This window comes from Herbaspirillum sp. LeCh32-8 (assembly GCF_017814915.1).
Taxonomy (GTDB): Bacteria; Pseudomonadota; Gammaproteobacteria; order Burkholderiales; family Burkholderiaceae_D; genus Herbaspirillum.
The window spans coordinates 56,194-113,864 of the sequence record NZ_JAGIPZ010000004.1 but is presented as its reverse complement, the minus strand read 5'-3'; the positions used below and the strand labels follow the sequence as shown (position 1 = coordinate 113,864).

51 protein-coding genes (2 of these 51 only partly in view) are annotated in these 57,671 nt (G+C 64.2%); 21 read left to right on the top strand and 30 right to left on the bottom strand.

Annotated features, from left to right (window positions below; all coding sequences use genetic code 11):
* The 3 genes from dalD to J8I26_RS09845 all read left to right on the top strand — a co-directional run.
* Positions 1-1,290, top strand: the 3' portion of a protein-coding gene (gene dalD / locus J8I26_RS09855) for a D-arabinitol 4-dehydrogenase (RefSeq protein WP_209606637.1). Its footprint begins 150 nt before the window's first position; only the last 1,290 of its 1,440 coding nucleotides appear in the window; the start codon falls outside the window, past its left edge; the stop codon is at positions 1,288-1,290.
* A 61-nt stretch (positions 1,291-1,351) separates the two neighbouring features.
* Complete coding sequence (gene xylB / locus J8I26_RS09850; protein WP_209606635.1) at positions 1,352-2,824, top strand: xylulokinase; 1,473 nt, start codon at positions 1,352-1,354, stop codon at positions 2,822-2,824.
* Between the two features lie 301 nt (positions 2,825-3,125).
* A complete protein-coding gene (locus J8I26_RS09845) occupies positions 3,126-3,806 on the top strand; it encodes a DUF1120 domain-containing protein (protein ID WP_209606633.1) in 681 nt (226 codons plus the stop codon).
* Positions 3,807-3,925: 119 nt separating this feature from the next.
* Here the strand turns inward: J8I26_RS09845 and J8I26_RS09840 are convergent, their stop codons facing one another.
* The 5 genes from J8I26_RS09840 to J8I26_RS09820 form a co-directional block, all read right to left on the bottom strand.
* Positions 3,926-5,488, bottom strand: coding sequence for a PAS domain-containing methyl-accepting chemotaxis protein (locus J8I26_RS09840; RefSeq protein ID WP_209606631.1), 1,563 nt, complete (start codon positions 5,486-5,488; stop codon positions 3,926-3,928).
* A 167-nt stretch (positions 5,489-5,655) separates the two neighbouring features.
* Positions 5,656-6,459, bottom strand: coding sequence for a BPSS1780 family membrane protein (locus tag J8I26_RS09835; RefSeq protein WP_209606629.1), 804 nt, complete (start codon positions 6,457-6,459; stop codon positions 5,656-5,658).
* A 12-nt stretch (positions 6,460-6,471) separates the two neighbouring features.
* Positions 6,472-7,425 carry a homoserine kinase gene (locus J8I26_RS09830; protein WP_209606628.1) on the bottom strand — a complete coding sequence of 318 codons (954 nt, stop codon included), beginning with the start codon at positions 7,423-7,425 and terminating at the stop codon, positions 6,472-6,474.
* 189 nt (positions 7,426-7,614) lie between these two features.
* Positions 7,615-8,061 carry a hypothetical protein gene (locus J8I26_RS09825; RefSeq protein ID WP_209606626.1) on the bottom strand — a complete coding sequence of 149 codons (447 nt, stop codon included), beginning with the start codon at positions 8,059-8,061 and terminating at the stop codon, positions 7,615-7,617.
* A gap of 172 nt (positions 8,062-8,233) precedes the next feature.
* Positions 8,234-8,980, bottom strand: coding sequence for a TIGR00730 family Rossman fold protein (locus tag J8I26_RS09820; protein WP_209606624.1), 747 nt, complete (start codon positions 8,978-8,980; stop codon positions 8,234-8,236).
* On the opposite strand from J8I26_RS09820, the gene polA reads away from it, so the two are divergent.
* The 10 genes from polA to J8I26_RS09770 all read left to right on the top strand — a co-directional run bounded on the left by polA (position 8,981) and on the right by J8I26_RS09770 (position 19,914).
* Complete coding sequence (polA, locus tag J8I26_RS09815) at positions 8,981-11,749, top strand: DNA polymerase I (RefSeq protein ID WP_209606622.1); 2,769 nt, start codon at positions 8,981-8,983, stop codon at positions 11,747-11,749.
* 46 nt (positions 11,750-11,795) lie between these two features.
* Positions 11,796-11,948, top strand: a complete 153-nt coding sequence (locus J8I26_RS09810; protein WP_209606620.1) for a hypothetical protein — start codon at positions 11,796-11,798, stop codon at positions 11,946-11,948.
* Positions 11,949-12,132: 184 nt separating this feature from the next.
* A complete protein-coding gene (locus J8I26_RS09805; RefSeq protein ID WP_209606618.1) occupies positions 12,133-13,809 on the top strand; it encodes a methyl-accepting chemotaxis protein in 1,677 nt (558 codons plus the stop codon).
* 278 nt (positions 13,810-14,087) lie between these two features.
* Complete coding sequence (locus tag J8I26_RS09800; protein ID WP_209606616.1) at positions 14,088-14,972, top strand: dienelactone hydrolase family protein; 885 nt, start codon at positions 14,088-14,090, stop codon at positions 14,970-14,972.
* A gap of 127 nt (positions 14,973-15,099) precedes the next feature.
* The gene (locus J8I26_RS09795; protein WP_209606614.1) at positions 15,100-15,876 is read left to right on the top strand and encodes a YqgE/AlgH family protein; all 777 of its coding nucleotides are present in this window, start codon (positions 15,100-15,102) and stop codon (positions 15,874-15,876) included.
* Between the two features lie 7 nt (positions 15,877-15,883).
* Positions 15,884-16,270, top strand: a complete 387-nt coding sequence (ruvX, locus tag J8I26_RS09790; protein WP_209606613.1) for a Holliday junction resolvase RuvX — start codon at positions 15,884-15,886, stop codon at positions 16,268-16,270.
* The gene (gene pyrR, locus J8I26_RS09785; RefSeq protein ID WP_209606611.1) at positions 16,267-16,779 is read left to right on the top strand and encodes a bifunctional pyr operon transcriptional regulator/uracil phosphoribosyltransferase PyrR; all 513 of its coding nucleotides are present in this window, start codon (positions 16,267-16,269) and stop codon (positions 16,777-16,779) included. The genes ruvX and pyrR overlap by 4 nt, the downstream gene beginning before the upstream one ends.
* A complete protein-coding gene (locus tag J8I26_RS09780) occupies positions 16,772-17,731 on the top strand; it encodes an aspartate carbamoyltransferase catalytic subunit (protein WP_209606610.1) in 960 nt (319 codons plus the stop codon). Before pyrR ends, J8I26_RS09780 begins: the two co-directional genes overlap by 8 nt.
* A 56-nt stretch (positions 17,732-17,787) precedes the next feature.
* On the top strand, positions 17,788-19,074 hold the full coding sequence (locus J8I26_RS09775; protein ID WP_209606608.1) for a dihydroorotase: 1,287 nt from the start codon (positions 17,788-17,790) through the stop codon (positions 19,072-19,074).
* Positions 19,075-19,113: 39 nt separating this feature from the next.
* Positions 19,114-19,914, top strand: a complete 801-nt coding sequence (locus tag J8I26_RS09770; protein WP_209606606.1) for a lysophospholipid acyltransferase family protein — start codon at positions 19,114-19,116, stop codon at positions 19,912-19,914.
* Here the strand turns inward: J8I26_RS09770 and J8I26_RS09765 are convergent.
* A complete protein-coding gene (locus tag J8I26_RS09765; protein WP_209606604.1) occupies positions 19,844-20,668 on the bottom strand; it encodes a symmetrical bis(5'-nucleosyl)-tetraphosphatase in 825 nt (274 codons plus the stop codon). The genes J8I26_RS09770 and J8I26_RS09765 overlap by 71 nt on opposite strands.
* Before the next feature lie 91 nt (positions 20,669-20,759).
* On the opposite strand from J8I26_RS09765, the gene J8I26_RS09760 reads away from it, so the two are divergent.
* Positions 20,760-21,635 carry a glycosyltransferase family 2 protein gene (locus tag J8I26_RS09760; protein ID WP_209606602.1) on the top strand — a complete coding sequence of 292 codons (876 nt, stop codon included), beginning with the start codon at positions 20,760-20,762 and terminating at the stop codon, positions 21,633-21,635.
* 30 nt (positions 21,636-21,665) lie between these two features.
* Here J8I26_RS09760 and J8I26_RS09755 read toward each other — a convergent pair whose 3' ends face one another.
* The 22 genes from J8I26_RS09755 to J8I26_RS09650 form a co-directional block, all read right to left on the bottom strand.
* Positions 21,666-22,568, bottom strand: a complete 903-nt coding sequence (locus J8I26_RS09755) for an alpha-1,2-fucosyltransferase (protein WP_209606600.1) — start codon at positions 22,566-22,568, stop codon at positions 21,666-21,668.
* Positions 22,569-22,575: 7 nt separating this feature from the next.
* Complete coding sequence (locus tag J8I26_RS09750; protein WP_209606598.1) at positions 22,576-23,874, bottom strand: glycosyltransferase family 4 protein; 1,299 nt, start codon at positions 23,872-23,874, stop codon at positions 22,576-22,578.
* Positions 23,871-24,929, bottom strand: coding sequence for a glycosyltransferase (locus J8I26_RS09745; RefSeq protein ID WP_209606596.1), 1,059 nt, complete (start codon positions 24,927-24,929; stop codon positions 23,871-23,873). Before J8I26_RS09745 ends, J8I26_RS09750 begins: the two co-directional genes overlap by 4 nt.
* Positions 24,930-24,970: 41 nt before the next feature.
* A complete protein-coding gene (locus J8I26_RS09740; protein WP_209606594.1) occupies positions 24,971-25,840 on the bottom strand; it encodes a glycosyltransferase family 2 protein in 870 nt (289 codons plus the stop codon).
* A gap of 2 nt (positions 25,841-25,842) precedes the next feature.
* Positions 25,843-26,493 (bottom strand): hypothetical protein, encoded by a 651-nt coding sequence (locus J8I26_RS09735; protein ID WP_209606591.1) that lies wholly within the window; start codon positions 26,491-26,493, stop codon positions 25,843-25,845.
* Complete coding sequence (locus tag J8I26_RS09730) at positions 26,490-27,512, bottom strand: hypothetical protein (RefSeq protein WP_209606589.1); 1,023 nt, start codon at positions 27,510-27,512, stop codon at positions 26,490-26,492. The genes J8I26_RS09735 and J8I26_RS09730 overlap by 4 nt, the downstream gene beginning before the upstream one ends.
* A complete protein-coding gene (locus J8I26_RS09725) occupies positions 27,509-28,486 on the bottom strand; it encodes a glycosyltransferase family 2 protein (protein ID WP_209606588.1) in 978 nt (325 codons plus the stop codon). The genes J8I26_RS09730 and J8I26_RS09725 overlap by 4 nt, the downstream gene beginning before the upstream one ends.
* Complete coding sequence (locus tag J8I26_RS09720) at positions 28,476-29,612, bottom strand: glycosyltransferase family 10 (RefSeq protein ID WP_209606585.1); 1,137 nt, start codon at positions 29,610-29,612, stop codon at positions 28,476-28,478. The genes J8I26_RS09725 and J8I26_RS09720 overlap by 11 nt, the downstream gene beginning before the upstream one ends.
* Positions 29,609-30,307 carry an FkbM family methyltransferase gene (locus tag J8I26_RS09715; protein ID WP_209606584.1) on the bottom strand — a complete coding sequence of 233 codons (699 nt, stop codon included), beginning with the start codon at positions 30,305-30,307 and terminating at the stop codon, positions 29,609-29,611. The genes J8I26_RS09720 and J8I26_RS09715 overlap by 4 nt, the downstream gene beginning before the upstream one ends.
* 41 nt (positions 30,308-30,348) lie before the next feature.
* Positions 30,349-31,365 (bottom strand): hypothetical protein, encoded by a 1,017-nt coding sequence (locus tag J8I26_RS09710; protein ID WP_209606581.1) that lies wholly within the window; start codon positions 31,363-31,365, stop codon positions 30,349-30,351.
* Positions 31,366-31,379: 14 nt separating this feature from the next.
* Positions 31,380-32,612 carry a glycosyltransferase family 4 protein gene (locus J8I26_RS09705; RefSeq protein ID WP_209606579.1) on the bottom strand — a complete coding sequence of 411 codons (1,233 nt, stop codon included), beginning with the start codon at positions 32,610-32,612 and terminating at the stop codon, positions 31,380-31,382.
* A gap of 27 nt (positions 32,613-32,639) precedes the next feature.
* A complete protein-coding gene (locus tag J8I26_RS09700) occupies positions 32,640-33,929 on the bottom strand; it encodes an ABC transporter ATP-binding protein (protein ID WP_209606577.1) in 1,290 nt (429 codons plus the stop codon).
* 16 nt (positions 33,930-33,945) lie between these two features.
* Entirely contained in the window at positions 33,946-34,806 is an 861-nt protein-coding gene (locus J8I26_RS09695; RefSeq protein WP_209606575.1) for an ABC transporter permease, read from the bottom strand.
* Positions 34,799-35,743, bottom strand: a complete 945-nt coding sequence (locus J8I26_RS09690; protein WP_209606573.1) for an NAD(P)-dependent oxidoreductase — start codon at positions 35,741-35,743, stop codon at positions 34,799-34,801. Before J8I26_RS09690 ends, J8I26_RS09695 begins: the two co-directional genes overlap by 8 nt.
* Positions 35,744-35,745: 2 nt before the next feature.
* Positions 35,746-36,612 carry a transketolase C-terminal domain-containing protein gene (locus J8I26_RS09685; RefSeq protein ID WP_348635308.1) on the bottom strand — a complete coding sequence of 289 codons (867 nt, stop codon included), beginning with the start codon at positions 36,610-36,612 and terminating at the stop codon, positions 35,746-35,748.
* 50 nt (positions 36,613-36,662) lie between these two features.
* Positions 36,663-37,481: a transketolase gene (locus J8I26_RS09680; protein WP_209606570.1), complete on the bottom strand. Its 819-nt coding sequence runs from the start codon at positions 37,479-37,481 to the stop codon at positions 36,663-36,665.
* 7 nt (positions 37,482-37,488) lie between these two features.
* Positions 37,489-38,811, bottom strand: a complete 1,323-nt coding sequence (gene rfbH, locus J8I26_RS09675; protein WP_209606568.1) for a lipopolysaccharide biosynthesis protein RfbH — start codon at positions 38,809-38,811, stop codon at positions 37,489-37,491.
* Positions 38,812-38,814: 3 nt separating this feature from the next.
* A complete protein-coding gene (rfbG, locus tag J8I26_RS09670; protein WP_209606566.1) occupies positions 38,815-39,894 on the bottom strand; it encodes a CDP-glucose 4,6-dehydratase in 1,080 nt (359 codons plus the stop codon).
* The gene (gene rfbF / locus J8I26_RS09665; RefSeq protein ID WP_209606564.1) at positions 39,891-40,664 is read right to left on the bottom strand and encodes a glucose-1-phosphate cytidylyltransferase; all 774 of its coding nucleotides are present in this window, start codon (positions 40,662-40,664) and stop codon (positions 39,891-39,893) included. Before rfbF ends, rfbG begins: the two co-directional genes overlap by 4 nt.
* A gap of 1 nt (position 40,665) precedes the next feature.
* Positions 40,666-41,769 carry a GDP-mannose 4,6-dehydratase gene (gene gmd, locus J8I26_RS09660; protein WP_209606562.1) on the bottom strand — a complete coding sequence of 368 codons (1,104 nt, stop codon included), beginning with the start codon at positions 41,767-41,769 and terminating at the stop codon, positions 40,666-40,668.
* Positions 41,766-42,749, bottom strand: coding sequence for a GDP-L-fucose synthase (locus J8I26_RS09655; protein WP_209606560.1), 984 nt, complete (start codon positions 42,747-42,749; stop codon positions 41,766-41,768). The genes gmd and J8I26_RS09655 overlap by 4 nt, the downstream gene beginning before the upstream one ends.
* Before the next feature lie 101 nt (positions 42,750-42,850).
* Positions 42,851-43,198 (bottom strand): MarR family EPS-associated transcriptional regulator, encoded by a 348-nt coding sequence (locus J8I26_RS09650; protein WP_209606559.1) that lies wholly within the window; start codon positions 43,196-43,198, stop codon positions 42,851-42,853.
* Between the two features lie 216 nt (positions 43,199-43,414).
* Between J8I26_RS09650 and J8I26_RS09645 the strand changes: the two genes are divergently transcribed.
* The 7 genes from J8I26_RS09645 (at position 43,415) to J8I26_RS09615 (ending at position 53,640) form a co-directional block, all read left to right on the top strand.
* Positions 43,415-43,981: a sugar transferase gene (locus J8I26_RS09645; RefSeq protein WP_348635307.1), complete on the top strand. Its 567-nt coding sequence runs from the start codon at positions 43,415-43,417 to the stop codon at positions 43,979-43,981.
* Positions 43,982-43,990: 9 nt separating this feature from the next.
* The gene (locus J8I26_RS09640) at positions 43,991-45,985 is read left to right on the top strand and encodes a nucleoside-diphosphate sugar epimerase/dehydratase (RefSeq protein WP_209606554.1); all 1,995 of its coding nucleotides are present in this window, start codon (positions 43,991-43,993) and stop codon (positions 45,983-45,985) included.
* 15 nt (positions 45,986-46,000) lie between these two features.
* The gene (locus J8I26_RS09635) at positions 46,001-47,377 is read left to right on the top strand and encodes a phosphomannomutase/phosphoglucomutase (protein WP_209606552.1); all 1,377 of its coding nucleotides are present in this window, start codon (positions 46,001-46,003) and stop codon (positions 47,375-47,377) included.
* A gap of 46 nt (positions 47,378-47,423) precedes the next feature.
* On the top strand, positions 47,424-48,401 hold the full coding sequence (gene waaC, locus J8I26_RS09630; protein ID WP_209606550.1) for a lipopolysaccharide heptosyltransferase I: 978 nt from the start codon (positions 47,424-47,426) through the stop codon (positions 48,399-48,401).
* Positions 48,402-48,557: 156 nt separating this feature from the next.
* Positions 48,558-49,427: a Kdo hydroxylase family protein gene (locus J8I26_RS09625; protein ID WP_209606548.1), complete on the top strand. Its 870-nt coding sequence runs from the start codon at positions 48,558-48,560 to the stop codon at positions 49,425-49,427.
* Positions 49,427-50,713, top strand: a complete 1,287-nt coding sequence (waaA, locus tag J8I26_RS09620) for a lipid IV(A) 3-deoxy-D-manno-octulosonic acid transferase (protein WP_209606546.1) — start codon at positions 49,427-49,429, stop codon at positions 50,711-50,713. Before J8I26_RS09625 ends, waaA begins: the two co-directional genes overlap by 1 nt.
* Entirely contained in the window at positions 50,710-53,640 is a 2,931-nt protein-coding gene (locus J8I26_RS09615) for a DUF3857 domain-containing protein (protein WP_209606544.1), read from the top strand. Before waaA ends, J8I26_RS09615 begins: the two co-directional genes overlap by 4 nt.
* A 130-nt stretch (positions 53,641-53,770) precedes the next feature.
* On the opposite strand, the gene J8I26_RS09610 is transcribed toward J8I26_RS09615, so the two are convergent.
* Positions 53,771-55,210: an efflux transporter outer membrane subunit gene (locus J8I26_RS09610; RefSeq protein ID WP_209606542.1), complete on the bottom strand. Its 1,440-nt coding sequence runs from the start codon at positions 55,208-55,210 to the stop codon at positions 53,771-53,773.
* Positions 55,203-57,671 carry the 3' portion of an efflux RND transporter permease subunit gene (locus J8I26_RS09605; RefSeq protein ID WP_209606539.1) on the bottom strand. The gene runs 687 nt beyond the window's last position, so the window shows 2,469 of its 3,156 coding nt (coding positions 688-3,156); its start codon lies beyond the right edge, outside the window — the gene reads right to left on this strand; the stop codon is at positions 55,203-55,205. The genes J8I26_RS09610 and J8I26_RS09605 overlap by 8 nt, the downstream gene beginning before the upstream one ends.

Below are 57,671 nucleotides of genomic sequence, written 5' to 3'. Positions count from 1 at the left end.
CTGGCCAACATCCGCGCCGACATGGGCCCCTTGCTGGACGCACTGGCGCGCCAGCAGGGCCAATACACGCTGGAGACGGTGACGCCGCAGGGCGAGCGCAGTTACCAGCGCATCGCCGCCATCGGCCGCATCATCCCCTGGGACGCGCAGCTGACCCAACTGATCGCCGCCGGCGCCGAGCAGCGCACGCGCGTGATTTCCTTCACGGTGACCGAAGGCGGCTATTACCTCGACCACCAGTTCCGACTCGACACCGCCAATCCCGACCTGGCTGAAGACCTGCGCTGCAAGCTCGACGGCAGCGGCCAGCCGCGCACCATTTACGGCGCCATCGCGGCGATCCTGCAGGCGCGCAGCGGCGCTCATCCGCAGGCGGCGCTGACGCTCTTGAACTGCGACAACCTGCGCCATAACGGCGAGCGCTTCCGCGACGGCCTGCTGCAGTTCCTGGCCCTGCGCGGCGAGACGCAACTGGCGCAGTGGGTGCAGGAGTTCACCACCAGCCCCAACGACATGGTCGACCGCATCACCCCGCGCCCGACCCCGGCCGTGGCCGCGCGCGTGAAGGCGGCCACCGGCGTCGACGATCCCTGCGCGCTGATGGGCGAGTCCTTCATCCAGTGGGTGGTCGAGGACGACTTCAAGGCCGGCCGTCCGCGCCTGGAGCAGGCCGGCGTGGAGATGGTGGCGTCGGTGCTGCCCTACGAGGAAGCCAAGATCCGTATCCTCAATGCCAGCCACAGCTGCATCGCCTGGGCCGGCACCCTAGCCGGCTTGCAGTACATTCATGAAGGCACCCTGCGCGACGACATCCGCCAGATGGCCCACGACTACGTGACGCAGGACGTGATCCCGTGCCTGACGCCCAGCCCGATCGACCTGGCGGCGTATCGCGACACCACGCTGGCGCGCTTTGGCAACCCGGCGATCCAGGACACCAACCAGCGCGTGGCCGCCGACGGTTACTCCAAGATCCCCGGCTTCATCCGTCCGACGCTGCAGGAGAGCCTGGCCGCCGGTCGCGCGCCGCGCGCCACCGCCGTGCTGCCGGCGCTGTTCTTCGTGTTCCTGCAGCGCTGGAACGCGGGCGCGCTGCCCTACGAGTACCAGGACGGCATCTTCGACCCGGCCGCCGCGCGCGCCATGCTGGGCGCGGCCGATCCGGTCAAGGCCTTCTGCGATGACAAGGTCTTGTGGGGCGAGCTGGCCGGCGACGAGCGCCTGCTGGCGTTAGTGCGCGAAGGCGTGGAGCGCGTCAATCTCTGGCTGGCCCGGCAGGGAAACAAATAAGCCGGCGATAGTTCAAAGGCATCATAGAATTGCCAACCAACAACGATAAAAGAGGAGCGCCATGTATCTTGGGATTGACCTGGGTACGTCGGAAGTCAAGGCGGTGGTGATCGGCGCCGACGGCGCCTTGCTGGCCTTGGCCGGCAGCGCGCTGAACGTGTCGCGGCTGCATCCGCGCTGGTCGGAGCAGGCCCCCGCCGACTGGTGGCAGGCCGCCTGCGACACCGTGGCCAAGCTGCGCGCGCAGCTGGGGAAAGAACAATTCTCGGGCGTGCGCGCCATCGGCCTGTCGGGCCAGATGCACGGCGCCGTATTGCTGGATAAGGATGATCAGGTGCTGCGCCCGGCGATCCTGTGGAGCGATTCGCGCAGCGCGCCGGAATGCGCCGAACTGACGCAGCGCGCACCGCGCCTGCACGGCATCGCCGGCAACCTGGCCATGCCCGGCTTCACCGCGCCCAAGCTCATGTGGGTGGCGCGCCATGAACCCGAGCTGTTCGCCCGCATCGCCACCGTGCTGCTGCCCAAGGACTGGCTGCGCCTGCAGATGACGGGCGGCAAGGTGTCCGACCCGTCGGACGCGGCCGGCACCCTGTGGCTGGACGTCGAGGGCCGCAACTGGTCCGACGAATTGCTGGCCGCCAGCGGCATGCGGCGCGACCAGATGCCGGCGCTGGTCGACGGCAGCGCGCCGTCCGGCACCTTGCTGCCGGCGGTGGCGCGCGCCTGGGGTTTGCGCGACGACGTGATCGTGGCCGGCGGCGCCGGCGATGGCGCGGCCAGCGCGGTGGGCATCGGCGCGGTCAATCCGGGCGACGGCTTCCTGTCGTTGGGCACCTCGGGCGTGCTGTTCGTGGTCAACGACCGCTTCCGCCCCAATCCCGCGCGCGCCATCCACGCGTTCTGCCACACGCTGCCGCAGCGCTGGCACCAGATGAGCGTGATGCTGTCGGCGGCGAGTTGCCTGCGCTGGTTCTGCCGGCTGTGCTCGGTGGACGAGAAGAGCCTGCTGGCGGAGATCGAGCAGCTCGACCATGAGCAGCGGGCCAACGCGCCCTTGTTCCTGCCCTACCTCTCGGGCGAGCGCACCCCGCACAACGACCCGTATGCCAGCGGCGTCTTCCACGGCCTGTCGCCGGAGCACCAGCGCGCCGCGCTCGGCTACGCGGTGCTCGAAGGCGTGGCCTTCGGCATGGTGGACGGGCTCGATGCCTTGCGTGCGGCCGGCACCGACGTCAGCCAGTTGTCGCTGGTGGGCGGCGGCGCGCGCAGCCCTTATTGGGCGCAGCTGCTGGCCGACGCGCTGGAGGTTGCCATTGTCACCCACGTGGGCAGCGAGGCCGGCGGGGCGATGGGCGCGGCGCGCCTGGCCTGGCTGGCCGACGGCGGCAGCGAAGCCGAGGTCTGCCGCAAGCCGGCGCAACAGGCCCGCTACCAGCCTGACGCGAATCGCCGGGAGGTGCTGCGTACGCGTTTGCGGCGCTATCGCGATGTCTATACGCCCTTTGCGCCCCTGCATGAGACGGCGGGCTGAGCGGTATGGGGCAACGCAAGGATGATGATTCGTGCCGATTGCGGTGCGGGCGGCGATTCAGGGCCGCATTTTCCGGCCGGCGGAGATCGGCGAATGCAGCCTAATCTCCAGCCCAATCCAATGCAGGCGCGGGCGAGCGTGAATTTGTTTCGCGGGGGTGAAGCGGGCAGGGCGGCAATAAATAGATTATTTTTGAGAATATTCCCATATTAATGCGGCCATCTTCTCGGGCAAACTGATGTCACTGCATCAAGTACTGATGCATATGAACCCAACACAGCATCTAACCGAGGATCCAGTCATGCCGCATATCCTAGCCCGCACCGCCTTTGCCGCGCTCGTCACAGTGCTGGCATCGTCAGCGTCTTTCGCCGCCTCCACTACCGAAGTGAAAGTGACCGGCACCGTCAAACCGCCCGCCTGCCTGCCCAGCTTTTCGGGCGGCGGTGGAGTCAGCTATGGCGTCATTCCCGCCGCATCGCTGACTAAAGGCGCCTACACGGTGTTGGAGAAGAAGTCGGTTGCATTCACCATCCAATGTGACGCCCCCGTCAAGATCGCTTTCAAGACCACCGACAACCGGGCCTCCAGCCGCGTAAGCGGCATCACCAACGGCACCACCGCCAGCCCATCCGATGCCTACAACTACGGTTTGGGCACGGTGTCGGGCAAGAATGTGGGCGGTTATACGCTGAGCATCGATGAAACCACGCAGGTCGACGGCGTGGCCACCAAGAACATCTTCTCGGGCGACAACGGAAGCACCTGGGCTGGCGGGGTGGGTGACATCCAGCATGACGGGCATTATTTCTCCTTCGGTCCCACCATGGTGCCTGTCGGGGGCTCCATCAAGCCGACCGCCTTGAAGACCCTCAGTGCAACCATCAACGTCAAGCCGGTGTTGAACAAGCCTGAAAACCTGCCGCTGAGCGCAGACGTTCCCATTGACGGATCGGCCACAGTTGAAGTGATCTATCTGTAAGCCAGGCTGGCCGGTGCGATGGGCTGAAAAGAAACAGGCAGCCTGCAACGACGATGCCGTTCGGTCCAGGACCGGACGGCATTTTGTCTTGCGGCTTGAGGTTCAGGCTGGACGGGGAATTATTTGCCCTTGAACTTGAACACCGAGATCGCCTGCAGCAGGCGCATGGTTTGCTCTTCCAGACTCCCGGCCGCGGCTGCGGCTTCCTCCACCAACGCCGCATTTTGCTGGGTGCCGGCGTCCATCTGGGTGATCGCCTCGTGCACCTGGTTGATGCCCGCGCTCTGCTGCTGCGTGGCCTCGCTGATCTCGCCCATGATGCCGGAGACGCGCCGCACCGATTCAACGATCTCGCGCATGGTGGCGCCGGCTTCCTCGACCTGACGATTGCCGACGGCGACTTTCTCCACCGAGTCGTCGATCAGTTGCTTGATTTCCTTGGCCGCGCCGGCCGAACGTTGCGCCAGCGAGCGCACTTCGGACGCCACCACCGCGAAGCCGCGGCCCTGTTCGCCGGCGCGCGCCGCTTCCACCGCGGCATTCAAGGCGAGGATGTTGGTCTGGAAGGCGATGCTGTCGATCAGGCCGATGATGTCGACGATCTTCTTGGACGAATCGCTGATCTCGTTCATCGTCACGCCGGTGCCGGCCACCACGTCGCCGCCTTTCATCGCCACCGACGAGGCCGAGCCGGCCAGCTGGTTGGCCTGTACCGCGTGGTCGGCGTTCTGGCGCACGGTCGAGGCCAGCTGCTGCATGCTGGAGGCGGTCTCTTCCAGGTTGGCCGCCTGCGCCTCGGTGCGCCGCGACAAGTCCATGTTGCCGGAGGCGATCTCGCGCGTGGCGACGTTGATGGTCTCGACGTTGGAGCGCACGTCGCCGATGATGGCGGTCAGGTTGACGTTCATCTGGCGCAGCGCGCCCAGGAGGCGTCCCAGCTCATCGTGGCGCTGGGTGTCGATGCGCGAGGAAAGGTCGCCGCCGGTGATGGCGTAGGTGACGTTGAGCGCCTGGCGCAGCGGCGTGATCAGCGCGCCGCGCAAGGCCATCCACAGCAGGAGGGAGATCAGGCCCGAGGCCGCGGCCAGGCCGCTGATCCACCATTGCTGCAGCGTGGCGAAGCCGGCGAACATTACCGCCAGCTGGATCGCCAGCATGGCGCTCATGCACAGGTTGATGCGGGTGCCCAGCTGCATGCGCGAGAGCCGCCCCAGCCAGCCGGCGATGCCGGTGCGCACCACCTCGCCGCGATGCAGGGCGATGCCCTTGGCCTGGCCGCGGCGAATCGAACGGTACAGCGTCTCGGCCGCATCCACCGCGGCGCGGTCGGGGCGGGTGCGCACCGACATGTAGCCGACCACCTGGCCGTTTTCGCGGATCGGCGTGACGTTGGCGCGCACCCAGTAGTGATCGCCGTTCTTGCTGCGGTTCTTGACCAGGCCGGTCCAGGGCGTGCCGCCCTTGATGGTGGCCCACATGTCGGCGAAGGCTTCGCCCGGCATGTCCGGATGGCGGATCAGGTTCTGCGGCGCGCCCAGCAATTCTTCTTCCTCGAAACCGCTGATTTCGATGAAGTAGGGATTGACGTAGGTGATGTTGCCTTTGAGGTCGGTCTTGGAAACGATAGCCTGGCCGTCGACCAGCAGGCGTTCCACGCCTGTGACAGGCATGTTCATGCGCATTCTTACCCCCGTGTAGAGAAGCGTGGTTTGTCGTTGGAATTTGCCGGAGGCTGGCGGGCGCGAAGGCGCTGCGGGCGGGTTGCGTCCGCCTTTCCCGTGCGGACGCAAACTTACTCAGGCATCACCGCCGGGGCGACTGCCCGGCGCGGCGACGGCCTGATGCGGTATCAGAACTGTCGGTCTCCTGCCTGCGACGGGCTGTCGGACCCGATGGTGGGTTTTCCGAAGACCGCAGTGTAGGTCGGATAAAACGAGCAGTACATGACTACCGTCAATATTATCGAGATTGGCAGCAGGATAAAGATCACGGCGTTGATGCTGCCGGTGAGCAGGGTGATCAGCAGGCTGATGATGGTCGGCGCCACCACCGCGATCACGATCCAGACCAGCGCGTAGAGCAGGAAGGCGCGGCCGGCGCGACGCACGGTGAAGAAGCTGTAAAACAGGGCCTTGCCCAGCGTCATGCGTTGCCAGACGATCAACGGCGCGGCGTACCAGAAGGCCATGGCCGCCGGCACGTACAGGGCGGCGGCGATCAGCATGGCGATGCGCATGCTGCCGGCGGCGCCTTCGAGCTCCTTGGCCGACAGGCCGTTGCCCATCATGGCCTTCCAGAACACGCCGCCATCGGCCAGCGTCGATGCCGCGACCACCAGCGTGGCCGCCAGCAGATAGAGCACGCCCAGTTTGAGCAGGGTGTTGCGCGCCGGATCGCGAAAGCCCACCAGCAGCAGGTTGGGATAGACGCGCTGGCCCTTCTCGATCTGCGCGCAGGCCTGCATGAAGGACATGGAGAATAGCGGTATCAGGATCAGCGGCAGCATCTGGCCCAGCACCGGGATGATGCCGATGGCCAGCATCAGGAACATGTACGACAGGAACAGCGTGGACATCTCGGCGGGCTGCTTGCGAAACAGGGCGAAGCCTTGCTTTACCCAGAGCCAGCCATCTTTTGCGGGAATCTTTTCCATGGTTTCCAGGACTCAGAGCGCCGGCGGCGTTTCCGCGATGCGCAGGCGCAGGATGCGTTCGAAGTGCGTCGGGTCGTGCGGCGTGAGCATCTCGGCTTCGCGCGGCATGTAGAAATCGTACAGGCGCGACAGCCAGAAGCGCAGCGCGGCGGCGCGCAACATGGGCTGCCAGGCCTCGCGCTCGGCGTCCGAGAACGGGCGCACCGCGCGGTAGGCGGCCAGCATGGCGTCGGCGCGCTCCACGTCCAGCACCCCGGTATCGAGCTCCACGCACCAGTCGTTGACGGTCACGGCCAAGTCGAACAGCCAAGTGTCGCAGCCGGCGAAGTAGAAGTCGAAGATGCCGGACAGCTTCTCGCCCACGAACATGGCGTTGTTGCGGAACAGGTCGGCGTGCACCGGGCCGCGCGGCAGCGAGCGGTAGGCGGCGGTGGCGGCGAATTCCTTCTGGTACTGCACTTCGGCCTGTAGCAGCGTACCGAGTTCCGGCGGCAGGAAGGGCAGCACGGTGGGCGTGGTTTCCAGCCACCAGGCCAGGCCGCGCAGGTTGGGCTGCATGATCTTGAAGTCTTTGGCGGCCAGGTGCATGCGCGCCAGCATGTCGCCCAGCGCGGCGCAGTGCGGCGCCTGCGGATCCAGCTGCGATTCGCCTTCCAGCTTGCTGACGATGGCCGCCGGCTTGTCGTTCAACAGGTTGACGATCGCGTCGCGATCATTGGCCACCGGCGCCGGCACCGGGATGCCGCGCTGCGCCAGGTGGCGCATCAGCTCCAGGTAGAAGGGCAGTTGTTCGATGTGCAGTTTTTCGAACAGGGTCAGCACGTACTCGCCGCGCTCGGTGCCGATGAAGAAGTTGCTGTTCTCGATGCCGGAGGAGATGCCCCTGATCGAGGTGGCTTTGCCAAGCGGGAATTGTTTGATCCAGTCGGAGAGTTGTTCCAGACTGACCTGAGTGAAGACTGCCATGACGAAAGTGAAAGAAGTGGTGCTTGCTGATGCGGTGTGCGCCCGTGCATGCTTGCCGCCCGGGCGACGGGAAGGCCGGCCGGCGGCCGCGCTTCCCCATCCCTGAGTCCGGCGGCGCGTTTTACCGCGCCGGGCCGGACATCCCGTGAATCGATACGATCACGCGGCCGGATCGGGCCGCGCGTCGCGTTATTTCTTGATGTTGCCCTGGGCGGCGTCGCCGTCCTGCTCGGGCTTCTTCTTGACGCCCCAGTCGAACTCGCCGACCTTCCAGGTGGCCGAGGTCGGCGGCGCGCTTTGCGCATCGCCCGGGGTGGAACCGCCGAGGTTCTTGTTCGGACGCACGTGATAGGTGCTGGGGCCGGACTTGACCTCGATATCCTTGGTTTCGCCGTGGTCGCGCTGTTCCTGGATGCTGTTGCCGCTGTTGCGGTTCTCATCGCCCGGCTTGCGGATGGTCACGGCCGGCGGTTCGCCTTCTTCCAGCTTTTCCAGCTCGGGCGGCGGCGGCGCGGGCTGCGCGGCCAGGCCCGGAGCGGGCTGCTGTGCCATCGCCAGCGGCGCGGCCAGGCCGGCGCTCGCGCACAGCAGGGCGGCAACCAGGGACTGTTTGGACCAGACGTTGGATGGTTTCATGATTTGATAGGGGAAAGGTGGTGTTGTTTTAGGCCATTGTAGCAAACCATCGTTCCGCGCTCCCGGCGTTTCGGGGCGGAAAGGAGCGTTGGTGCAACATTTGGCCGCAACCGGCGTGAAAAAGCCCGCGCCAGGGCGCGGGCTCGGCAGGGCGCTGCAAAATCGGCCGTCCTCAGAGGAACATGCCGCTCTGCCGTTCGACTTCGACGGGCGTCGCAGCCGGCTGCTCCTTCTCGGCGTGGAATTTCTGGATCGCGGCGACCACCTCAGCCGGATCGTCGATCACCTGCAGCAGGTTCAGGTCCTTGGGCGAGATCATGCCGTCGTCGATCAGGCGGGTCTTGATCCACTCCATCAGGCCGGCCCAGAACTTGCTGCCCACCAGGATCACCGGCATCAGGCGCGATTTGCCGGTCTGCATCAGGGTCAACGCCTCGGTCAGCTCGTCGAGCGTGCCGAAGCCGCCCGGCAGCACGACATAGGCGTCGGCGTACTTCACGAAGGCGACCTTGCGCGCGAAGAAGTGGCGGAAAGACAGCGAGATGTCCTGCCAGCCGTTGCCGTGCTGTTCGTGCGGCAGTTCGATGTTCAGGCCGACCGAAGGCGAGGCGCCGTCGAAGGCGCCCTTGTTGGCCGCTTCCATGATGCCGGGGCCGCCGCCGGAGATGACGGCATAGCCGGCGTCGGACAGGCGGCGCGCGATGTCCACGCACAGCGCGTAGTGCGGATCGTCGGGTTTGGTGCGGGCGGAACCGAAGATGGAAACGGCCGGACGCAGCTCGGACAGGCGTTCGGTCGATTCAATGAATTCTGCCATAATCGTGAGTACGTGCCAGGACTCGCGCGCCTTCTTCGCCGTCGCGCGCTCAATGTCGTCCACTTCCCGCAGTCGCGGTACTTTTTTTCCTCTTTGTTCCATATGCAAAAAACCTTGTTGTTAGTTGATGGTTCCAGTTACCTGTATCGCGCGTTCCATGCACTGCCCGATATGCGTAACGCGGAAGGCGCGCCAACCGGTGCGCTGTACGGCATCATCAATATGCTGCGCCGACTGCGTAACGATTATCCCGCAAGTTACGTCGCCTGTGTGTTCGACGCCAAGGGCAAGACCTTCCGCGACGATCTCTACCCCGAATACAAGGCCACCCGCAAGTCGATGCCGGAAGACCTGGCGCTGCAGGTCGAGCCCATCCATGCTGCAGTGCGTGCGCTGGGCTGGCCGATCCTGATGGTCGAAGGCATCGAGGCCGACGACGTCATCGGCACGCTGTCGGTGCAGGCCACCGCCGCCGGGCTCGAGACCATCGTCTCCACCGGCGACAAGGATATGGCGCAGCTGGTCAACGAGCACGTGACGCTGGTCAACACCATGAGCAACGAGACGCTCGACATCAGGGGCGTGACCGAGAAATTCGGCGTGCCGCCGGATCGCATCGTCGACTACCTGAGCCTGATCGGCGACACCGTCGACAACGTGCCCGGCGTTGAAAAGTGCGGCCCCAAGACCGCCGTCAAATGGCTGACCGCTTACGGTTCGCTGGACGGCGTGATGGAAAACGCCGCCAAGATCACCGGCGTGGTCGGCGACAACCTGCGCAAGGCGTTGGACTGGCTGCCGCAGGGAAGAGTTCTGGTGACGGTGAAGACCGACTGCGACCTGTCCGCGCACATGCGTTCAATCCTTGAGTCGCTGGCGATGCAGGAGCAGGACAAGGCCGCGCTGAAGGATATCTTCACGCGCTACAACTTCCGCACCTGGCTGCGCGAGATCAGCGAAGAGAGCGCCGCGCCGACGCCGCTGGCGGCGGCCGGCAAGGCCGCGCCGGGCGAGACTGGCGCCGTAGAGACGCCGGCGCAGGGCGGCCTGTTCGCGCCGGCGGCGCCGGTCGAGTATGAGACCGTGTTCACCGACGAGCAGCTTGACAAGTGGATCGCCGCCATCGACGCCGCCGCGTTGACCGCGGTCGACACCGAGACCACCTCGCTGGATGCGATGCAGGCCGAGCTGGTCGGCATCTCGCTGTGCGTTGAACCGGGCAAGGCGGCCTACATCCCCGTCGGCCACAACTACCAGGACGCGCCGGCCCAGCTCGCGCGCGAACACGTGCTGTCCAAACTGAAGCCGTGGCTGGAAGATGCGACCAAGCCCAAGCTCGGCCAGCACCTGAAGTACGACAGCCACATCTTCGCCAACTACGGCGTCAGGCTGGCCGGCGTCAAGCACGACACGCTGCTGGAATCCTACGTGTTCGAGTCGCACCGCACGCACGACATGGACAGCCTGGCGGCGCGCCACCTCGACCGCAAGACCATCAGCTACGCCGAGGTGTGCGGCAAGGGCGCCTCGCAGATCGGCTTCAACGAAGTCGCCGTCGAGCGCGCCACCGAATACGCGGCCGAAGACGCCGAGGTCACGCTGGCCTTGCACAATGCGATGTGGCCGCAGATCGAGCACGACGACAAGCTGCGCTTCATCTACGAAAAGATCGAAGTGCCGACCTCGGTGGTGCTGCAGAAGATCGAGCGCAACGGCGTGCTGATCGACAGCGAGCGCCTGGCGACCCAATCCAACGACCTCGGCCGCCGCATGCTGGAGATCGAGCAGCAGGCCTATGAACTGGCCGGCCAGCCGTTCAACCTGAATTCGCCCAAGCAGCTGGGCGAGATCCTGTTCAGCAAGCTGGAGCTGCCGGTGGTGAAGAAGACCGCCTCCGGCGCGCCCTCCACCGACGAGGAGGTGCTGCAGAAACTGGCCGAGGATTATCCCTTGCCCAAGATCCTGCTGGACTATCGCGGCCTGTCCAAGCTGAAGTCGACCTACACCGACAAGCTGCCCAAGATGGTCAACCCGGCCACCGGCCGCGTGCACACCAACTACGCGCAGGCGGTGGCGGTGACCGGCCGCCTGGCCTCCAACGATCCCAACCTGCAGAACATCCCGGTGCGCACCGCCGAAGGCCGTCGCATCCGCGAGGCCTTCGTCGCGCCGGAAGGCAGCATGATCGTCTCGGCCGACTACTCGCAGATCGAGCTGCGCATCATGGCGCACATCTCCGAGGACGAGAACATGCTCAAGGCCTTCGCCGACGGCGAAGACATCCACCGCGCCACCGCCGCCGAGATCTTCGGCATCGCGCCCGAGCAGGTCGAGTCCGAGCAGCGCCGCTATGCCAAAGTGATCAACTTCGGCCTGATCTACGGCATGAGCGCCTTCGGCCTGGCCGGCAACCTCGGCATCGAGCGCTCGGCCGCGCAGATGTACATCGACAAATATTTCATGCGCTTCTCGGGCGTGAAGCGCTATATGGACGAGACGCGCATGCAGGCCAAGGCGCGCGGTTATGTCGAGACCGTGTTCGGCCGCCGCCTGTGGCTGCCGGAGATCAATTCTCCCAATGGTCCGCGCCGCCAGGGCGCCGAGCGCGCGGCGATCAACGCGCCGATGCAGGGCACCGCCGCCGACCTGATCAAACTGGCAATGATTTCCGTGCAAGCCTGGCTGGAGGCGGAAAAGCTCTCCACGCGCATGATCATGCAGGTGCACGATGAATTGGTGTTGGAAGTTCCACAACAAGAGCTGGAACTGGTGCGTGAAAAGCTGCCGGAACTGATGAAAAATGTTGCGGAGCTGAAAGTTCCCTTGCTTGCCGAGGTAGGAATCGGTAAGAATTGGGAAGAGGCGCATTAATTCCGAACGGCAAAAATTACGCACACAGTTACGTAGCCGGAAAGACATGTCGATCGGACAACGGCGGCCCGCGCAAGCCAAGGCAACGCAGTCACATCAATCACAAGAACCTGCAGGCAAAGCGCGTCGCCGTCTCCTCGAACAAACAGGCATCAACAACAAGAAGATCAGCAAGAGCGCCGTCGCAACCGCCCAATAACGAACAAGACGGGCGACGGCAAGAGGGTGGGCCGGACAGGGACGTCTGGCTTGAACAGGAGGCTGCGGCGGGACGCCGGCAGGGGAGACGCACGATACATGACGCTGCGCGGTTCGCGCGGTTTCGCTCCTCCGCTCATGACCATCGACCACGGCCTCCGGTGACGACACTAGGAGGAGACGTGATGAAGTCAGGGATGAAAGTAGGCGCACGCCTGGGACTCGGGTTTGCGTGGGTGGTGGTGCTGCTGGTGCTGGTGACCGCATTCGGCATTTACAACATGCACCAGGTGCAGGCGCGGTTCAACAACGTGGTCGAGATCAAGAACCCCGAGAGCGCGCTGGTGAAAGACATGATGGACACGGTGGCCGAGCGCTCCATCTCGCTGCGCAACCTGATGCTGCCGGCCGCGCCCGAGGACGTGGACATCGAGGCGCAATACATCGACGCCCAGACCCTCAAGTACAAGATGTCGGCGCAGAAGCTGCAGCAGCTGTTTGCCGAATCCCCCGGCACCACCGATGAAGAAAAGGCCGCGCTACCCAAGATCAAGGCCCAGGCCGACAACGCCGAGAAGCTGATCACGCAGGCGGTGGAATTCGGCCAACGCCGTGAGGCCTATGAACTGGCGCAATTCCTGAAGGATCAATACCTGCCGGTGCAGAAGACCTGGCAGGTCGAGCTGAAGTCGCTGGCCGTGCTGGAAGACAAGCTCAACAAGGAAGCCGCCGCCACCAGCGCCGCCGCCTATGCGCAGGCGCGCCTGCTGATGCTGATCACCAGCGCAGTGGGCGTGATCACCGCCATCCTGGCCGCGATCTGGCTGACCCGCCATCTGTTGAAAAAGCTGGGCGGCGAACCCGACTACGCCGTGAAGATCGCCGGCCAGATCGCCGAGGGCGACCTGGCGGTGGTGATCAACACCCGCCCGGGCGACCGTGACAGCCTGATGGTGGCGATGGCCGCCATGCGCGACAAGCTGGCCGCCATCGTGGCGGAAGTGCGCAACGGCTCCGAGACCATTACCACCGCCTCGTCCGAAATCGCGCGCGGCAACCTCGATTTGTCTTCGCGCACCGAGCAGCAGGCCGGCGCGCTGGAAGAAACCGCGTCGTCGATGGAGCAGTTGAATTCCACCGTCAAGCAGAACGCCGAGAACGCCCACCAGGCCAACGACCTGGCGCTGGCCGCCTCCGACGTGGCGGTGCAGGGCGGCGCCATCGTCTCGCAGGTGGTGGAGACCATGCAGTCGATCAATGCCTCCTCGCAAAAGGTGGCCGACATCGTCAGCGTCATCGACGGCATCGCTTTCCAGACCAACATCCTGGCCCTGAACGCCGCCGTGGAAGCGGCGCGTGCCGGCGAACAGGGCCGCGGCTTCGCCGTGGTGGCTTCCGAAGTGCGGTCGCTGGCGCAGCGTTCGGCCTCGGCCGCCAAGGAGATCAAGATCCTGATCGGCGACTCGGTCTCGACCGTGGAAAACGGCAGCAAGCTGGTCAGCCAGGCCGGCAGCACCATGAACGACATCGTCACCAGCATCAAGCGCGTGACCGACGTCATGACCGAGATCACCCACGCCAACCGCGAGCAGAGCGGCGGCATCGAGCAGGTCAACGAAGCGATCATCCAGATCGACGACATGACCCAGCAAAACGCGGCGCTGGTGGAGCAAGCCGCCGCCGCCGCCCGCTCGCTGCAGGAGCAGGCGTCGGGATTGCAGCAGCTGGTCAGCGTGTTTCGGCTGGATGCGTCGCAGATGGTGGCAGCGCCCGTCTATGCGGCTACGGATGAGCGCACCATCGATGTCACGCCGTCCGCGCCCGGGCTGCCCTCCGGTGGCGTGCTGGCGATGCAGGGCTGATCCCTTGCCGGCACGCGTCATACGCGAGTGACGGTTTGCGGTTAGACTCCGGCTTGGAATGCAAGCCGGTCATTCGGAAAACGCGAGGAAACACCCTCGTCTTCCACCTCGAAGCGGCCTGCATGCAGGCCGCTTTTTTATTGCGACGCTTGCATGCTCCGGTCGCCAGCCAGCATTTCCAGCGTTTTCGCCTCTTTCAGTGACGAGCAGCACGCCGCCGCCCCGCGCGCCGGCGCCAATGACAACCGATGCAACCAGCCTGAACCACGGAGAACCCGATGAACGATTTCCGCAAAGACCTCGACAGCCTGCTTGGCCAATCCGCCCTGTCCGCCACGCCGGATCGCCGCACCTTCCTGAAGACCGCGCTGGGCACCGGCTTTGCCGCCGCCGTGCTGCCGGTGTGCGCGCAGACCATGATCAAGACCGACACCAACGGCCTGACCGCCGGCGAAGTGGCGATCACCGTCAACGGCCAGCGCGTGCCGGCCTACCGCGCGCAACCGGAAGGCAAGACCAATCTGCCGGTAGTCATCGTGGTGTCGGAGATCTTCGGCGTGCACGAGCACATTGCCGACATCGCGCGCCGCTTCGCCAAGCTGGGCTATCTGGCGATCGCGCCGGACTTCTTCGTGCGCCAGGGCAACCCGATGGCTTACACCTCGATCGCCGAGCTGCAGAAGGAAATCATCTCCAAGGTGCCTGACGAACAGGTCATGGGCGACATCGACGCCTACGTGAAGTGGGCCGGCGAAAACGGCGGCGACATCAGCCGCCTGGGCATCAACGGCTTCTGCTGGGGCGGGCGCATCGTCTGGTTGTACAGTGCCCACAACCCCAAGGTCAAGGCCGGCGCCGCCTGGTACGGCCGCATCGTCGGCGAAAAGAGCGCGCTGTTCCCGCAGCAGCCCATCGATATCGCGCCGTCGCTGAAGGTGCCGGTGATCGGCCTGTACGGCGGCAAGGATCAGGGCATTCCGGTGACCACCGTGGAACAGATGAAGGAAGCGCTGCAAAAGGCCGGCAACAAGTCGGAATTCCACGTCTACCCGAACTCCGGCCACGCCTTCAACGCCGACTATCGTCCCAGCTACGTCGAGGCGGACGCCAAGGACGCCTGGACGCAAGTGGTGGCCTGGTTCAAGAGCCACGGCGTGATCTGATATTTCCCTGGTGAAATTGTCTTTTTGAAATGATGCCGGCGGCCATGATGCCGCCGGGCAGGTCCTGCTTGCCCTGTTTTACCCGCACCGGGCGCGGGGCAGCGGCCAAAACTGCTAAAATGATGGGATGATCAAGAGACGTAATTCTCCCTTCAGCCTGTCAGCCGAGGATTTCGACGAATCCGTGGAATCCTTTGGCACTTTCGATCCCTTCCGCACCACCCCATCCCGCCGCAAGGCCGCTGCCGCCAATCCTGAGAAGGAGGGCGAGTCCGGCGACGGCGCGTCGGACGATGAAGCGCGTGCGCCGCTCGAGCTGGACCTGACCAATCACTTCCTGATCGCCATGCCGTCCATGCTGGACCCGATCTTTGGTGGCACCGTGGTCTACCTGTGCGAACACAACCATAACGGCGCGCTCGGCGTGGTCATCAACAAGCCCACCGACATGACCATGGACGTGCTGTTCGACCGCATCAACCTGAAGCTCGAAATCAAGCCCGACACGCCCGACGCCATGCCGGAGGTGTACCGCCGCCCAGTGATGTTCGGCGGTCCGGTGCAGGTGGAGCGCGGCTTCGTGCTGCATTCGGCGCTGGCGCCCGAGGCCGACAAGTATTCCTCCACCCTGCAGGTGACCGACGACATTTCGCTGACCACCTCCAAGGATGTGCTGGAAGCCGTGGCGCACGGCGACGGTCCGCAGCGAGTACTGGTGTCGCTGGGCTGCTCCGGCTGGAGCGCCGGCCAGCTGGAGGACGAGCTGGGCCGCAACGGCTGGCTGACGGTGAAGGCCGATCCGGCCATCATCTTCGAGATGCCGGTGGAAGAACGATTCACCGCCGCGCTGGCCTTGCTGGGCATCGACCCGGTGATGCTGTCGGGCGACGCCGGACGGGCCTGAGGACGCATTGGAAACCATCCTGGCCTTCGACTTCGGCTTGAAGCGCATCGGCGTGGCCGTGGGCAATACCGGCCTGAAACAGGCGCAGCCGCTGACGGTGATCGGCGAGCCGACCAACGACGGCAAGTTCGCCGCCATCGGCAAGCTGATCGGCGAGTGGCAGCCGGCACGCTGCGTGGTCGGCCTGCCTTTGCATCCGGACGGCGCCGAGCACGAGATGAGCGTGCGCTGCCGGCGCTTCGCCAACCAATTGCATGGCCGCTACGGCGTCGAGGTGACGCTGGTCGACGAGCGTTACTCGTCGGCCGTGATCGCGCAGCAGCGCGGCGAGCAGATCGACGACCAGGCGGCCGCCATCATTTTGCAGCAATACTTTGACGACGCACATTCATGAGCACAACACCTTCCAAGCTTGACGCCGAAGCGCTGTACCAGAACCTGGCGCAACAGATCAAAGCCGGCCTGCAAGGCGCCAACGACGTGGCGCTGGTCGGCATCCATTCCGGCGGCGCGTGGCTGGCCGAGCGCCTGGCCGGCGAACTGCAGCTGGGCGAGCGCCTGGGTTTCGTCGACGTCTCGTTCTACCGCGACGACTTTTCCGAGAAGGGCCTGCGTTCCGACGTCAAGCCCAGCCAGATTCCGTTCGACGTCGAAGGCGCCACCATCGTGCTGGTCGACGACGTGCTCTACACCGGCCGCACCACCCGCGCGGCGATCAACGAGCTGTTCGACTACGGCCGCCCGGCGCGCGTGCTGCTGGCGGCGCTGGTCGACCGCGGCGGGCGCGAGCTGCCGATCGCGGCCGATTTCCTGGCCGAGACGGTCACCCTTTCCAAACAAGAAAACCTGCAACTGCAACGCGCCGACGACGGCCGATTCTCCCTGACGGTGGTCCATGCTTAATCCACAACTGAACAAAAACGGCGAACTGCAACACTTGCTGACCATTGAAGGTCTGCCCAAGTCCATCCTCAACCACATCCTCGACACTGCGTCGTCCTTCGTCAGCATCGGCGACCGCGAAGTGAAGAAGGTGCCGCTGATGCGCGGCAAAAGCGTGTTCAACCTGTTCTTCGAGAACTCCACGCGCACCCGCACCACCTTCGAGATCGCCTCCAAGCGCCTGTCGGCGGACGTGATCAACCTGAACATCCAGGCCTCCAGCACCAGCAAGGGCGAGTCGCTGCTGGACACCATCGACAACCTGGCGGCGATGCACGCCGACATGTTCGTGGTGCGTCACGCGCAGTCCGGTGCGCCGTTCCTGATCGCCAAGCACCTGATCGACACGAAGCAGTCGCACGTCCACGTGGTCAACGCCGGCGACGGCCGCCATGCGCACCCGACCCAGGGCCTGCTGGACATGTACACCATCCGCCACTACAAGAAGGACTTCACCAACCTGCGCGTGGCGATCGTGGGCGACATCCTGCACAGTCGCGTGGCACGCTCCGACATCCACGCGCTGACCACGCTGGGCGTGCCCGAAGTGCGCGCCATCGGTCCGCGCACGCTGCTGCCGGGCGGCCTGGAGCAGATGGGCGTGCGCGTGTTCCACAACATGGAAGAAGGCCTGAAGGACGTCGACGTCATCATCATGCTGCGCCTGCAGAACGAGCGCATGAGCGGCGCGCTGCTGCCCTCGGCGCAGGAGTTCTTCAAGAGCTACGGCCTGACGCCCGAGCGCCTGGCGCTGGCTAAGCCGGACGCCATCGTGATGCACCCGGGCCCGATGAACCGCGGCGTGGAAATCGACTCGGCCGTGGCCGACGGCGCGCAGGCGGTGATCCTGCCGCAGGTGACCTTCGGCATCGCGGTGCGCATGGCGGTGATGAGCATCGTCGCCGGCAACTGAGCCCGCACGACAGAGCAAGCGACGTTTTGACGACTCGTTAAAAAGATACTGAACTGATGAAACTGCATATCAAGAACGGCCGGCTGATCGACCCGGCCAACGGCATCGATGCCCAGCAGGACCTGTACGTGGCCGCCGGCAAGATCGTCGGCATCGGCCAGGCGCCGGCCGACTTCACCGCCAACAAGACCATCGACGCCACCGGCCTGGTGGTCGCCCCCGGCCTGGTGGACCTGTCGGCGCGCCTGCGCGAGCCCGGCTACGAATACAAGGCCACGCTGGAATCCGAAATGCAGGCCGCGGTGCAGGGCGGCGTGACCAGCCTGGTGTGCCCGCCCGATACCGATCCGGTGCTGGATGAGCCCGGCCTGGTGGAAATGCTGAAGCACCGCGCCAAGTCGCTGAACCAGGCGCACGTCTATCCGCTGGGCGCGCTGACCGCCGGCTTGAAGGGCCGTGCGCTGACCGAGATGGCCGAGCTGACCGACGCCGGCTGCATCGGCTTCTCGCAAGCCGAAGAGCCGATCACCGACACCACCGTGCTGCTGTCGGCGCTGCAATACGCCAAGACCTTCAACTACACCGTCTGGCTGCGTCCGCAGGATCCGCACCTGGGCCGCACCGGCATCGCCCACAGCGGCCCGGCGGCGTCGCGCCTGGGCTTGTCCGGCGTGCCGGTGATGTCGGAAACCATCGCGCTGTACACGCTGTTCGAACTGATGCGCGCTACCGGCGCGCGCGTGCACCTGTGCCGCATGTCCTCGGCTGCCGGCCTTGAGCTGGTGCGCCAGGCCAAGAGCGAAGGCCTGCCGGTCACCTGCGACGTCGGCGTGCACCACATCCACCTGTGCGACCTGGACATCGGTTTCTTCGACTCCAACGCGCGCCTGACGCCGCCGCTGCGTTCGCAGCGCGACCGCGAGGCGATCCGCGCGGCGCTGCTGGACGGCACCATCGACGCGGTCTGTTCCGACCACACCCCGGTGGACGACGACGAGAAGCTGCTGCCCTTCGGCGAAGCCTCGCCGGGCGCCACCGGCTTGGAGCTGCTGCTGTCGCTGTCGCTGAAGTGGGCGCTGGAGTCCGAAGGCCAGGGCAAGGATGTGCTGTCCAAGGCGATCTCCAAGATCACCCATCGCGCCGCCAAAGTGGCAGGCCTGAAGGCCGGCAACCTGGCGCTGGGCAGCGCGGCCGACCTGTGCCTGTTCGATCCGAATGCCATGTGGAAGGTAGAGGGCGCGGCGCTGGCCAGCCAGGGCAAGCACACGCCGTTCCTGGGTTATGAGCTGCCGGGCGTGGTCAAGACCACCATCGTCTCGGGCCACATCGCCTTCGAGCGCTGATCGTTCGCCTCATCCATCCGCCGACCAGCTGAGCAAGCCATGTTCGTTTTTCGTCTGCTGCGCCTGATCGCGCATTTGTTCAAGGGCATGGCCGTATGCGCCTTCCTGTTCCCGTTCGCATCACCGAAGGGGCAGGAGGCGCACATCCGCCGCTGGTCGCGCAAGCTGCTGCGCATCTGCGGCATCGCCATCCGTATCGACAGCCCGCAACCCATCCCCCGTTCGCTGCTGGTGGCCAATCACATCAGCTGGCTCGACATCTTCGTGGTCAATTCGCTGCAGCCCTGCCGCTTCGTGGCCAAGTCCGACATCCGCGGCTGGCCGCTGATCGGCTGGCTGTGCGCCAAGACCGGCACCATCTTCATCTCGCGCGGCAAGGCCAGCGATGTGCGCCGCATCTTCAAGGGGCTGGTGGAGAGCATCGAGCGGGGCGAGCACGTGGCCTTCTTCCCGGAAGGCACGACCGCGCCGCAGGGCACGCTGCTGCCGTTCCACGCCAACCTGTTCGAGGCTGCGATTGACGCCCGTGCGCCGGTGCAGCCGTACGCGCTGCGCTATGTGGGGCGCGACGGCCGGCTGCATGAGGCCGCCAATTTCATCGGCGACATGAGCATCGTCGAAAGCATCCTGGCGATCCTGAAGGCGGACGGCATGACTGCCGAGTTGAAGCAGCTGCCCGTCATTTCCACCGAAGGCGCGCACCGGCGCGACCTGGCGCGCATCTCGCGCGCCGTCATCGCCGGCGGCCTGGGTTACTCGCTTGACGAGTTCAGCCCGGCTTCTTCGCCTGCGGGCAATCCACCTGAAACAGCGCCCGATCCTCAAGCCGTACCGCGCTGAGCTTGCCGCCCCAGACGCAGCCGGTATCCAGCGCGATCAGGTCGGGCCGCATCACCAGGCCCAGCGTCGACCAGTGGCCGAACACCATGGTCACCTCCTGCGTGCGCCGTCCAGGCACATCGAACCACGGCATCAGGCCCGGCGGCGGTTCGCTGGCGCCGTCCTTGGTGGCGAAATCCATGGTCCCGTCCTCGTAGCACCAGCGCACCCGCGTGAAGGCGTTGATGATGCAGCGTAGGCGATCGTGCCCGCGCAGATCGTCGCTCCAGCGCGCCGGCTGGTTGCCGTACATATGCGTCAGGAATTCGACCCAGCGGTCGCTCTGCAGCATCGTCTCCACTTCACCGGCCAACGCCAGCGCCTGCTCCACGTCCCATTGCGGCAGCACGCCGGCATGCACGATCAAGTGGTTTCCTTCGCGAATGGCCAGAGGCCGGCGGCGCAGCCAGTCGATCAGCTCGTCGCGGTCGGGCGCATCCAGGATCTCATGCAGGGTGTCGTCCCGGTGCAGGGGGCGGATGCCCTGGGAGACGGCCAGCAGGTGCAGGTCATGGTTGCCCAGCACGGCCCGCGCGCGGTCGCCCATGGCCATCACGGTGCGCAGCGTTTGCAGCGATTGGGGGCCGCGGTTGATGAGGTCGCCGGCGAAGATCAGGTGTTGCGCTTGCAGGTCAGGCCGCCGGATCAATTGGTCCAGCGAGTCGCAGCAGCCCTGCAGATCGCCGATGACAATGGTGCTGGCGCGAGTAGGCATGGAGGCGTCGAAATTCTATTTCTGTGATTGAATGGTTTGGACTTGGAATTATACTTGCGCATCAAAACGCTAAAAGATCGTGATTTCAGGCATGGCTGAACAACCTCTGGTGACGATTGGCTTGCCGATCTACAACGCCCAGTCGACGCTGGCTGACGCCATCGAATCCATCCTTCAGCAATCCTGGGAGAACTGGGAGTTGCTGCTGCTGGACGATGGTTCCACCGACGGCAGCGCGCAAGTCGCCGCCCGCTTCCGGGATGCGCGCATTCAATGGATCAGCGACGGTGCCAACCGTGGCATTTCCAGTCGCCTGAACCAGGCGCTCGATATGGCGCGCGGCGAGTACTTTTGCCGCATGGACGCCGACGACATGAGTTTTCCGCAGCGCCTGCAGCGGCAGATCGACGTTCTCAACGCCCGGCCCGGAGTGGATCTTGTCGCCTCGTCGGTGCTTACCTTCACCAGCGATGGCCAAGCAGGGGGAATCGTCCGGGTTGCCGCCGCGCATGCGCAAATCTGTGCCCGCCCGTGGAATGGCTTCCATTTTCCTCATCCAGCGTGGATGGGAAGAACCGCTTGGTTCCGCCGACATCGCTATATCTCTACTGCCGACGGCGCGGAAGACCAGCACCTGCTGTATCGATCCTTCGGTGTCAGCGAGTTCGCGGGCATGGAGGAGGTATTGCTGGCATATCGGGACGACCGTACCTCATTTCGCAAGCTGCTAGGGCGGCGCCTGCGGTTCTGGAAGGTGATCGCCGGCGCCGCCTTCAGCGGTGGCCGTCGCCGCGACGGCATTCTGGTTTGCTTGCGCCAGCCTGCCAAGATCCTGTCGGATTTCCTGTTCATCTGTTGCGGCTTCTCGGCCGCGCGCAACCGGCTGGCGCCGGCCAGCGAGACGCAGCTTCATGCGTGGGACGCCCTCAAGCGATCGCTGCGCGAACGTTCGTGCACCGGGGCCTGATGCCGTCGATCTCATTGCCGCCCGCGCGCCTCAGGCGCGCAGCCACTCTTCCGGGATGAGGTCGGCGGTGTCCAGCTTGTCGTCGGCGAACCATTTGCGGGGCGCCACCACGACCTTGGACGGCGCATCAGACAGCCAGGCTCCCCACCAGCTCAGCGAGCTGTTGGCGATCACGAAGCGTTTGCAGGCGCTCATGAGCCAAAGATCCTGATGGGCATCGTCGGGACCGTTGGCGTCGACCACGGTCATGGGGATGTCCAGCTTGAGGTTGGCTTTTACCCACTCCGGATCGTCGGAGAACAGGTAGGCATGCGGCGCGGGCAAGCCTTGTCGGGCCGCGGCGATGCCGGTGTGGTAGTAGCTCATGTCGCACAGGCCGTGAGTGGTGGCCGCATGCTGGTTGGTGATGTAGTCGCCCCGCCGTACGTGCAGGCAGATGGCGTCCGATGCAAGGATCTGCCGGTGCAATGCGGCGCTGGCTTCGCTCATCTCGCGCGGCGTGCCGATCAGCGCGCGCAGCTCGGCGCGGATGGCGTCGAAGTACAGATGGGATTGCCAGTAGCCGTAAAGGAAGACCGGCGGCGGCGCATTGTAGATTGCGGCATCGAAACGGAAACTCTTTTCGTTGAGCGTCGTGGCGCCCTGCGTATTCAATCCCAGTTCACGGCGCAGCTTGCTCATGACGCGATACAGGAAGAAGCGCAGCGGCGTACCCTCCGGAGTCGGCCTGGATTTCGTGCGCTCTTGCACCCCGAACGGGGCCAGCGCGTAACGGCGCACCGTGGTGTTGGGCAGATGGTGCACCAGCTGGAACCAGGTCAGATCCAGCTCCAGCCTGGCCTGATGGTGCCGCGCCAGAGCCAGGCCGGTGGCGTATTGGAACAGCTGGTTGCCCAGGCCGCCGTGGAGGGCGACGGTGACGTTGTTTTTCATGATGGGGTCAAGCTTGTTTGGGTGAGTGGAGCAGCCTGGAGAACAGTGCTTCGTATTGCCGAGAGATGGTGTCCCAGTTGTAGTGTTCCTGCCAGGCGCGGCGGCCATTGGCGGACAGTTCTGCCAGGCGCGCCGGGTCGGCTGCCAGGCGCGCGATATGGGCGCCAAGAACCTGCGGATCGACGCGCGTGAAACCTTGGCCATCGACCGGCGCCGGGCACAGTTCCCCGCCTTGGGTCCATTCGACGATTTCGCGCGAATTGCCTACCGGGACGGTCAGGAAGGGCAGGCCGGCGGCGCAGGCCTCGAACAACACCAGCGGGGAATATTCAATCAGCGAGGCGAACACGAACAGATCGGCCTCAAGGAAGGCGCCGATGAGCTCCTGGCGCGGCAGGTCGATCATCAAGATACGCTTGCCTGATGCCGGTCGGCGATTGACAGCGTCCATCACGCGCCGCAGGCGTTCCCAATAATCGGGTCTGAATCCCAGTGCGTGCAGCAGGCGGCCGGCGACGAAGCGCATGGTGGCGACTGCGCCGCGCGCCTTCAGCATGACCAGCAGCTTGCGCAGGCCGGCGCCGAGCGCGTCGCCGGTAGGCGGCATGGCATTGCCGTTGAGCACCAGCGTGGCCTTTCCTGCGATCTCGGCCCGGGCGAAGGCCTCTGCGATCTCGAGATGGCCCTTGGCGCCGTTGAGAGATCCCACGGTGAGCAGCAGCAGCTCATCGTCGACCATGCCCTGAGCACGGCGAAAACCGCCGTCCCCTTCGCGCGCGAATTCAAGATCGTCGGCGCCGTTGGGGACAAACACGGAGTTGTCGAGGCCATGCTGCGCGGCAAAGCGGACATCGCGATAGTCGTGGGCATGGTAGACCAGGGCATCGAAGCTGCGCAGCACATCGGGCAACTGCGCGAAATAGTCGCGGTAGGCCGGATCGGGCAGTCCGGAATAGCCGCAGGGCACCAGCACCGTGCGCGTTTTGAGGTGCGGCAGATCGTCCAGGATGGCGTCCAGGGTCCATTGCTGGGCGGCATAAATGAAGATCAGGTCGTAGGCGCCGTCGCGGATGAAATTGCGATAGCGCTCGATCTCTCCCGACATGCCCTTGACCTTGTTGCCTCGCACATTGAACGCGTGGATGGCAACGCCCCGGTATTGATCAGACTGGCGGTTCTCGAGGAAGGACGTGGCGACGCCGACCTGGTGTCCCCGCGCAGCCAGCCGCAGCGCGATTTGTTTGACGACTTCCTGCGCGCCGCCGACGCTGGGGTGGAAAAATTCGCAGCAGAACAGGATCTTCAAGAGATTCTCCCGGCGCGGCCTGTCGTCATGTTTCTGGCGCAATCGAGCATGTGGCGGGCGTAAGAGCGGAACACGATGCTGAGGCCTCGCAGGAAGCGCTGCGGCCGCGACATCGGTGCGTGCGGGTTGGAGAAATACAGCCGCGCCACGGCCAGGCCCTGGCGGCGCGACCGATAGCAGGAGCGGAACCACAGGCGGCCGATGCAGGCCTGCAGGGCGGCGGCATCCATATAGCCGCTGGCGGCGTTGGCAGGCGGCAGCGCGTCGAAGGCGCGCGACAGCGTGCGCAGCTCGTCCAGCGACGCCGGTGCCATTTCCGCCAGCGCGGGATGGTAGGGCAGCCCGGCTTCGGCCAGCCGCTCTTCGACGAAACGCAGGCGCGACGTGGTCTGGATGCTGGTGCCGGTGTAGCTGCTGCCGGCCTTGTTGATGCGATAGTCCACCAACACTTCGGGCAGATTGGCCACGCGGCTCACCGACGAGAGCTGCCACCACAGCGCCCAGTCTTCGACATACTTGAAGCGTTCGGAATACTGCAGCCCATGCTCAATCAGCAGGGCGCGTCGGAACATCACGGTGGAATGGGCGAACGGATTTTCGAACAGCATCAGCGCGCGGATATCGTCGTGTTGCTGCGGATAACGGTGCACGTACTTGCGGCGCACGTCGCCGAAGCCGCGGATCCAGCTGCCCAGCAGGCCGATCTCGGGATGCGCCTCCATGAAGACGGTCTGTTTTTCGAGCCTTTGCGCGTAGCTGATGTCGTCCGCATCCATGCGGGCGATATAACGGCCGCGCGCGCAGGCCAGGCCATTGTTGAGCGCGCCGACGATGCCGGTGTTGACCTCCTGCGTGAGCACGCGCAGGCGCGCATCGGCATAGGAGGCGAGGATCGCGGCGCTGCCGTCGGATGAGGCATCGTCGATGGCGATCAGCTCGAAATCGGTTTGCGTCTGCGCCAGCATGCTGTCTATGGCGGCGCGCAGGTAGCGCTCGCCGTTGTAGACCGGCATGAGGATGCTGACCAGGGGCGCTGCGGTACTGGACGGATGCATGGGTCTTTCCGGAGCTTGAAAATTATTTTCGCTTGGTTCGTTCATCGCTGCCGCCCTTGCGGGAAAAGCCTGCGCCTGAGCAATCCCAGCCGGTTGCGCAGACGCCACCAGCGGCGCAGCAGCGCATTCCTGGATTCGAGGAACAGGCATAGCGGCAGTACGGTGGCCAGGCGATGGGGATAAGAGACGCTCAACCAGCCGAAATAGTCACGATAGACGCGCAGCTTGGCCAGGGTTTCGTTGCGTACCGAGGCGCGTACGCTGGCGGCCGGAATATCGGCGTAGCTGGCCAGCGCCGCGCCATGAAAGGCAAACGGAGTCAGGCTCGCCGCGCGCAGCCAGTAAGCGTAGTCTTCGCCGACTTTCAGGCCGCGGCTCGTCGGGAACTCGCCGATGGCGGGCAGCAACGAGCGATGCAGCACCACCGTGCTGGTGACGACCGAATTGCTTTGCATCAAGTCACTTAAGGGAAGCTCGGTGTCTTCGGTTTGCGCCAGCAGCAGCGGCGCGTCGGGCGCCGGAGATTCCGGTCCGATGCGTCGCAGCGCATTGCCGCAGGAGGCGCGCGGCATCCCGCCGGCGGCGCTCATGCGCACCAGCTGGCGCGCCAGCTTGTCTTCAAGCCAGGTGTCGTCGCTGTCCATGAAGGCGATCCACTCACCGCGCGCCGCACGCATGCCTCGGTTCCGTGGTACCGAAGGCAGGCCGGCGTGGGCGCCCTCGATCCAGCGCACGCGCGCGTCGCCGATCTGCTCGACCAGATCGCGCGATGTGTCGGTGGAGCCGTCATCGCACACCAGTACTTCCAGATTCCGGTAAGTCTGCGTCAGTGCGGAACGGATGGCGTGCGCCAGATCCCGCTCCCTGTTCCAGGTCGGGATGATGACGGACACGAGTCCCTTGTCTTGCATGCTCAGTCCGTGGCCCAGCCTGCGGCGACCTGGCGCTGGAAGCCTTCCAGCCAGATTTCCAGCATACGCAGTTCTCCCGGGCTGTCGTCGACCAGGAACGAAGAGAGGAAGCGCCGGCCGGAGACGGTCGCATCGTCACCCGCCACGAGCGCGCGCACCTTCTTGCCGATCACGTGGATATTGTCCGTGCCTCGCCAGTGCTGGCGCTTGACCTCGGCAACCTCGAAGCCGAGGGCGTCGAACATATGACGCAGCAGCGACTCATCGTAGCCTTCGTAGTGAGCGGCCCAGCCGGCCTCGTGCGAGCCGAACAGGTGGCGTTCGGCCACGGCGCGCGAGGCCAGGCTGGCGAACGGGTTGGCGAATACGCGCGCCATCCGTCCCAGGTCCGGCACTTCGATGTGCACGGTGCCGCCGAGGGTCAGCCAGCTGTTCCAGCAGGCCAGCATGCCGGTGACCTGCGGGCGGCGGAAGTGTTCGAACACATGGTGCAGACGCACTTCTTCGATGGTGCCGGCGGGGAAGCGCAGGGCGGTAATGTCTTCCAGGCGATCGGCAATGGATTTTTCCTGGACGGTATGCTCGGAAGGCGGAAAGTCGATATTGACGTAGCCGTCGAGATAATTCTGGCCGCAGCCCAAATGTAGTTTCACAGTCGACCTTTTTGGTTGAAGAGAATATGGAGCAGTCTGGTGGCGCTGATGGTATCAGTCATGTGTTGCTCAACCCAGGCGCGCGGGCGATATTGCAGGCTGCCATTTTTCCAGTTATCGAGCAGCATTTCCAGTGCCGGCGCGTCGCTGAACGTGTGGCCGCAATCCGGGGTCAGGTAGGGCGCCGACGAAGCCGGATGATGTTGACCGTGCGGGTCGGTCCAGCTGCGTGGATCGAATACCCAGGTGGGTTTGTTGCACGACCATGCCTCTTGCAATGCAATGCCCTGTGACTCGGACGCGCTGACGAACACGCAAAGATCCGCCGACGCCAACGCCTGGCGAAACTGCGCGGCGTCGTAGCGGCCATAGTCGAGCCGGGTGACCCTGGCGCCCTGGCGCGACAGGCCTGCGCTCAAGGCCGCAAGCTCGGATTCGGACATCGCGCTTTTGGCATAGAGCAGGACTGACGGCTGCCGCCGGTCTTCGGTCGGCCTGGCCGGCGCGCTCCAGACCGACGTGTCGACGCCGGCGGCCCACACCTCGATGCGTCCGGCCAAGGCGGGCGCCATCGACAGGTAAAGCTCTTTGACCCATGCCGACGGCACCAGGCAGACATCCACTTCCGGACTGGTCAGCAAGCCGTCCATTTCGGTCGGCAAGGTAAACAAGTTGGGGCCGGCCAGCAGGCGCCGGATGCGACCGCTGCGCTTGAGCTGGATGGCCTGGCGCAGCGCCTCGGCGTTGCTGAGCACCACGCAGTGCGCGGCGATGCGGGAGGCGAGCGGCGGGTTGTAGTTGTGGGGCGCTGCCAGCGAGCGCAGGCCGTCGAGCAGGCTGCGTGTTACGGCAGCGTGTCCGCCCACCGGGCGGCGCCATGCGCGCGTCAGCCATGCGCGCGCGCGGCCGGGCAATGCACGGTTCAGGTTGCGCCACGGTCCGCCGGCGTTGAAGAAGGGCGTCGGTTCTGTCAGAACCGTGAGCATCGTGCTCGTTGCGCCTGTGTATGCGGTCGTCATGCGCCCATCCTGCGCGCGAGGGCGCGGCCGTAGGCGCAAAGTGTGCGCTGCATGGCGGCCAGCGCCAGCGCCAATCTCCCGGCTACCAGCGAAAAGCGGGTGCAGCCGCCTTCTTGTCGCACGAAATCCAGGTACTCGGACAGCGAGGCAAAACGGGCCCGGTCGACCGACGGCAAACGTGAGAACTCGTCACGGATGGCCCGATAATTGTGGCGCAGGAAGCAGCGGCCCCGCACCGACAGCGGATTTTCGCCGGTGTGGCGGCGATAGCAGCGGTGCAATGCCGCCAGCTGCGGCGAGAACGGTCCGGTTTCGGCGCTGCCGCTGTCCTGGTTGGCATGCACGCGGTAGCGCACCAGCGGACTGACAAAGACCAGCGTCGCCTGCCTGCCCGCCGCAGCCAGCAAGAAAGGGCGGTCGGCGATCTTGCCGTATTGGGCGCTCTCCCATGTCAGGGAGCGCAGGACGTCGCTGCGATACAGCGCAGAGCCGAAATGTATCGGGAATCCTTCATACAGCAGCGCGGCAAGATCACCCGCCTCGCGGCACAACAGGGTTCGCGGCGGCGTGATCGGCCAGTTGGACTCATCGGGAGCGCTGTCGAAACTCATGGCGCTGGCCAGCAGGCCGAGCTCCGGCATGCTGTTGATGGCTTGCAGCGCGTACTCCAGATACTGCGGGTGAAGCAGGTCGTCATCGTGGAACACCAGCGTCCAGCGTCGCTGCGCCAGCGCCTGCGCGCGCGCCAGATTGCCGGCCCAGCCGAGATTGGCGGGGGCGCGCTCGTAGCGCACGCCGGCCGTGCGAAATTCCAGTACTGCCGCCTCGGTGCCATCGGTGCTGGCGTTATCCAGCACCGTGATGGCAGCGCCCCGGGCGCTTTGCGCCAACAGGCTGCGCAGCGTGGCCGGCAGCAGGTCTGCGCGGTTGTAGGTCAATACGAAGATGTCGATGTCGGTGGCATCAAACGACATGGGTTGCCTCCTGCGCCAGCGTGGCGACCCAGTCGGCGAACCCTTCATAGGCGTGCATGCGGCCCGCCTCGCTGTCCAGGAAATCCTGGCCGGCGGCGATCATGCGTGCCGCATCCTGCGCGGAGACGGCGTTGAGCGTCTCCGGCAGTTGGGCCATCGACGCCAGCCGGCCGGCATCGATGAAGGCATTCGCCGGGACGTGATCGGCAATGTCAGGCGCTCCCAGATAGACCGGAATGGCGCCGGCGACCAGCGCCTCGATGATTTTCTCGGTGACGTAGCCGGGCGCGGACACGTTTTCAAAGCACAGGGCAAATTTGAAGCCGGACTGCAGCTGATGCTTGTCGGCAGCCTTGCCGCGATAGGGAAGACTGACATCGGCCAGCCGCTGTTGCCACCTGCGGGGCAAGACCGAAAGCCGATCCCAGCCTGAGCCGTAAAGGTCCAGCATGCCGGCTGCGCTGAGCGCCGTGATCGCTTCCAGACGAGCGTCGTGCAGCTGTTGTCGCTGCGCCTGGCGACGCGACGGGGACGCTTTCACCATCGCGTCATGGCGGCGCCACTGAATGTAGCTGCGCGGCCGCGTCCACGACGGCGCGGCGGCGAGATCCTCATGGCTCCAGTATTTGTTGGCGGCGACCAGGACCACATCGCCCGGGCGCGTGGCCCAATCGGAAAGAGCGCTTCGTTGCTGCTGCCAGTAGCAGGGGAAGCGCAGCGGCCATCCGCGCGCGTGGCCGGCGACGTCGGCGCGCGCGGCGTCGGATGCCGGCACCATGTAGTGGCGGAACGAGGCCGCCAGCGATTGCCAGCGGTCAAAGAACAGGCTGGCGTACAGCGGCGACTCCAGGCAGGTCAGCAGCAGCGGACGGCAGCCAGCTTCGCGCAGGCGCGCGCCCCATGCGGAATCAAGTTCCTGCACTACCAGCACCTCGTCCGCGCGCCAGTAGCCGCACTGCACGTGCGACAGCGCAATCTCGCCCGAGGCGACTTCCCAGCCGCGCTGCGCGGCCAGTTCGAAGAACACGCTGGCCCAGCCCGCGCCGGGAAAGCGTCCCGCCCAGCGCCTGTCGGCCAGGCGGTTTCCACCGAATTCAAAGATGTCGTTGCAGAGGGCGATCTTCATTGCGCCGCTGATCCGTTTCGATAGCGTTGCGCGTCGGCATAGATCTTGTTGGTGCCGTTGCTGAAGATGTCGATATAGCCGATGCCCGACATGAACGCATCGATTTCAACTTCGGCGCGATTGACCTCCAGCATCACGAAGCGGGCGCGGTGCTTGCTCCAGTCGTTGCTGGACAGCACCGGCACCTCGAAGCCTTCCACGTCGATGGACATGAAGTCGATTGCGCGACCCCGGCCATGTTCGGCGACCATATCGTCCAGCCGGATGACCTGAACGTCGAGCGTCTGGGCCAGCTTGAAACCTTCGCGCACGGCGACGTCGGCGACTTTCTTGTCGAACGTGGAGAGCGTATCCGGATCGATCACATAGAACGGCAACACTGCGGCATCGGGGCCCACGCCAACGTTAAGGTTGGTGTCGCGCTGGCGGGCGGCGCAGATGTCGCGATGCTTGACCGGATTCGGCTCGACGTTGATGCCCGACCAGCCGCGTTCATAAAAGCGCAGCGTGTTGCTGAACTTGTTGGGATCGTTGGCGCCGATGTCGATATAAAAGCCGCTGCCGGGATTGCCCATCAGGCGGTCGAGGATGATGTCCTCGCCGTATTGGCCGTGGATGCCGAGTACCTCGGAATAATAGGTGTCGGTCCACTTTTTCTTCATTTTTGCGATGGTGGTGCGCAGCAGGTGTCGCATGTGAGGCTCCGAAAGTTTTGATTTGATAGTGGTGTCTGGATTCAGGATGCCAGCAATGCCGGCGCCATCTTTCTTGTCAGCGCGGTGAGGGCCAGGGCCGCAAGCGTCGCCGCTACGCCGGCCACCAGGTACAGGCCCAGTTCATCCTGGACGTGCAACAGCCGCTGGACCCACGCCGCTGCGCGCGCGCCCAGAAGGTCGAAGCACAGCTGGTGGAAGATGAAGATGCCGAAGGCGTACTGCCGCCCCCATCGCGACAGTACTGCCAGCAGGCGCGAGTCGCTTTCCGAACCGTCGTCAATGGCCAGGAACGGCAGCAGCAACAGGCCGAACAGGACAATACGGCCAGTGTCGCGCCAATAGTCGTTTTGCGCCAGGAGTACATTGGCTGCGCCCCAGACCAGCGGCAGCAGCGCCAGAAGCGGCAGCACCATCGGCGCCGGCAGTCGCAGCCGCGGCATGGCGCGCAGTCGCGGCGCAAGCAGGAGGCGGTAGAGCAGGGCGACTGACAGACAGCCCAGCGCCAGCGGGTTCAGGAACAGGCCTCCCAGTTTGACCTGGCCCAGCAGCAGCGCGATCCAGGCTGCGCCGGCCATGATCCAGCCGAGCGCCGGACTGATGCCTGCCAGGCAGGCCAGCAGATACATCGACAGCAGATCCGACAGGTAGTAGCCGGGCGTATTGCCGACATTGCGCAGGGTGTCGAAAACCAGCGATGCGGAGCAGCCGCCGGCGTCGCCCAGGCAGCGCGCCACCAGTCCGGTTTCGCTGCGCCAGTGCGCCAGTTCATACAGCGCCGTGTAGAAGATGACCAGCCCCAGCAGGGTCGCCATGCGCGGCAGCAGACGCGCCGGTGACTTGCCGGTGAAAGCGAACCTGGCCGAGGTCGCGTAGAAGAACGGCATCGACCACCCCAGCACCACCATCTTGACCGTATCCACCGAAGCCAAATGGCCTTGCAGGTTCCAGTACAGCGGATTGTGGTACCAGACGACGCACAATGCGCCCAGCAGACGCAGGGCGTCTGTGACGTTGGCGGCACGGCGGTCGGCGTTCATGTTGGCGGATTCTGTCAGATGAAGCGTCGCAGGAACGGCAGGCGCGCGCGCAGCTTTTTCAGGAAAGGGCTGCTCTCGATCATGAAGTCCAGCGCCACCCTGTTGAGAGGGGAGAAGCGACGGCCACGATAGGCGGCGGCCTTTTCCGTGAAGATCTCCTCGAAGCGGCGCGTCACCGGCGCGATCGCGTAGCGCTCGCTGGCGATCGCGCGCGCCTGCGCGCCCAGCGCGTGGCGGCGGTCGCCGTCATTGACCAGATCGGTGATGGCCTGGGCATATTCGCCGACCGTGCGCGTCACCAGGCCGGTGCCGGCCATGGTGCCGACCTGGCCGTCGGCCTTGCCTTCGAGCAGCATGGTGATCGAGGGCAGGCCGTGCATCATCGCTTCCTGGATGACCGTGCCGTGAGCCTCGCCAGCGCCGCCCGAGTGGGCGAAGATATCCAGCGTGTGAAGGAAGCTGGAAACGTCTTCGTATTCCTTGGCGATGGGCAGGAAGTGAACGTCCACGCCCAGTTCGGCGGCCAGCGCACGATACTTGGGCGAACCGCCCACGATGATGAAGCTGCTCGGCTTTTGCAGCGTCGGCAGTGCGGCCGCATAGGCCCTGAGCGCATGGTCGCCATAGATGTGGTCGTCCTGGCGCTGGTGAAAGCCAAGCACGACGGCGTCGTCGCCGATGCCAAGTTTGGCGCGCAGGTCGCTGACATCCGCCGGCCCCGGCACCGCTGGATAGATGATCTCGGCATCGAGGGGGAGTCCCGCCTTTTTCCAGTTGGCGTGCGCCCAATGGCTGATCGCCGCCGAGCAGACCATATTGGGTGACGGATCAGCGCAGCCGAAGATATTCCATTCGATGATGGGCTCGCGCAACTTGATGAACGGATATTCCGGATAGCCGCCCCTGCTGGCGAACACCAGATCGGTGCGCACCTTGGCGTATTCTTCGAAGAAGGTGGTGTTGATCCACGGGTGGTATTTGTTGGCGATGTCACGCGTCTGCGTCTTGAACTCGATGACATTGATGCCGTGGCTGCGCATCAGCTCGATGTTGGAATAGTCGAGTTCCGGCCAGACGAAGTCGGAGTTCAGGTCCTGGTTCGGCTTGCACCAGAAATAATTGATCGCAAAACGGGTGCGGTCCAGCGCGCAGGCCAGCCGGATGGTCTGGCGATGCGCGCCGCCGTAGGAAAGACCCCCGTACATGATCATGGAAATATGGATGCGCTGATCCTTTGTCGTCGCCATTACTGTCTTTTTCCTCGATTCAACGCGTCAATACCATTCCTGGGAAATCCGGAACGGACCGGAGCTCTCCAGCATGTATTCAAATCCGGTCTGTTCGTGCGGGCGCGGCAGCACTTCGAAGAGCACTGCGCGCTCGATGTAGTCCCAGGCTTCCTGGCCCCAGATGCGCAGCATCAGGGTGAGATGATATTCACCGGCTGCCAGCGGCAGGCTGTCGATGCGGCAATGGATCTCCCGGTCTTCCGGGCCGTAGGTCTTGGCGTCCAGGGCGTAGCTGGAGCCGTAGGCCAGCGCCTCCCCGCGGTAGGAATACAGTCGCCACTCCAGGTTGAAGCCGCCCTGCGGCGGCTCGCCGTCCAGCGCCACGCTGAGGGTGACGGCGTCCATGGATTCGACGTGCGAGGTGATGTCGCCCTTGCCGTTGCGCAGGGTTGCCTTGGAAATGCGGACCGGGAACGTGCGGCTTCCCTTGTCGAACTCGAAGACGCCGTCCTTGCGGTCTTCGTCCTTGTTGATCTCGCTATAGGTCTTGACCGCGGTTTCGACGTTGCCGTCGTAGATCACCTTGCCTTTTTCCAGCACGACGCCGCGCGTACACAGGTTGCGGATCGCGCCCATGTCGTGGCTTACGAACAGGATGGTGCGGGAGTGATCGCGCGAGATGCCCTGCATCTTGCCGATGCATTTCTTGCGGAAGGACGTGTCGCCCACCGCCAGCACCTCGTCGACGATCAGGATTTCAGGCTCCAGGTGTGCGGCGATGGAAAACGCCAGCCGCACCGTCATGCCGGAAGAGTAGCGCTTGACCGGCGTGTCGATGAATTTTTCCAACTCTGAAAAGGCGACGATCTCGTCGAACTTTCCATCGATTTCTTCCCGGGTCATCCCGAGGATGGTGCCGTTCAGGTAGACATTCTCGCGGCCGGTCAGCTCGGCGTGGAAGCCGGTGCCGACCTCCAGCAAGCTCGCGATGCGTCCGCTGATGCGGATTTCGCCGCTGCTGGGCGTGCTGATGCGCGAGAGCAGCTTGAGCAAGGTCGACTTGCCGGCGCCGTTGCGGCCGATCACGCCGATGATGTCGCCCTTGTGGACATCCAGCGATACTTCATCCAGCGCCTTGAAGCGCTGGTTCAGGTTCTTCTTGCCGGCGGTCGGATCGTTGTCGGCGAAGACCAGGGCATTCGGGTCCGGCCGGCCGCGGATTTTCGCCCACCAGCTTTGCAGGTCGCGATAGAGCGTGCCGTGGCCGATCGTGCCCAGGCGATATTCTTTGGAGACGCGGTCAATCTGGATGGCGATCTGAGGTTTCTCGGTCATGCTGTTCTTCAATTCTTTAGATCGTGTCGACAAAAGTCTTTTCCGCATTGCTGAACAGCTTGGCGCCGATCAGCAGCAGGGCGGTGGTGGTGGCCAGGCCTGCGATGACCGCCGGCACGAAGATGCTGCCGGTGCCAAGGAAGGCATAGCGGAAAAGTTCGATGGGGGACGACATCGGATTGGCCGACAGTATCCATTTCAGCCGCTCGGGGGCTTGCGACATCGGGTAGACGATGGGCGTGGCATACATCCAGAGTTGCACGCCAAAGGTGACCATGAAGGCCAGGTCGCGGTATTTGGTGGTCAGCGCGGACACGATGAGCCCGATGGAGATGGCCAGCACGGCCACGTAGATCAGCAGCAGCGGCATGATCAGGATGGCCCACCAATGCGTGTGGATGTTGGCGCCGGTGAGCCAGTAGTAGGCAAGGAACCCGAGGAAGGTCGCGAACTGAATGCAGAACGAGAAGACCTTGCTGATCACGATGGAAATCGGCACCGACAGGCGCGGGAAATAGACCTTGGAAAAGACCGCCTGTTGTTCGACGAAGATGGTCGACGTCTTTTCGATGCTGGAAGACAAATAGGTCCAGAGGATGATGCCCGACATGTAGAACAGGAAGGGCGGGATGCCATCGGTGGGAATGTTGGCGATGCGCCCGAAGATCACCGTAAAGACCAGCGTCGTCATCAGCGGCTGGATGAAGAACCACAGCGGGCCGAGGATGGTCTGCTTGTAGAACGTGACGAAGTCGCGCCGCACGAACAGGTAGATCAGGTCGCGCGCCTTCCACAGCTCGCGCATCCTGGATGCGGAGCGGTTGGCGCCGGCATTGATGACGGTGGTCCAGGTCTTGTCGGAATGGGGGTTAGACATCGTTTTTTCTGCTTTGGGAAAGGATGTGCCCGATCGCGTCCGTCACTGCCGTGAGAGAATCGAAGCGCGGCGAGTAACCGAACTGGGCGGCCTTTCGGTGATTTGAAAAATAATTGGGTTTGAGGCCGGTCGCATTGACGCCGGCGGGCGCGTCGATGAGCGCATGGCGCAGGCCAAGTTGCGCTGCAAGATGCTCAAGCAGCTGCATTTTTCCAACCGGGGCGCGGCTGTAGCAGTCAAGCGCGACGTTGGCCGGCGCCGCCGCAAGCACGCTGCGCATCAGCGCGAAGAGGTCCTCCGGGCAGATGTAGTCGCGCATGATGTCCTGGCGTGAGGTGCTTAGCGTTTGATCCGACGCCAGCGCGCGGGCGATATCGGTGACCAGGAAGCGGCTGTCGATGTCCAGGTTGCGGCTGATGTAGCTGAACACGCGAATGTCGGCAATGGCCAGCTCGGGCGAGGCCCGGTGGCGGCATTCGGCGTGGAATTTCGCCAGTCCGTACCAGTGCTGCGCACCCAGATCGTTGATCGGGAACGAGGCCGGGGTGGAGACGTCGGCGGGCTGTTCGAAGTCGGCCCCGTAGGCGGCGCCGCTGCTGAGGAACAGATAACGGCACGCAGGATGACGCTGCAGGTAAGACATGACCAATTCGTCGTATTGCCGCGTAATGTCGAGGATGCTTTTGCCCAGCGCGGCGGCGCGGGCGGGGTCGCCAGCGCCGATGAAGTTGATGACTGCGTCGAAACTTCCTGCCGTATCGAAGTCGGCCAGCGGGAGCGCGGCGGGGACGTTGTCAGCGCCTGCAATTCGGCGCCAGGCGGCGTCGGCCTCAAGGTCGCGTACGAAGCGCGTCAGTTCGACATCGGCTTCGCGCGCGAACAGCGGCGCCAGGTCGCGCGCGATCTGGCTGGAGGCGCCGAGCAGGGCGATGCGCATGCTCAGTGGGCTCCGAGGAACGCAGCGATGCGCAGGCGCACCGATTCATCGTCCAGGCCGTGCTCTTTGAGCAGGTGGGCGTAAGTGCCGCAATCTTCGGTGAAGCGGTCCTGTACACCGATGCGCAACACCCGGACCGGCGCCGCATCGCAGGCGATCTCGGCCACCATGGAGCCCAGTCCGCCGATGACGGAGTGCTCTTCCAGCGTGACGATGCAGGCGCTGTCGCGGCACAGCGCGGCGATCTCATCGACCGCAGCCGGTTTGATAAACGGAACGCTCCAGACAGACGCGTCGGGGAAATGTTGTTCGGCCAGGCGTTGTGCGGCGATCACCATGGAGCCTGTCGCCAGCAGCGCCGCGGCGCCAGGCCGGCCAGGCTTTACGCACAGCAGCTGACCGGGCTGCAGCCCGTCGACCGGGGCTGCGTGCACGTCGCCGCGGTCGCTCTTGCCCATACGCAGGTAGACGGGGCTGCGGGCGGCATACGCCAGGCGCATGCAGGCGGCCATTTCAAAGCGGTCGGCCGGAGAGTACACGGCCAGATTCGCGATCGCGCGGCTGCAGGCGATGTCTTCGGTGGATTGATGGCTGGTGCCAAGATGGCTGTAGACAAAGCCGGCGCCGTCGCCGAGCAGGACCACCCCGAGATTGTCGTGCGCGATGTCGATCTTGATCTGCTCGATCACGCGCACCGGCACAAAGGCGCTCAGCCCGTAGACGAACGGCTTGAAACCGGCCTTGGCCAGCCCGGCTGCCATGCCCACCATGTTCTGTTCGGCAATGCCGGCGTTGATGTACTGCTTCGGGCACTCCCGGCGGAAGGCGTCAAACAGTGCGTAGCCGTGATCGCCGGTCAGCAGAAGCACGCGCGGATCCTTCCTGGCGAGTTCGACCAGGGTATCGCTGAAGGCGTTTCTCATGTCGGCTCGTCCGAAAGATGGCGGATCGCGTCGGCGTAGGTGCCGGCGTCCAGGCGGGTGTAATGCCACCGGTTGTCATGTTCCATGAAGGGCACGCCGCGCCCCTTGACCGTGCGCGCCACTACGGCCTTGGGGGCGGGAGATTGGCTTCGTTTCAATTGCTCGAACGCGGTATCGATCTGTTGCTGGTCGTGTCCGTCGACCGAGATAGTCTCGAAGCCGAAGCTGGAGAATTTGTCTTCGATGGAATCCAGGCGCAACACATCCTCAGTCTTGCCCATGGCCTGGAAGCCGTTGGCGTCGACGATCACGATCAGGTCGCGCAGTTCGTGATGCGCGGCGAACAGCGCGCCTTCCCAGATCGGTCCTTCGTTGAGTTCGCCGTCTCCCACCAGCACATAAGTACGCTGGCCGGTGCCGTCCATCTTGGCGGCAAGCGCCAGGCCGACGCCGACCGAAAAACCGTGGCCGAGCGAACCCGACGTCACTTCCAGACCGGGCACGCGGGAGTCGGACAGACCCTTGAGCTTGGTGCCGTCGGCGAAATAGCGCTCGACGTCGGCGCGCTTGAGCCAGCCCTTCTCCAGCATGCATGCATACTGGGCCATGACGCCGTGTCCTTTGCTGAGCACGAGGTAGTCGCGTCCGGGGTGGGTCGGAACGTCATCCGGATAGCGCAGGTGCGAGCGGTACAGCACCGCCAGCAGCTCCACGATCGAGAACGCGCAGGCGATGTGCACCGTGGAGCCGGCGTAAGCCATATCCAGCACGGTGCGCCGCAGGTCGGCCGGGGCGAAGGAGGTCGGACGGCTCATGGCGCGCTTAGAAGTTGACGCCCAGGAATTGCTCGATCTTCTCGGCCGTGTAGTCGAGCATCGCGTCCGTCAGCGACGGTTGGACGCCGATCCAGAAGGTGCTGTTCATGACGATGTCGGTGTTGACCAGTTCGCCGCTGATGCGGTACTGGCGACCTTCCATGTAGGGCTGGCGCGTCAGATTGCCGGCGAACAGCAAGCGCGTGCCGACCTTTTCCTGGTCGAGGTAGGTCAGCAGGTCGACGCGGCTCACCGGTGCGTTCTCGCGCAGGGTGATGGGAAAACCGAACCAGGACGGATCGCTGTTGGGCGTGGCTTCCGGCAGGATCAGGAATTCTTCACAGCTTTTCAGGCGGGCCTTCAGGCGCGCGAAGTTCGCTTTGCGGCGCTCGATGAAGGACGGGGCCTTGGCCAGCTGCGCCAGGCCGCATGCCGCCTGCATGTCGGTGATCTTCAGGTTGTAGCCGAGATGGCTGTACGTGTATTTGTGGTCGTAGCCTTCGGGCAGGCGTCCCAGTTTCCAGCAGAAACGTTTGCCGCAGGTATTGTCCTTGCCCGGAGGGCAGTAGCAGTCACGGCCCCAGTCGCGGAAGCTTTCAGCGATCTGCTTGAGTTCGGGGTTGTTGGTGAAGACCGCGCCGCCCTCGCCCATGGTGATGTGGTGGGCCGGGTAGAAGCTCAGGGTGCCGATGTCGCCGAAGGTGCCCACCAGTTTGCCGTCATAGGTCGAACCCAGCGCGTCGCAGCAGTCTTCGATCAGCCACAGGCCGTATTTCTTGCACAGCGCCGTGATGACCGACAGGTTGTAGGGGTTGCCCAGCGTGTGGGCCAGCATGATCGCCTTGGTCTTGGGCGTGATCGCTGCTTCGATCTTGCCGGCATCGATGTTGTAGGTGCCCAGCTCCACGTCGACGAATACCGGGATCGCGCCGAATTGCAGGATGGGGTTGACGGTGGTCGGGAAGCCGGCCGCCACGCCGATGACTTCATCGCCCTGCTTGATGGCGCGCTCGCCCAGCTTGGGGGAGGTGAGCGCGGAAAATGCCACCAGGTTGGCGGAGGAGCCGGAATTGACGGTGATGAGGTAGTTCACGCCGAGGAATTTCGCCAGAGCAGCCTCGAACTGATCGTTGAAGCGGCCGGTGGTCAGCCAGCCGTCGAGCGAAGCTTCCACCATCATCTTCAGTTCGGCGGAGTCGAGCAGTTTGCCGGAGGGCGGGATGTGGGTCACCCCGGGCTCAAAGGCTTTCGGCGCCAGCGCATGCGCGGCATATTCGTCGACCAGTGCGGCGATCTGTTGGCGGATCAATTGGGTTTTGGCCTGTTGCATAGCTTAGTCTGCTTGAGTGAGCGATCCGTAATGGCGGATCTGATCCTGGGTAAGGGCGCGGAGGTCCGCGCCGTTCAAATATTGTTTTGACCATTCCACGGTCATGCGCAGCGCCTCTTCGAGGCGCAGCCGGGGCTGCCATCCCAGGCGCTCGGCCGCCTTGGAGCTATCCAGCCTGAGTTGCCCGGCTTCATGATGCTGCAGGCTTGCCGCCTGCCGCCAGCTGGCGCCGTCGCCCCATAGCGAGGCCATCTTGTCCGCGATCCAGGCGACCGGGCGTGCGTCGTCGGTGCGCGGGCCGAAATTCCACGCTTCAGCGTAATGCGGGCCGTGTTCGTGCAGCGACTCGGCCAGCGCGAGATAGCCGGACAGCGGCTCGAGCACGTGCTGCCAGGGGCGCACCGAAGCGGGCGAGCGGATGTCGGCGGCTTCCCCGCGACCGAAGGCGGCCAGGATGTCGGGAATGAGCCGGTTCGCGGCCCAGTCGCCGCCGCCGATGACGTTGCCGGCGCGCGCTGTGGCTACCGCCACGCCATGGCTGTCAAATTCGGCGCGCGGGAAGAAGGAGTCGCGGAAGCAGGCGCTGACCAGTTCCGAGCAGGCCTTGCTGTTGCTGTAAGGGTCATGGCCGCCCAGCGTCTCGTTTTCGCGGTAGGGCCAGGACCACTCACGGTTCTCGTAGCACTTGTCGGTGGTCACGTTGACCACCGCGCGCGCACCGCCGGTCTGGCGCACGGCTTCCATCAGGTGCACCGTGCCCATGACATTGGTGGCGTAGGTTTCCACCGGATGCTGGTAAGAGTAGCCCACCAGCGGCTGGGCCGCCAGGTGAAGCACGATCTCGGGACGGCAATCGCGCATCGCTGCCTGCAGCGCCGCGAAGTCGCGAACGTCGCCCGTGATCGATGTCATGCCGGCGGCCAGGTCGGCCTGTTCGAACAGGTTGGGCTGGGTCGGCGGCGGCAGTGCGAAACCGGTGACATGCGCGCCGGCCTGCTGGAGCATGAGAGACAGCCAGCTTCCCTTGAAGCCGGTATGGCCGGTCAGGAAGACGCGGCGGCCCTCCCAGAAGGCGCTGTTCATTGCCAGACCTTCCACGGCGCCTTGCCGCTGCGCCACAGGCTTTCCAGGTGGTTCTTGTCGCGCAGCGTATCCATCGGCTGCCAGAAGCCCTCATGGCGGTAGGCCGACAGTTGACCTTGGGTCGCCAGCGACTCCAGCGGTTCGGCTTCCCATACGGTGCTGTCTCCGGCGATCAGATCGATGACCTTGGGGGACAGCACGAAGAAGCCGCCGTTGACCATGTTGCCGTCACCCTTGGGTTTTTCCTTGAAGCTGCCGACCTTGTTGCCGGCCAGGTCCAGCGCGCCGAAGCGGCCCGGCGGGAAGGTCGCCGTCAGTGTCGCCAGCGTGTTCTGCGATTTGTGGAACGCCAGCAGTTTGCCGATATCCACGTCGCCCACGCCGTCGCCATAGGTAAAGAAGAACGCCTCTTCATCCTTGAGATAGGGGGCGGCGCGCTTGAGGCGGCCGCCGGTCATCGTGTCCATGCCGGTATCGAGCAGCGTCACCTTCCATGGCTCGGCGTAGCGGTGGAGCACTTCCATCCGGTTCTGGCTCATGTCGAACGTGACGTCGGACATGTGCAGGAAATAGTTGGCGAAGTACTCCTTGATGACATAGCCCCGGTAGCCGCAGCAGATGATGAAGTCATTGACCCCGTACTGGGAATAGATCTTCATGATGTGCCAGAGGATCGGCATGCCGCCGACTTCGACCATCGGCTTGGGCTTGATGTCCGTCTCTTCCGAAATGCGGGTGCCGAGTCCGCCGGCCAGGATCACAGCTTTCATCTTATTCGGCGCTCACGGGGATTTCAAAGCCATGTTGCTTGAGCAGCGCGACCTGCTTAGCTTGCGACAGATCGTGCGCCACCATTTCCTCGACCATCTGGTCGACCGTGATCTCCGGCACCCAGCCCAGCTTTTGCTTGGCCTTGGACGGGTCGCCCAGCAAGGTCTCGACTTCGGTCGGACGGAAATAGCGAGGATCGATCCGGACGATGGGGCGCTCGTTCCAATAGCCGACCTCGTCCACGCCTTCGCCCTTCCACGTCAGCTGCATGCCCAGCGCGGCGGAAGTCTTCTCGATGAACTGGCGCACGCTGATCTGCACGCCGGTGGCGATGACGAAATCTTCGGGCACATCCTGCTGCAGCATCAGCCATTGCATGCGCACATAGTCGCGTGCGTGGCCCCAGTCGCGCAGGGCGTCAATATTGCCCATATAGAGGCAGTCTTCGAGACCCTGGCTGATGTTGGCCAGTCCACGCGTGATCTTGCGGGTGACGAAGGTCTCGCCGCGGCGCGGGCTTTCGTGGTTGAACAGGATGCCGTTGCAGGCGTATATGCCATAGGCTTCGCGGTAATTGACCGTGATCCAGTACGCATACATCTTGGCCACCGCGTAGGGGCTGCGCGGGTAGAAAGGCGTCGTTTCCTTTTGCGGGGTTTCCTGCACCAGGCCGTACAGTTCGCTGGTGCTGGCCTGGTAAAAGCGGGTCTTCTTTTCCATGCCCAGGATACGGATCGCTTCCAGGATGCGCAGCGTGCCCATGGCATCGACGTCGGCCGTGTATTCCGGGCTTTCAAAACTGACCGCCACATGACTTTGCGCACCGAGGTTGTAGATCTCGTCGGGCTGGGTTTCCTGGATGATGCGAATCAGGTTGCTGGTGTCGCTCAGGTCGCCGTAGTGCAACTTGAAGTTCGAGTTTTCAATGTGCGGATCCTGATAGATGTGATCCACGCGTTGCGTATTGAACGAACTGGCGCGGCGCTTGATGCCGTGCACGACATAGCCTTTCTCCAGCAGGAATTCGGCCAGATAGGAGCCATCCTGGCCCGTGACGCCAGTGATGAGAGCAACTTTGCGGGAAGATTGAGAAGTTGTGGTCATGACGAATACGTGTTTAAAAAGTCTTGATAAGCGATGCGTAGGCCTTGCTGCAAATCGATTTCCGCTTTCCAGCCAAGCGATTCCAGGCGGGAGCTGTCCATCAGCTTGCGCGGAGCGCCATCGGGCTTGTCGTGGTCGAAGGCGATCCGGCCTTCATAACCGACAGTGTGCGCGATCAGCTCGGCCAGCGCCTTGATGGTCACGTCGCTGCCGAAGCCGACATTGATGTGGCTCAGCATGGGCTGGGTATGGCGCTGATAAACCTCGGGAGACAGTTCCATGACATGCACGCTGGCCGCAGCCATGTCATCAACAAACAGGAATTCGCGCAGCGGCGTTCCCGTGCCCCAGATCAGGACTTCCGGCGCGCGGCTTCGCGCGGCTTCGTGGAAGCGGCGGATCAGCGCCGGGATCACGTGGGAGTTCTGCGGGTGATAGTTGTCGCCCGGGCCATAGAGATTGGTGGGCATCACGCTGCGATAGTCGATGCCGTGGCTTTGCCCGTATTGGCGGTTGTAGCTCTCACACAATTTGATGCCGGCGATCTTGGCGACTGCATAGGGCTCGTTGGTCGGTTCCAGTGTGCCGGTCAGCAGGGCGGTCTCGGTCATCGGTTGGGGCGCCAGCCTCGGATAGATGCAGCTGGAACCGAGGATCAGCAGCTTCTTGACCCCTGCGCGGAAGGCCGCGTCGACGACATTGGCCTGGATCATCAGGTTGTCGTAGATGAAATCGGCCGGATACGAGTTGTTGGCCATGATGCCGCCGACCTTGGCGGCGGCCAGGTATACCTGGTCGGGGCGTTCGGCGTCGAAGAACTCGCGTACCGCTGCCTGGCTGGTCAGGTCCAGTTCGGCGTGCGTGCGTACGATGATGTGCTCATGGCCCATGGCCTTGAGTTTGCGGACGATGGCCGAGCCGACCATGCCGCGGTGTCCTGCGACGTAAATCCTGGCGGCCGCGTGATGGGAATCATTCATACTGGTAAAAGCCTTGCTGTGTGGACAGAAGAGCAAGCCGGACGCGCCGGCTTGGTCGCATTAGGAGCCCTCCCCGAGAAGAGCCGGAAGGCGGCGCCGCGTCAGACGGGTTCCTGGTGGCTGATCCACTCTGCTCGCAATGTCTCGATCTCGTGCTGCAACGCTTCGTATTCGAGCATCTTTACTTTCAGGAACTGACCCGTGAGCTCCGCCTTGGCCGCAATCCCCGCCGGTGTCAGGAGATAGATGTAGCTTAGCTTGTTCTTGCTCGATTTGAAGTTGTCGACCTTGATGAAGCCTTTGTTGAATAAGGCCTTGATGCAGTAATTGACCTTGCCCAGGCTCATGCCGAGTTCGGTCGCCACTTCGCGCTGTTTGATCTGCGGGTTCTGGGCCAGTAGCCGTAAGACATGCAGTTGCACTTCGGACGTGGAAATCTGGGGCGACATCGGCGATTCTGCGGCGGTTGGTTTTATTGGAATGGGCACGGCGCAATACTATGTTCAACCAATGAACGAATCCGCTATCGTACCATAAGTCGTTCTCGCAGGGCGGGGCTGCTGGCGCAGTTATTTATTGTTGGAATTATTGCATCTGGCGCAAAGACGCTATATCTGGGAGGCTGGCTCGTTTAAAATTTCGCCTACATTATAAAATTCGGTCTTATGTGCATGAAGCGAGCCTTTGATATAACCTGCGCTTTGGGCGCCTTGGTTGTATTTTCCATTCCCTGTTTGATTATCGGGCTGTGCGTCAGGATGACATCGTCGGGGCCGGCCATATATTGGTCCAAGCGAGTGGGCAAGGATGATGTGCTGTTCGACATGCCCAAGTTCCGCACGATGCGAGTCAATGCACCGGCCGTTGCCACGCACCTGCTTTCCGATCCCGATGCGTATCTCACGCCGATCGGGCGCTTTCTCCGCAAGACCAGCCTCGACGAGTTGCCGCAGCTGTGGTGCATTCTCAAGGGCGACATGAGCTTCGTCGGCCCGCGGCCAGCCTTGTTCAACCAGTATGATCTGATGTCGATGCGGGCCGAGCGGGGAGTTTCCCGGCTCATTCCCGGTCTGACCGGGTGGGCGCAGATCAACGGCCGCGATGACTTGCCGCTGGATGTCAAAGTGCGTTTTGACGAAGAATACCTACAGCGCCGCTCGTTCGGCTTCGACCTGTACATCATCTGGCAGACGGCGGCCAAAGTCCTGTCGCGCAAAGGCGTATCCCACTAGTAGATAAACATGCGACGTACCATCATTCACCTGCCGCGCAAGACCAAGCAGGGCATCGCCATTGCCGTCGACGTGGGGATTTGCCTGTTGTCGACCTGGATTGCGTTCTCCCTGCGTCTGGACATCCTGCATTTCCCCGAGGGCTACCAGTGGCACGTCTATCAGATCGCGCCGCTGCTGATGTTGCCGATCTTTCTGCGCTTCGGGCTGTATCGCGCGGTCTTCCGCTACACAGGGATTGCCGCCATGGTTTCCATTGCCAAGGCGGTGACGCTCTATGGCGCCATCTTCTTCGGTTTTCTGGTCTGGATGGGCTTGCCGGGCGTGCCGCGCTCAGTCGGCGCTTTGCAGCCGCTCTTGCTGTTTTCGCTGGTGGGTGGGAGCCGTGCCTTTGCCCGCTTGTGGTTGAGTCGCGCCGACGGTGAGCGCAAATACCAGCGTGATTCGCGCATGTTGATCTATGGCGCGGGGGCAGCAGGGGCGCAGATCGCCGACGTGCTGCAGCAGCGACGCCAGTTCACCGTGATCGGTTTTCTGGATGACAACCCGGAAATGGCCGGCAAGCTCATCAATCAGCTCAAAGTGTATCCGGCCTCGGAAGCGGAGTCGGTGATTGGTCTGTTTGACGTGACCGATGTGCTGCTTGCCATGCCGTCGACCTCGCGTACGCGCCGCAACGAAATCCTGGAGAACTTGCGTCCGTTCCATGTTCACGTCAGCTCCTTGCCGGACCTGACCGATCTGGCGCGCGGGAAGGTCATGCTGGCCGACATCCATGAACTGGATATCCTTGACCTGCTGGGGCGCGATCCCGTGCCGCCCAATCCGTATCTGATCAGTCGCAACATCGCCGACAAGGTGGTGCTGGTCACCGGCGCCGGGGGCAGCATCGGCAGCGAGCTGTGCCGCCAGATCCTGAGCGCCGGTCCGGCTTGTTTGCTGTTGCTGGATCACAATGAGTTCAGCCTGTATGACATTCACCGCGATCTGAGTGACGCCATGGCGTCGCGCAGCCAGAACGTCGAGCTGATTCCGTTGCTCGGCAGCATCAAGGACTACGACCGCATTGCCCAGATCTGCCGCACCTGGCGGCCGCAGACGATCTACCACGCCGCCGCCTACAAGCATGTTCCTCTGGTGGAGCACAACCCGGCTGAAGGTATCCGCAACAATGTATTCGGTACGTTCAACGTGGCGCGGGCGGCGCTGGAATATGAAGTCCGGGATTTCGTCCTGGTCAGCACCGACAAAGCGGTACGGCCGACCAACATCATGGGGGCGACCAAGCGTGTGGCGGAGATGGTGCTGCAGGCACTGGCCGCCGCGCCCTCGCCGGTGTTCGCACGTGGTTGCACCGACATGCAGGAGCGCACGCGGTTTTCCATGGTGCGTTTTGGCAACGTGCTCGATTCCTCCGGCTCGGTAGTGCCGCTGTTTCGCGAGCAGATCAAGAGCGGCGGGCCCATCACGCTGACAGATCCGGAGGTCACGCGTTACTTCATGACCATCCCGGAAGCCGCGCAGCTGGTGATCCAGGCCGGCGCGATGACCGAGGGTGGGGACGTGTTCCTGCTCGACATGGGCAGCCCGGTCAAGATCATCGATCTGGCCAACCGCATGGTGCAGCTGTCGGGTCTCAGCGTGCGCGATCAGGCTACGCCGGATGGCGACATCGAGATCCGGATCATGGGTTTGCGTCCGGGAGAGAAACTATATGAGGAACTGCTGATCGGAGAAACAGCAAAGCAGACGGCGCATCCGCGAATCATGAAGGCGCACGAGGATTTCCTGCCCTGGGCGGAACTCAAGACGCATATCGAGCAGTTGCAATGGATTGTCGAGAAAAATGACGTGGATGCCATTCGCCTGCTGCTGACCAAGCTGGTGTCGGGCTACGTCCCCAGCGGCGAAGTTGTCGACTGGGTCAACAACGCGCGCCTGCTCCATGGCGACGCCGTCGAGGACGCGCCGGCGCAGCCGATGCTGAAAACCAATTCCATTTAAACTTCTGAAGCCGCCATGAGCCTCCTTTCACAGACCATCTTCAAAGCCTACGACATCCGCGGCATCATCGACAAAACCCTGGACGGCAAGGTCGCCTACCAGATCGGCCAGGCCTTCGGCGCCGCGGCATTGGCAAAAGGACAAAAAAAGGTCGTCATCGGCCGCGACGGACGTCTCTCCGGTCCCGAGCTGGCGGCCGAACTGGCCAAGGGCCTGCAGTCGGTCGGCATCGACGTGATCGACCTGGGCATGGTGGCTACGCCAATGGTCTACTTTGGCACCAATGTGCTGGACACCCAGTCCGGCATCATGGTCACCGGCAGCCACAATCCGCCTGATTACAACGGCTTCAAGATGGTGCTGGCCGGCGAGGCGATCCACGGTGAGACCATCCAGGCGCTCTACCACGCCATCGTCAAGGGTGATTTCCCCAAGGGCGCGGGCGCTTATTCCACGCACGACATCAAGGATGCTTACATCAAGCGCATGATCGGCGACGTCAAGCTGGCGCGTCCGCTGAAGATTGCGGTGGACTGCGGCAACGGCGTGGCCGGCGCGTTCGCCGGCGAGATCTACCGCGCGCTGGGTTGTGAAGTCACCGAGCTGTTCTGCGAGGTCGACGGCAATTTCCCCAACCACCACCCCGACCCGGCCCACCCGGAAAACCTGCAGGACCTGATCCGCTGCCTGCAGGAAACCGACAACGAGCTGGGCCTGGCCTTTGACGGCGACGGCGACCGCCTGGGCCTGGTGACCAAGGATGGCCAGATCATCTATCCGGATCGCCAGCTGATGCTGTTTGCGGCCGACGTGCTCACGCGCAACCCGGGCAAGGAAATCCTATACGACGTCAAATGCACGCGCCACCTGGCGCCGTGGATTGCCGCGCGCGGCGGCAAGCCGCTGATGTGGAAGACCGGGCATTCGCTGGTCAAGGCCAAGCTGCGTGAAACCGGCGCGCCGCTGGGCGGCGAGATGAGCGGTCACATCTTCTTCAAGGATCGCTGGTTCGGCTTCGACGACGGCCTCTACGCCGGCGTGCGCATGCTGGAACTGCTGGCGCGCGAGAGCGATCCGTCGGCGGTGCTGAACGCGCTGCCGCAGTCGGTCAGCACGCCCGAGCTGCAGCTGAAGCTGCAAGAGGGCGAAAACTTCGCGCTGATCGGCAAGCTGCAAAGCGACGCGAAGTTTGACGGCGCGCAAGACATCATCACCATCGACGGCTTGCGCGTGGAGTATGCTGACGGCTTCGGCCTGGCGCGCTCGTCCAACACCACGCCGGTGGTGGTGCTGCGCTTCGAGGCCGAGACCCCCGAGGCGCTGGAACGCATCCAGGGCGAGTTCCGCAAGGTGATTCTCGCCGCGCGTCCGGATGTGGCATTGCCGTTCTAATGGGGTAAGATGCTGGCCCACAGAATAAAGAACCAGTGGGCCAGTTTTGAAGATCCTGATCGTCCGCGTCTCCTCGCTGGGAGACGTCGTCCATAACATGCCGATGGTGGCCGACATCCGCCGCCACTTCCCCGACGCCCAGATCGACTGGGTGGTGGAGGAGGCATACACGAGCCTGGTCCGGCTCAACCCCCACATCCGCAACATCATCCCCATCGCGCTGCGGCGCTGGCGCAAGAGCCTGTTCTCGGCCGCCACCCGCGCCGAGATGGCGGCCTTCTGGCGCCAGTTGCGCGCCGAGCCCTACGACCTGGTGTTCGACACCCAGGGCCTGACCAAGACCAGCGTGGTCATGCGCATGGCGCGCCTGGCCCCGGGCGGTCGTCGCGTCGGCCTGGCCAATGCGACGGAGGGCTCGGGCTATGAACCGATTTCCCGCATCTTCCATGACCAGAGCATCAAGGTCGACCTGCACACCCACGCGGTGATGCGCGCGCGCCTGGTGGCGGCCGATGCCATGGGTTACCGGCCTGACGGCGCGGCCGACTTCGCCTTGCGCTCGCCCGAGCCGCAACGCCTGCCCTGGATGCCGGAGCAGCCTTACGCGGTGTTCTTCCACGGCACCGCGCGCGACGCCAAGCAATGGCCGCAGGCGGACTGGATCGCGCTGGGGCGCGCCTTGTCCGGGCGCGGGTTGCCGGTGCTGCTGCCGTGGGGCAGCCAGAAGGAGCAGCAAGCCGCGCAGGCGCTGGCAGCCGGCATCCCCGGCGCCTTGGTGCTGCCGGCGTTGCCGCTGATGGAGGCGGTTGCCCTGGTGCAGCAGGCGCGCCTGGTGGTGGGCCTGGATACCGGCCTGACCCATATCGCCGCCGCCTATTGCAAGCCGACGGTGGAGTTGTATTGCGACTCTCCGCGCTGGAAGACCGAGGGCAATTGGTCGCCCAGCATCGTCAATCTCGGCGACGAAGGCCGGCCGCCGCGCGGTGAGGACGTGCTGGCGGCCGTGGACGGCTTGCTGTCCTGATAAGAAATTGTTGCCGGGCGCATGCGTTGAGGCAGCTCAAACTCCTTTTCGAAACTGGCGGCGATGGCCGTCCAGCCGCCTGCGGCGGGCGTTTTGACGCTTTTTTACAGAGCCGCGCGGGTACACGGCCCCGGCGCTTGCGGGCATAATGTCGCCATGGAATCGCAAATCATTGAGATCGGCCTGACCGACTGGCAGGTCGACAACCCCAACCACGAATGGATCGCCGGGCTCGAAGCCGGCAAGGTGCTGTATTTTCCGCGCCTGGGCTTCGACCTGATGGAGTCCGAGCGCAAGCTGCTCGATCCGGCCGTGCGCGACCCCAAGTCGCGCAACATCAGCCTGGACGCGCGCGGCCACATCAAGGGCGCCGCCGGCGATACCGAGCAGCAGCTGGCCCTGGCCGCGATGATCGGCCGTTTCCGCGGGCAGGCGCTGTCGTTGGTGCATTCCCTGTTCCCCAAGTACGGCGACGCACTGCGCGTGGCGCCGACCAGCTATCGTCCGATGCAGGTTGAGACGCGCAGCCAGTCCTGGCGCGCTGACGACCGCCGCATGCACGTCGATGCATTCCCGTCGCGTCCCAACTATGGCGAGCGCATCCTGCGCGTGTTCACCAACGTCAACCCCGACGGCGTGCCGCGCGTGTGGCGCGTGGGCGAGCCGTTCGAGACCGTGGCCCGGCGCTTCCTGCCGCGCGCCAAGCCGTATGTGCGCTGGCAAGCCAGCGCGCTCAAGGCGCTGCATGTGACCAAGTCCCTGCGCAGCGAATACGACCACCTGATGCTGCAGCTGCATGACGGCATGAAGGGCGACATGCAATATCAGCAAGACGCCAGCCAGGTCACCATGCCGTTCGCCGCCGGCTCGGTGTGGGTGTGCTTCTCCGACCAGGCATCGCACGCGGTGATGTCCGGCCAGTACATGCTGGAGCAGACCCTGCATCTGCCGGCGGACAAGCAATACGACCAACAGGCCAGCCCGCTGGCCATCCTGACCCGCCTGGTCGGCCACCCGCTCGTCTGATGCGCCTGCTGTACTCCGCATTGTGGTGGATCGGCATGCCGCTGGTCCTGTTCCGCCTGTGGCGCCGCGGACAAAAAGAACCGGGCTACCGGCAGCATATCGGCGAGCGCCTGGGTTTCTATCCGCCGCTGCCGGATCCGCACGCGCGCTTCATTTGGGTACACTCCGTCTCGGTGGGAGAGACGCGCGCGGCCGAACCGCTCATCGACGCGCTGCTGCGCGACTATCCCGGCCACGCCATCCTCCTGACCTGCATGACCGCCACCGGCCGCGCCACCGGCGCGCAGGTGTTCGGCAAGCACGGCGCGCGCGTGCTGCAGAGCTTCCTGCCGTACGACACCGGTTTCATGTGCGCGCGCTTCCTGCGGCATTTCCGTCCGGTGGCCTGCATCCTGATGGAGACCGAGGTCTGGCCGAATCTGGTGGCGCAGTGCAAGCGCCACGGCGTGCCGGTGATACTGGCCAACGCCCGCCTGTCGGCACGCTCGCTGCGCCGGGGCAAGCGGTTTGCATCGCTGCTGCGCCCGGCGGCCGAGGCGATCGACGTCGTCGGCGCCCAGTCCGACGCGGACGCCGCGCGCCTGCGCGACTTCGGCGCACGCCATGTGGAGGTGACCGGCAGTTTGAAGTTCGACGTGCAGCCTCCGACCGAGATGGTCGAGCGCGGACTCGCGTGGAAGCGCGCGCTCGGCGAACGCAAGGTGCTGCTGTGCGCCAGCACGCGCGAAGGCGAGGAGCAACTGATCCTCGACGCGCTGGGCAAGCTCGGCAAGGTGGATTGGCTGACGGTGATCGTGCCGCGCCACCCGCAGCGGTTTGACGAAGTGGCCGAGATGGTGCGCGCGCAGGGCTTGACGCTGCGTCGTCGTTCCGGGATGCAGGACGCGTTTGACGCCGACGGCGTCGATGTCGTGCTGGGGGACTCGATGGGCGAGATGTTCGCCTACTATGCCCTATGCGACGCCGCCTTCATCGGCGGCAGCCTGCTGCCGCTGGGCGGGCAGAACCTGATCGAGGCGTTTGCGCTGGGCAAGCCGGTGCTGGTTGGTCCTCACACTTTCAATTTTCAGACCATCACTCAGGATGCGGTGGCGGAAGGCGCCGCCGCGCGCGTGGCCGACTCCGCTGAACTGATGCGCGCATGGACGGCCCTGCTGGCGCACGCCGCCGACGCGCAGCGCATGGCCGACGCCGCCCACGATTTTGCGTATCGGCACCGGGGCGCGTCAGGGCGTACTCTGGCGCTGTTGCACCCTTTGCTTTCCGGCCGCCCCTCGCCGGCTTGAGCGGCGTTTCCTCCGACATGCGCGGCGCGTCGTACAATGGCGCGGCTTCACCACAAGATCAGATTGCGGGCGATTATCGCTCCGCACATAACGAACGCTGGGGAAATTCAATGGGGTCTTTGCTGGCAAAGGCAGCTGCTGCCTTGTTCTCGTGTTGTCTCTTCATGGCCGTGCAGGCGCAGGAAACGACGGTCTCTTCTCCCGATATCCCGGTGCGGGAAATCCAGGTGGCGGCCGAGTCATTTTCCCGGGGCGACAAGGTGCCCGCCTGGGTCGAGCACATGGATATTCCCGCGACTTCCCGCAAGGATCCGCTGGTGTTGCGCCTGTGGGATACCCAGTTCCGCGCCGGCGATGCGCCGACTTACTACGTCAACCGTGCGGAACAGATCAACGAGAGTACCGAGGTGGCGCGGGCCGGCCAGCTGGCGATCGATTTCGTGCCGCAATACCAGAAGCTGCACTTGCACAGCCTGCGGATTTTGCGCGGCAAGGAAGTGCTGGATCAGACCACCAGCGTGCAGGTGCGTTTCCTGCAGCGCGAGCTTGGGATGGAGCAGGGCGTCTACAGCGGCAGCGTCAATGCCGTGCTGCTGGTGACCGACCTGCGTGTGGGCGACACGCTGCAATACACCTACTCCATCGACGGCGCCAACCCGGTCTTCGCCGGCGTCTACGCGCAGGATGCCGGCTGGGACAGTCCTTGGCCGGTGGAGCTGCGCAGCGTTGTGCTCAATCACCCCGCGCAGCAGAGAGTCGACTGGAAGATGCTGGGCGATGCGGGCGGCAGCGAGATTCGTCCGGTGGCCACGGAAAGCGGCGGCTGGCGCAAACTGAAATTCTCCCAGCGCGGCTATACGGCGCCGGACGGCGACAACTGGATCCCGCCTGATTTCATCGCCTACCGCCAGTTGCAGTTCAGCGGCCATGAAAGCTGGAACAGTGTGGCACGCTGGGCCAGCAGCCTGTTCCCGCCGGTGCAGGTTCCCCCGGCTATGCAGCCCTTGGTCGACGGATGGAGCCGGCTGCCCACGGCGGAGCAAAAAGCGATAGCCGTGCTGCAATGGGTGCAGCAGGAAGTGCGCTATTTCTCCGTTTCCATCGGTGAGAACTCGCATCGACCGCGTCTTCCGGCCGATGTGGTGCGCGACCGCTTTGGAGATTGCAAGGACAAGACCTATCTGCTGGTCACCTTGCTGCGCGCCATGGGGCTGGACGCGACGCCGGTGCTGACGTCCATCAGACAACCCCGCATCGCTCCCAAGCTCTTGCCCGGCCCGCTGATCTTCGACCACATCCTGGTGCGGCTGCGCCTGGATGGACGTGACTACTATCTTGATCCCACGATGACCGGCCAGGCAGGCAGTCTGGCCAGGATGGGCACCATGACCGAAGGCGCCGCCGTGTTGCCGGTATCGGATGATGCGCGGCAGCTGGAAGAGATGCACTGGAGCGACGCGTTGGCGCGCAACACCATGCAGTTGGAAGAGCAGCTGGAGTTGCCGGCCTTCGATGCCGACGGCAAATTGGATGCCATCTGGAGCTGGACCGGACGTGACGCCGAATTCATGCGGGTGAACCTGCGCCGGATGTCGGAAGAACGCCTCCGGAAATTTGCGCTGAGCAATTACGAACGACGTTACCCAGGAATAGACCTGACCGCCGCACCGACGCTGTCCGATGATGTGGCAAACAACCGCTACACCATGACCGCAGGCTTCCGGTTGCCCAAGCCGGTCAAGGAGTATCCCGACGGCTGGGTGGTGAAATTTGTGGCAGGCAATCTGACCGGCCTGTACAGCCTGCCGCAGAATCTCAAGCGGCCGTTCCCGGCATTGATCACGAGGGCGCCCTATCGCTTGCGTTACAAGATCAGCATTCGCTGGCCGGCAGCGGTATCGGTAATACGCGATCCGTTCAACAGGCGTTTGCGCAACGCATTTTTTGACTACTCCATCAGCCGCAATTTCAGGGGTAACGTCTCGGAGACCGAGGTGTCGATCGACACCCTGGCCGAATCCGCCGCGCCGGAACAGCTGGTTGAGCTAGCCCGCGAGATCCAGCAGCTCACTACCCTGCTGCCGCAGGGCGACGGCGTGGAGCGCGCGGCGCTCAAGCGCACCGGTTTCATGGGTTTGGGCAAGCCGACGCTGAAGGATTCGATCCAGAAGCGTCTGCATGAAGAGATCGCCGGATATGACCGCGCAATTGCATCCGGACGTCTCAAGGGCGATGACCTGGTCGAGGCGCTGTGCCGTCGCGCAGAGACCTGGGCGGATCTGGGAACGGCGGCCAAGGGGAGAGCGGACGCGGAAGAGGCGGTCAAGCAAGGCCCGGCGTCTGCCCGTGCCTGGGAATGTCGTGGTCACTTGCAGCGCGATAACGGCGAATTCGGCAAGAGCATTCCCGACTACACGAGGGCACTCGCTTTGGGCGCCACCGACGGCGCGGTATATCAGGCGCGTGGTATTTCGCGTTTCTATCTCGGCAACTATCGCGAGGCCCAGGCAGATTTTGCACAAGCCTTCTCGGCAGGACAGGGGAAAGCCGAGGTCGTCTCCTATCCCATGCTGTGGCATGGCTTGGCGTCGCTGAGACTGGGGCAGCAGCCCGGGGCTGAACTGCAGACGCTGGCGCGCGACGCCAGCGCGTCGGCGGCCTGGCCCAAGCCCCTGCTCGGCCTGGTAGCGGGTACGCTGGGCGAAGATGAGATCCTGCAAGCGGCAGGACGCAAGCAGGGCGACGACAAGGATATGGCCTTGACCGAGGCCTGGTTCTTTGTCGGCCAGCGCCGGCTGGCGAAAGGCGACGAGAAGGGCGCGTCCGAGGCGTTTGAGGAGTCTCGCAAGCTGGGCGTGACGATGTATCTGGAATACATGGCGTCCGGTTGGGAGCTTGAGCGTCTTCGCAAGGGCGGCGCGCGCTAGATATCAGGGGCGAAGCGCGGCGTGGGGGGGTATTGCGGCGTCGTGCGCGCGGCACCAAAACAAAAAGAGCAGGCCGGAAGGCCTGCTCTTTTTGTTTGTGCCGGCATCAGCCGGCTGCTACAGGACTCTGTTACTTCGCCGCTACGCTCGCCGAGTTCTCGTTCAAACCGCCACCCAGGGCCTTGTACAGGTCAATGGCATTGTTCAAACGCAGCTGGCGCGCCTGGATCAGGGCCTGCTGGGCCGAGAACAGGTCGCGTTGCGCATCGAGCTGGTCCAGCGACGAGGCGATGCCGTTCTTGAAGCGCAGGTCGGTCAGCTTCAGGCGTTCCTGCTGGGCGTTCAGGAAGGCTTCCTGCGCCTTGACCTGGTCGTCCAGGCTGCCGCGGGCGACCAGGGCGTCGGCCACTTCGCGGAAGGCGGTCTGGATGGTCTTCTCGTAGCTCACCACGGCCTTGTTCTTGCGTACTTCAGCCAGGTCCAGGTTGGCGCTGTTGCGGCCGAAGTCGAAGATCGGCAGGGACAGCTGCGGGCCGAAGCTCCAGGCGCCCGAGCCGGAGTCGAACAGGCCGCCCAGCGTGCTGCTGGCGCTGCCGAAGCTGCCGGTCAGGCTGATCTTCGGGAAGAAGGCCGCGCGCGCGGCGCCGATGTTGGCATTGGCGCCGATCAGGGTCTGCTCGGCCGCGCGGATGTCCGGGCGGTTGGTCAGCAGGTCCGAGGGCAGGCCGGCCGGGATGTCGGTGACGATCTTTTCATCCGACAGCAGCTGCGCCGGCGGCAGGCCGCCGACGTTCTTGCCGACCAGCAGCGTCAGGGCGTTTTCCGCCTGGGCGCGCTGGCGTTCCAGCTGGGCCTTGGCCACGCGCGCCGATTCCACCAGGGTTTGCGTCAGGCGGAAGTCCAGCGCCGACGAGGCGCCGACGTCCAGGCGCTTTTGCGCCAGCTGGATGTTGTCCTCGCGCGACTTCAGGGTCTGCTCGGCCAGCAGCAGCTGCTCGGCGTAGGAACGCTCGGACAGGTAGGCTTGCGCCACCTGCGCCACCAGGCTGATCTGCGCCGACTTCTGCGCTTCCTCGGTGGACAGGTAGCTGGCCAGCGCGGCGTCCTTCAGGCTGCGTACGCGGCCGAAGAAGTCCAGTTCATAGGCCGGCACCGCCAGGCCCACCTGGTAGCTGTTGCTGATGTACGGCTGGCCGGTCAGGGACTGGCTGGCCGCGGTACGGGACCGCGCGGCGTTGCCGGTGACGTTCAGGTTGGGCAGCAGGTCGGCGCGGGTGATCTGGTATTGTGCGCGCGCTTCTTCGATGTTCAGCGCGGCGGTACGCAGGTCACGGTTGTTTTCCAGCGCGGCCGCGATCAGCGCTTGCAGGCGCTGGTCGGGGAAGAACTGGCGCCAACCCAGGTTGACGGCCTGCAGCTCGGCGCGGCCTTCGGCATTGGCCGGATACGAGGTTTCCACCGGCGCCTGCGGGCGCTCATAAGTGGGAGCCAGCGAGCAGCCCCCCAGTACGCCGGCGACCGCCAGCACTGCGCACAGCTGCGTCAGTCTTGGCATCGACAGTTTAGCCATTGTTATTCTCCACATTAATCTTGGGCGAGTGATCCGCATCGAACTTGCGTTGGCGTTCGCTGCCCTTGAAGATCTTGCGCACGACCACGAAGAAGATCGGCACCAGGAACACCGCCAGCACAGTGGCCGTGATCATGCCGCCCATCACGCCGGTACCGATGGCGCGTTGGCTGGCCGAACCGGCGCCGGAGGCGATGGCCAGCGGCAGCACGCCGAGGATGAAGGCCAGCGAGGTCATGATGATCGGGCGGAAGCGCAGGTGCACCGCTTCCAGTGTCGCTTCGATCAAGCCCATGCCTTGCGCCTGCAGGTCCTTGGCGAACTCGATGATCAGGATCGCGTTCTTGGCCGACAGACCCACCACCGCGATCATGCCCACCTTGAAGTACACGTCATTGGGCATGGAGCGCAGCGTCACGCCCAGCAGCGCGCCGAGGATACCCAGCGGCACCACCAGCATCACCGCCAGCGGGATCGAGGTGCTTTCATACAGCGCGGCCAGCACCAGGAACACCGCAATCAGCGACAGCGCGTACAGGGCCGGGGCCTGGTTGCCGGAGGTCTTTTCTTCCAGCGACTGGCCGGTCCATTCGAAGCCGAAGCCGTCAGGCAGCTTGGCCACGAAGGATTCCATTTCCGCCATCGCCTCGCCGGTGCTGCGACCAGGAGCCGCGCCGCCGGCGATCTTCATCGCGGGATAGCCGTTGTAGCGAATCAGCTGCACCGGGCCGTTGATCCACTTCGCGGTCACGAAGGCCGAGAAGGGCACCATGCCGCCGTTGGTGTTGCGGGCGTACAGGTTGGTCAGGTCTTCCGGCTGCAGGCGACGCTGGGCGTCAGCCTGCACGATCACGCGCTGCTGGCGGCCCTGGTTGGGGAAGTCGTTGACGTACGACGAACCCAGTGCGGTCGACAGCACGCTGTTGATCGACGAGAAGGACACGCCCAGGGCGTTGGCCTTGTCGCGGTCGATGTCCAGCTGCAGCTGCGGCGCGTCTTCCAGGCCTTCCGGACGCACGCCGGCCAGCACCTTGCTTTGCGCGGCCATGCCCAGGATCTGGTTGCGGGCCTGTACCAGCGCCGCGTGACCCAGACCGGCGCGATCCTGCAGACGGAAGGTGAAGCCGGTGGCGTTACCCAGTTCAGGGATCGGCGGCGGGTTCAGCGGGAACACGATTGCGTCCTTGATCTGCGAGAAGGCGCCGAAGGCCTTGCCGGCGATGGCGTCGGCCGATTGCGCCTTGGTGCGTTCAGCCCAGTCCTTGAGCGGCGTGAACACCAGCGCGGCGTTCTGGCCGTTACCCGAGAACGAGAAGCCCAGCACGGCAATGGCGTGTTCGACTGCAGGATCCTTCAGGTAATACTCTTCGATCTTCTTCACCACCTCGGTCGTGCGCGCCGTGCTTGCGCCCGGGGGCAGCTGCACGTTGGTGATGATGTAGCCCTGGTCTTCGTTGGGCAGGAAGGACGCCGGCAGGCGCGCGTACAGCAAGGCCACGCAACCCACGATCGCCACGTACACGATCATGTAGCGGCCGGCCTTGGTCAGCATCTTGGCGATGAAGCCCTGGTAGCCGGCGGCGGTGGTGTTGAACTTGCGGTTGAACCAGCCGAAGAAGCCCTTCTTCTCGTGATGGTGACCCTTCTCGACCGGCTTCAGGATGGTGGCGCACAGCGCCGGCGTCAGCGTGAACGCCATCAGCACCGAGAACACCATGGACGCCACCATCGACAGCGAGAACTGGCGATAGATCGCACCCACGGCGCCGCCGAAGAAGGCCATCGGGATGAACACCGCGATCAGCACCAGCGTGATGCCGATCAGCGCGCCCGAGATCTGGCCCATGGCCTTGCGGGTGGCGTCGGCCGGCGACAGGCCTTCCTCGCTCATGATGCGTTCGACGTTTTCCACCACCACGATCGCATCGTCAACCAGGATACCGATGGCCAGCACCATGCCGAACATGGTCAGCACGTTGATCGAGAAGCCGAACGCCAGCAGCGTGGCGAAGGTGCCCAGCAGGGCCACCGGCACCACCACCGTCGGGATGATGGTGTAGCGGATGTTCTGCAGGAACAGGTACATCACCAGGAACACCAGCACGATGGCTTCGATCAGGGTCTTGACCACTTCCTCGATCGAGATCTTCACGAATTTGGAGGTGTCGTAGGGGATGGTGTACTTCACGCCGGCGGGGAAGTACTTGGACAGCTCTTCCATCTTCTTGTGCACGGCGGTGGCAGTGCCGAGCGCGTTGGCGGTGGGCGAGAGCTGCACGCCGATGAACGACGACGGCTTGCCGTCCAGGCGGCCCGAGGTGTCGTAGGTCTGGCCGCCGACTTCGATGCGGGCCACGTCGCGCATGCGCACGGTCGAGCCGTTCGCGTTGGCGCGCAGCACGATGTCGCCGAACTGCTCAGGCGTGGTCAGCTGGCCGTTTACCACCACGGTGGCGGCGAT

Coding starts and splice junctions, on each gene's coding strand:
- J8I26_RS09780 (WP_209606610.1), top strand. CDS start 16,772: ATGCTTAATCCACAACTGAACAAAAACGGCGAACTGCAACACTTGCTG.
- polA (WP_209606622.1), top strand. CDS start 8,981: ATGCAAAAAACCTTGTTGTTAGTTGATGGTTCCAGTTACCTGTATCGC.
- J8I26_RS09730 (WP_209606589.1), bottom strand. CDS start 27,512: ATGACGACCGCATACACAGGCGCAACGAGCACGATGCTCACGGTTCTG.
- J8I26_RS09840 (WP_209606631.1), bottom strand. CDS start 5,488: ATGCGCATGAACATGCCTGTCACAGGCGTGGAACGCCTGCTGGTCGAC.
- J8I26_RS09645 (WP_348635307.1), top strand. CDS start 43,415: ATGTGCATGAAGCGAGCCTTTGATATAACCTGCGCTTTGGGCGCCTTG.
- J8I26_RS09835 (WP_209606629.1), bottom strand. CDS start 6,459: ATGGAAAAGATTCCCGCAAAAGATGGCTGGCTCTGGGTAAAGCAAGGC.
- J8I26_RS09845 (WP_209606633.1), top strand. CDS start 3,126: ATGCCGCATATCCTAGCCCGCACCGCCTTTGCCGCGCTCGTCACAGTG.
- J8I26_RS09795 (WP_209606614.1), top strand. CDS start 15,100: ATGATCAAGAGACGTAATTCTCCCTTCAGCCTGTCAGCCGAGGATTTC.
- J8I26_RS09720 (WP_209606585.1), bottom strand. CDS start 29,612: ATGAAGATCGCCCTCTGCAACGACATCTTTGAATTCGGTGGAAACCGC.
- J8I26_RS09695 (WP_209606575.1), bottom strand. CDS start 34,806: ATGTCTAACCCCCATTCCGACAAGACCTGGACCACCGTCATCAATGCC.
- J8I26_RS09800 (WP_209606616.1), top strand. CDS start 14,088: ATGAACGATTTCCGCAAAGACCTCGACAGCCTGCTTGGCCAATCCGCC.
- pyrR (WP_209606611.1), top strand. CDS start 16,267: ATGAGCACAACACCTTCCAAGCTTGACGCCGAAGCGCTGTACCAGAAC.
- J8I26_RS09710 (WP_209606581.1), bottom strand. CDS start 31,365: ATGAACGCCGACCGCCGTGCCGCCAACGTCACAGACGCCCTGCGTCTG.
- J8I26_RS09610 (WP_209606542.1), bottom strand. CDS start 55,210: ATGGCTAAACTGTCGATGCCAAGACTGACGCAGCTGTGCGCAGTGCTG.
- J8I26_RS09745 (WP_209606596.1), bottom strand. CDS start 24,929: ATGCATCCGTCCAGTACCGCAGCGCCCCTGGTCAGCATCCTCATGCCG.
- J8I26_RS09755 (WP_209606600.1), bottom strand. CDS start 22,568: ATGAAAAACAACGTCACCGTCGCCCTCCACGGCGGCCTGGGCAACCAG.
- J8I26_RS09810 (WP_209606620.1), top strand. CDS start 11,796: ATGTCGATCGGACAACGGCGGCCCGCGCAAGCCAAGGCAACGCAGTCA.
- J8I26_RS09775 (WP_209606608.1), top strand. CDS start 17,788: ATGAAACTGCATATCAAGAACGGCCGGCTGATCGACCCGGCCAACGGC.
- J8I26_RS09715 (WP_209606584.1), bottom strand. CDS start 30,307: ATGCGACACCTGCTGCGCACCACCATCGCAAAAATGAAGAAAAAGTGG.
- J8I26_RS09680 (WP_209606570.1), bottom strand. CDS start 37,481: ATGAGCCGTCCGACCTCCTTCGCCCCGGCCGACCTGCGGCGCACCGTG.
- J8I26_RS09830 (WP_209606628.1), bottom strand. CDS start 7,425: ATGGCAGTCTTCACTCAGGTCAGTCTGGAACAACTCTCCGACTGGATC.
- rfbG (WP_209606566.1), bottom strand. CDS start 39,894: ATGAACAGCGCCTTCTGGGAGGGCCGCCGCGTCTTCCTGACCGGCCAT.
- J8I26_RS09760 (WP_209606602.1), top strand. CDS start 20,760: ATGGCTGAACAACCTCTGGTGACGATTGGCTTGCCGATCTACAACGCC.
- J8I26_RS09650 (WP_209606559.1), bottom strand. CDS start 43,198: ATGTCGCCCCAGATTTCCACGTCCGAAGTGCAACTGCATGTCTTACGG.
- J8I26_RS09825 (WP_209606626.1), bottom strand. CDS start 8,061: ATGAAACCATCCAACGTCTGGTCCAAACAGTCCCTGGTTGCCGCCCTG.
- J8I26_RS09625 (WP_209606548.1), top strand. CDS start 48,558: ATGGAATCGCAAATCATTGAGATCGGCCTGACCGACTGGCAGGTCGAC.
- waaA (WP_209606546.1), top strand. CDS start 49,427: ATGCGCCTGCTGTACTCCGCATTGTGGTGGATCGGCATGCCGCTGGTC.
- xylB (WP_209606635.1), top strand. CDS start 1,352: ATGTATCTTGGGATTGACCTGGGTACGTCGGAAGTCAAGGCGGTGGTG.
- J8I26_RS09705 (WP_209606579.1), bottom strand. CDS start 32,612: ATGGCGACGACAAAGGATCAGCGCATCCATATTTCCATGATCATGTAC.
- J8I26_RS09820 (WP_209606624.1), bottom strand. CDS start 8,980: ATGGAACAAAGAGGAAAAAAAGTACCGCGACTGCGGGAAGTGGACGAC.
- J8I26_RS09700 (WP_209606577.1), bottom strand. CDS start 33,929: ATGACCGAGAAACCTCAGATCGCCATCCAGATTGACCGCGTCTCCAAA.
- J8I26_RS09765 (WP_209606604.1), bottom strand. CDS start 20,668: ATGCCTACTCGCGCCAGCACCATTGTCATCGGCGATCTGCAGGGCTGC.
- rfbH (WP_209606568.1), bottom strand. CDS start 38,811: ATGCAACAGGCCAAAACCCAATTGATCCGCCAACAGATCGCCGCACTG.
- J8I26_RS09770 (WP_209606606.1), top strand. CDS start 19,114: ATGTTCGTTTTTCGTCTGCTGCGCCTGATCGCGCATTTGTTCAAGGGC.
- J8I26_RS09740 (WP_209606594.1), bottom strand. CDS start 25,840: ATGCAAGACAAGGGACTCGTGTCCGTCATCATCCCGACCTGGAACAGG.
- J8I26_RS09655 (WP_209606560.1), bottom strand. CDS start 42,749: ATGAATGATTCCCATCACGCGGCCGCCAGGATTTACGTCGCAGGACAC.
- J8I26_RS09805 (WP_209606618.1), top strand. CDS start 12,133: ATGAAGTCAGGGATGAAAGTAGGCGCACGCCTGGGACTCGGGTTTGCG.
- J8I26_RS09725 (WP_209606588.1), bottom strand. CDS start 28,486: ATGTCGTTTGATGCCACCGACATCGACATCTTCGTATTGACCTACAAC.
- J8I26_RS09640 (WP_209606554.1), top strand. CDS start 43,991: ATGCGACGTACCATCATTCACCTGCCGCGCAAGACCAAGCAGGGCATC.
- J8I26_RS09690 (WP_209606573.1), bottom strand. CDS start 35,743: ATGCGCATCGCCCTGCTCGGCGCCTCCAGCCAGATCGCGCGCGACCTG.
- gmd (WP_209606562.1), bottom strand. CDS start 41,769: ATGACCACAACTTCTCAATCTTCCCGCAAAGTTGCTCTCATCACTGGC.
- rfbF (WP_209606564.1), bottom strand. CDS start 40,664: ATGAAAGCTGTGATCCTGGCCGGCGGACTCGGCACCCGCATTTCGGAA.
- J8I26_RS09635 (WP_209606552.1), top strand. CDS start 46,001: ATGAGCCTCCTTTCACAGACCATCTTCAAAGCCTACGACATCCGCGGC.